This is a genomic window from Corynebacterium sp. KPL2838 (assembly GCF_040225455.1).
Classification (GTDB): Bacteria; Actinomycetota; Actinomycetes; order Mycobacteriales; family Mycobacteriaceae; genus Corynebacterium; species Corynebacterium rhinophilum.
Genome location: NZ_JBEHFT010000011.1, coordinates 1 through 57,428 on the forward strand (window position 1 = coordinate 1; position 57,428 = coordinate 57,428).

A 57,428-nucleotide genomic window follows, 5' to 3' on the forward strand; every position below is an offset into this window, starting at 1 on the left:
CCGCGTCCACAAAGTCCCTAGACTCCGAGTCCACAAAGTAGCTGGACTCCAAGTCCAAAAACCTCATGGACATAACAAGCGCGGGCTAACACCGCCCTAGCGTAGGCGGCATGAACGCACTCGAGACCTACCTGACCGCCCTCGCGCCCGGCATGGACATCATCGCCGCGTGCCGCGGGCTATCTGGGTCTGAGCTCATGGAGCGCGGTGCGCCCGATGCCATTGCCGCCGACCTGCTCCTTCTGTGCGAAAGCTACTACGGCCGCACCGCCTTTAGCCGGATGCAGCGCCGCGCCATTGCCGATGCCCGCACCAACGCCCACCCCATTGCCCTCCTGGCCGGCATCGAGCGCGTAGTTAATCGCGCGCCCAGCAAGAAACAGGCGTGGGAGCTGCGTGCGGAATGCTGTGCGATGTCTGCGGAGATGAGCGCCATCATCAAACACGCCCGGCGCCGGGTGCGCGAGATGAAAAAGTCCACGGTTAGCCCCGGCGTGCGCACGTACCGGCGGCCCAATGACTACTGGACGCTTGCCATTACGGGAACCTCTCGCTTCATCGCGGATCTGCAGGGCGCGATTACGGCCACTGATAAAAAGCCGCTGCAGGCGGTGGAAGATATCTTCTTCGGCGCCGGCAGCGCCGCGCGCTCCACGGTGGTCACCAACGCCGTCGTGCCGCTGGAGAAATTCATTCGCATCCGCGATGGCCACGGCGATGGCGTGCAGCTCGATCTCACCAACGGTGCGACCATGTCCGGTACCGAGTACTTGCACCGCGTGCTTAACGATGCCGGCTATTCCGCCCCCGGCCCCAGCCCCAACGGCAACGGCGACGCCAGCGGTAGCGGCAATGGTGACGGCGAAACGGGCTATGTCACCCTCGTGCATCCGGTAGAAGGGCCGGTCAACCTCTACCGCACGGCGCGCGTGGCCACCGATAAACAAAGAATGATGGCGGCCGCGGAAAATCCGCGCTGCGCCTGGCCCGGGTGCAACCAACCGGCAGATCTATCCCAGGTCCACCACCTGACGGCCTGGAGTCGCGGCGGGGAGACCAATATGAAAAACCTCGTCGTGTGCTGTGCTTACCACAACGGCATCAACGACGACGATCCCAATGCCCCGCCTCGGCGCGGACGGCTAGAAAGGGTGGGCGGTCGCATCGTCTGGCGGCCACCCGTAACACCCCGCAACTAGCCGCAGTTATGCGAAAAGGCGCTCAAGTACTGAGCGCCTTCTACGCATGCCGTTTTGTGGGTTTTACTCCCACTCGATGGTTCCCGGTGGCTTGGAGGTGCAATCCAAGACAACGCGGTTGACGTCCTTGACCTCGTTGGTGATGCGGGTGGAGATCTTCTCTAGCACGTCATACGGCAAGCGGGTCCAGTCCGCGGTCATGGCGTCCTCGGAAGATACCGGGCGCAGCACGATGGGGTGGCCGTAGGTGCGGCCATCGCCTTGGACGCCGACGGAGCGGACATCGGCAAGCAGCACGACCGGGCACTGCCAAATCTGCTCGTCCAAGCCGGCATTGGTCAGCTCGATGCGGGCAATAAGATCCGCCTGGCGCAGAGTCTCGAGGCGCTCCTCGGTAACCTCGCCGATGATGCGGATGCCTAGGCCCGGGCCCGGGAAGGGCTGACGGCCGACGATCTCTTCCGGCAGGCCCAACTCGCGACCCACCGCGCGCACCTCGTCCTTAAAGAGCAGGCGCAGCGGCTCGACGAGCTCGAACTCGACGTCATCCGGGAGGCCGCCGACGTTGTGGTGCGACTTAATATTGGCGGTGCCATCGCCGCCGCCGGATTCAACGACATCCGGGTACAAGGTGCCCTGGACGAGGTAATCGACGGTGGAGCCAGCGGGGGCATCGTCAAGCACACCGGCCACGGCGCGCTCGAAGGAGCGGATGAACTCCGCGCCGATGGCCTTGCGCTTTTCCTCTGGGTCGCTCACGCCAGCGAGCTTCTGCAGGAAGGCCGAACGCTCGTCGGCGGTAACCAGCTTGGCGCCGGTCGAGGCCACGAAATCCGTTTCAACCTGCTCGCGCTCGCCCGCGCGCAGCAGGCCATGATCGACGAATACACAGGTCAGGCGATCGCCAATGGCGCGCTGCACCAAAGCTGCAGCGACCGCAGAGTCCACGCCACCAGACAGGCCGCAAATAGCGCGGCCTTCCTCGCCTACTTGGGTGCGGATATCCGCGATGAGCTGCTCGGCGATATTATCGGCGGTCCAGTTTTGCTCCAGACCGGCGATCTCCGTGAGGAAGCGGGTGAGCACTTCTTGGCCGTGCGGCGAATGCAACACCTCTGGGTGGTACTGCACGCCGGCCATCTGCTTGGCCGGGCACTCCATCGCGGCGACGGGGGCGCCGGCGGAGGTAGCGGTTACGTCGAAGCCCTCGGGGGCGGCGGAGACGGCATCGCCGTGGGACATCCACACCTTGTGCGTGGGCTCGAGGCCCTCGTGCAGGATGCCGCCCTTGACGTCGATATCGGTGCGGCCGTATTCACGCTCACCGGTAGACGATACGGTACCGCCGAGGATGTGGTTCATGGCCTGGAAGCCGTAGCAAATGCCGAAGACTGGGACGCCGAGCTCCAGCAGCTCAGGCTTGAGCGCTGGGGCGCCGTCGGCATAGACGGACGACGGGCCGCCGGACAAGATGAGAGCGGCGGGATCTTTAGCTTTGATTTCCTCGATGGAAGCGGAGTTGGAAACAACCTCGGAGTAGATTTTGGCCTCGCGCACGCGGCGGGCAATGAGCTGCGCGTACTGAGCGCCAAAGTCCACGACGAGGACTGGGCGCGGGGTAGTATTTGGCTTAGTCACGCCCCATAGTCTAGCCCATAGGCCCCGCGGCCTAGGAAGCGCTTGCCCATGTAGCGCATTGCGGCGACTTTCGCACCGTGGTGGCGCGGGGCGCGCGAGCGAATCAGGGTGCGCAAGGGACCCTGAACACAAGTAACACAGGGTGCGCCAGGAAGCCGTGAGCGCGGCGGCGCCGGGCGCAGCGATTCGGCGCGCGGCGGGATTCGGGGCGAGCGGCGCGGGCTTGCACGGTGCAAGGCGCGCCGCGCGCTACTTAGTAGCGAACCGCGAGCTCGACCTTCTGGAAGGACTTCAGGTCGGTGTACCCGCACTTTGCGAGGGCACGCCGCAGCGCACCCACAAGGTTGGTGCGGCCGAATGGTTCGCTGGATGGGCCGTGCAGCACGGTTTCCAGGCTCGGCGCAGCCGCGGGCTCAGCGTCGCCTGCGGTGAGGAAATCCACATCGAGGTCGGTATCGACGCCCGCGAACTGCGCGTATCCGCGCGGGAACCGCGGGTGGCCTGCGGTAGCCGGCCAGTACCATCCCCTACCGCCTGCCTCTCGGGCCTGGGCAAGAAGGGGGCCGAGCGCGACACTATCGGCGCCGCAGGCGAAGGCCTTGGCGATGGTCCCGGAGTTATCGAATTCCGCATCCGCAATGATGTGCACGTAGCGGCCTTCGGTCTCGTCGAGGTAGTCGCGGCGGGCGGCGGCGGCATCGGCAATGGCGGTGGCCATGGCGGTATCGATGCCGACGGTTTCAGCGTTTGTCGTCACGCCCGCACCCACGATGACGCCGGCCGCCCCGGTGCGCATCAGGTGCAGCGCCGTGGTGTAGTCCGCCACGCCACCGGCGATGACGGGCACTTCGAGCGAGCCGATAAATTCCTTCAGGTTCAGCGGCTCGCCGCCCGTGGCGACGTGCTCCGCGGACAGCAGCGTGCCCTGGATGAACAGTAACTCGGCCCCAGCCGCGATGGCCTTGGGCGCCATCTCGCGGGCGTTTTGGGGCGAAACGCGCACGGCGACGGTCACACCGGACTCGCGCACTTGGGCAATGCGGGAGGCAAGGAGGGCATCGTCAAGCGGGGCGGCGTGCAGCTCCTGAATGGTGGAATTATCGCCCGGCTGGGAATAGATGCGCGCCAAGGCACCCTCGAGGTCCTCGTGGCGGCCCCACAGGCCTTCGGCGTTGATGACACCGAGCCCGCCCTGCTTGCCCATCTCGATGACAAACTCGGGCGTGGCGAGCGCATCGGTGGGGTGCGAAACGAAGGGGGTATCGAAGGTATAGGCATCGATATTCCAGGTGGTATCCACGTCCTTGGACGAGCGCGTGCGGCGCTGGGGGACGATGGAGACCTGGTCTAAATCAAAGGTGCGGCGGGCCTCGCGGCCGATGCCGATTTCGGCGTATTCACGCATGTTTGTCCTAGCGGTAGTTCGGGGCTTCGGCGATTTGCTGCAGGTGGTGCGGGTGGGATTCCTTCAGGCCCGCGGCCGTGATCTGGACAAATCGCTTGGTCTTGAGCTCATCTAGGGTGGCCGAGCCGGTATAGCCCATGGCCGCGCGCAGGCCGCCGATGATTTGGTGCACGATGGCATCGATCTCGCCGCGGAAGGGAACGCGACCCTCCACGCCTTCTGGCACGAGTTTGTCTTCGCTGCGCACGTCGGCCTGGAAGTAGCGGTCCTTGGAGTAGGAGCGCTTTTCGCCGGAGAGCCCGCGGCCTTGCATGGCGCCCATGGAACCCATGCCGCGGTAACGTTTGTACTGCTTGCCCTGGTAGACCACGATGTCACCGGGTGCCTCAGTGGTGCCGGCGAACATGGAGCCCAGCATGACGGTATCGGCACCGGCGGCCAGCGCCTTGGCGATGTCACCGGAGTACTGCATGCCGCCATCGCCGATGACCGGCACGCCCGCGGGGGCGGCGACGGCTGCGGCTTCCATCAGCGCGGTGATCTGCGGTGCACCGACGCCGGCAACGACGCGGGTGGTGCAGATGGAGCCTGGACCGATGCCGACCTTGATGGCGTCCGCGCCAGCGTCGATCATCGCTTGGGCGGCCTCGCGGGTGGCGAGGTTACCGCCGATGACGTCGACCTTGTCGCCGAAGTCCTTCTTCACGCGGGAGACCATTTCGAGCACGCGGTTATTGTGTGCGTGGGCGGAGTCGACGACGAGGGCGTCAACGCCGGCATCGACAAGCGCGGCGGCGCGCTGATAGGACTCCTCGCCGGTACCAATGCCCGCGGCAACCAGCAGGCGGCCGGAAGCATCCTTGGAGGCGTTGGGGTACTGCTCGGATTTTACGAAGTCCTTGACGGTAATAAGGCCAATGAGCTTGTTATTGGCATCAACGATCGGCAGCTTTTCTACCTTATTGGCCGATAAAAGCTCTAGGGCCTCGTCCTTGGATACGCCCTCGCGCGCGACGACGAGCGGCATCGCGGTCATGACATCGCTGACTTTGCGGTCAAAGTCCGGCTCAAAACGCATATCGCGGTTGGTGCAAATGCCCAGCAAGGTGCTGTCCTCATCCACGACCGGCAGGCCGGAAATGCGGAAGCGGGCGCACAGGGAGTCGACCTCACCAATGGTCATCTCGGGGCGGGCGGTGACCGGGTCCGTGACCATGCCGGACTCGGAGCGTTTGACGATTTCTACCTGCTCGGCCTGTGCTTCCGCAGAAAGGTTGCGGTGCAGCACGCCGATGCCGCCCTGGCGCGCCATGGCGATGGCCATGCGGGCCTCGGTCACGGTATCCATCGCTGCGGATGCCAGCGGCACGCCCAGGCGAATGTTACGGGTAAATTGCGCGCCGGTATCGACCTCGGAGGGCACGATATTGGACTCGGCGGGCAAAAGAAGCACGTCATCGAAGGTCAAGCCGCGCAGGGCTACCTTGTTCGGGTCATCTCCACCAGTGTGAATATGGTAATCGCTCATCGAGGTATCTCCTTAAACAGGTTCAGCGGCTACCTCAACTGTAGTGCGTGCCCAGCCAATGACACCATTCAGGCTAGGGGTTAATTGCCTTAAGCGGGCAAGTTCAATAGGCTCGCAGGCGTGAACTTCTTCGCCAATATGCCCCGCGATCCTTTTGCAGACGATCCGAATGACCCTGCGTCCTTCCTGGAGGAGGACGAGCAGGTCATGCCGCTTTCCGATGAAGACCGCGTCGCCCTCATCCACGATCTCGCCTTGGTAGAGAAATTCGCAACTGTGCTCGGACCACGCGGGATCGATGGCATCTTCTTCCTGTGTGAAGACTGCCAGGAAAACCACTTCTACGAGTGGGATATTATGGCCGCCAATATGCGCGCCACACTGGCGGGCGAACTCGCCCCAGTGCACGAGCCGGGGGCAGAGCCCGACCCGCGCCGCTACGTGCCGTGGGACTACGCGCTGGGCTACGTCGACGGCCTAGAAAACCGCTAGGGCGTGTAAGTCACCGCCCTCGTTATTACTCGGCTCCCGCCCCCAACTGAATGGTTGTGGTGGGTGCTTCTTCGGGCTCGCGAGACTCCGGCTGCGGATTCGCCGGAGCCTGCTCCGTTACCACCACGGTTGAGGTCTCGTACTGCGTTTCCGTTACGGTTTTGGGTGCTGGCTCGGGGTTATCCTGCGGCTTTTGGCCCGGCGCGGTCTCAGTAGCAGTTTCCGTCACGGTTTTCGTCTTCGGACGGGCAGGGCGCTTCTTTTCGGCTTCCTCCTTGGCAGCGATGGCATTTTCTTCTTTGCCCTCAGCCTCTTCGAGCTTGGAGCGGGCTTCCTTCATAAGCTCGCGCGCGCCTTCGAAATCTCCCTCTGCCGCGCGGGATTCCATCTCATCTAAGGTGCCGGCCAGCTCCACGTTGCGGGTCTCATCCGGCCTATCAAACACACCAGAATTAACCATGACCCCGCCCGCACCGGCGAGGATGACGGTGGCGGCGGCCGCGCCGATAAGTCCGTGCATCACGGGGCGATTGCGCCGGCGAGACCGCGCCTTATCGAGGCTGATGACTTCTGGTTCTTCCTCTGCCCCGTCCACGCGCGGGGCTGGCGGCATCTGCTTATCGATGTCCCCCTTCAGCCCTAGCAGCAACCCAGTGAGCTCATCGCTGCCGTTGGAGGGGTCTTTGCCCTGCGACAGCTCGGTGAGGAATGCATCATCATCTACCAAGGGCTGGAGCTGCTCCGTCAGGTCATCGTTATTCTTTTGGGAGTGTTTGGAGGCCATGATGGTTTCTGTCCCTCCTTCCTTTCTTAAGGTGTACGCGTGTCTCTAGAGCGGGGGTTGTGGCTTTAGCCCTCAGCGGCTAGTTGTTGCCCAAGGGCCTTTCGCAATTGTGCGAGAGCTCGGTGTTGTGCGACGCGAACCGCCCCCGGGGTAGAACCCACGATATCGGCGGTTTCTTCTGCCGAAAGACCAACGAACACGCGCAAAATAACGATGTTTTTTGCCTTGTCACTTAGGGTATCGAGCAAGGCGCGCATTCTGTTACTACCATCATTTTCTAGCGCCCATTCCTCGGGAGTCGCCTCGTTTGCAGTGTTTTCTGGAAGCTCCTCGGCGGGCGTGGAGCGATCGCGGCCCATGGCACGGTGGGCATCGGTAACCTTATTAAAAGCGATGCCGTAGACATAGGCCATGAAGGGCCGACCCTTATCTTCATAGGAGTCGATCGATGTGGCGACGGCGAGGCAGATTTCTTGGGTCACGTCCTCCGCGGTGGGCTGGCGCCCGCCGCCGATCCGCGCACGACAATAGCGCAGCACCTGCGGATGAATAATTTGCAGGATAGATTGCAGTGCGCGGCGGCTTCCACCAGCGGCCAGCGGAACGAGATCCGCTAGCTCTTTATCCTTATCGCTCACAAGTGCACCCTCTGCAGACTTTTAAATCGATATTCAACCATATTTCCTCTGGGGTATTGAGCGCAAAGGGACAACTACGGTACACACCAGCAAGCCTGCGACCCGGCAACCACGGCAACGCTCTTGCTTGACGATGCCCCAGTAGGAAAAGCCCCGCACTGAAGCCTGTGCCGGCGGTTGCCGTGGCTCTACAACAGGGTTTATGCCATCTGCATCATAGAAAGAACAAAATTCATAATTCGTTAACCTTAGTCATTACTGCAGGTAAAAGGGCATTAACAAGTCACATAAATGGAAGCAATACCTGGAAGTCAAATGCTAGTAACCCTTTGTTTACCAAGACGCGACACACTACGAATCGTTGCGGTTCGCGGATGACTCTCCACCAGCCGCCTGAGTAAGAATTCTCGTCCTGTTAAAGGAGCTTAAGTAACGTGTCTCAGTCCAAGTCTCTTCTCGGACCTACTGCAGATGTTTGGGATTGGCAGTTGCAAGGTGCGTGCCGCGGTGAAAACTCGGACGTGTTTTACCATCCAGACGGAGAGCGTGGCCGCGCCCGCGCCCAGCGTGAAAACCGCGCCAAGGCCATTTGCAATTCCTGCCCAGTTATTGAGCTCTGCCGCGAGCACGCCCTGCGTTCGGCAGAACCATATGGCGTCTGGGGCGGCATGAGCGAATATGAGCGCGTCGTAGCACTGCGCAAGCGCCGCCGCGCGACGGTCAACGCCTAATCCAACGCGCAAAGCGCTCACCCCGTTTTCGCAGCAGGCGCGTGCGGGCGGGATCACACGCGGAAGTGCGGCGCTTCGAGTTAGCCTTCCGCGGCTAGCGCTTCCTGCAAATAGCGCCCCGTGAGGGACTCCGTCGAGCCCGCCAAATCTTGGGGCGTGCCGCTAAAGACGAGGTGCCCACCGGCAGAGCCGGCACCAGGGCCGAGCTCGATAACGTGATCGGCGTGCGCGAGCACGGCGAGGTTGTGGTCGATGCAGATGACGGTATTGCCGGCATCGGCAAGCTGATCCAGCAATTGCAGGGTGCGTTCGGTATCGGCGGGGTGCAGGCCCGTGGTTGGCTCGTCTAGCACGATGACGTCTGCGGTGGACTTCTTATCGGCCAGGTGCGCGGCCAATTTAAGGCGCTGGCGCTCGCCGCCAGATAGCGTCGATAGCGGCTGGCCAAGGCTTAAATAGCCCACGCCGGCAGAAACGAGCGTGTCACAAATCTTTGCGGCGGCGGGCACTTTGACGCTGCGCAAATAGTCGGCGGCGCGGGAGGCGGAAAGTTCGAGAACATCGGCGATATTGAGCTCGCCCAGGCGGTATTCCAGCACGTCGGCGGAAAAGCGCCGACCCTGACAAATCTCGCAGGGAACGTCCACGCCGTCCATGACCCCGAGTTCCACGTACACCACGCCAGCGCCATTGCATTTTGGGCACGCGCCCTCGGAATTAGCGGAGAAGAGGCCGGGTTTTACGCCATTGGCCTTGGCAAAGGCCTTGCGGATGGGGTCGAGGGCGCCGGTATAAGTTGCGGCATTGGACCGGCGCGATCCTTTAATGACACTTTGCCCGATGTGTAGGAGCCTGTCTCCTGCTACCTCTGACAGGCACGCGGCCAGCGAAGACTTGCCGGAACCGGCCACCCCGGCGATGACCGTCAGGACTCCCTCCGGAATATCGACATCGATTCCTTGGAGGTTGTTGCGCCGCGCGCTGCGGATGGCAAGAGCCTTGGTGGACTCGCGCACCGACTCTTTCAGCGTGGCGGGATCGGCAAGGTACTGCGCGGTTACGGTGCCGCTGCGCCGCAGCTGCGCAGGGGTTCCTTCGAAGACGATGGTGCCGCCTTCGGCGCCGGCGCCGGGCCCGAGATCCACGACGCGATCCGCGATGGCAATGGTGGACGGATTGTGCTCAACCACGAGGATGGTATTTCCTTTATCGCGCAGGCGAAGCAGCAGGTTATTGATGCGCTCGCAATCGTGCGGGTGCAGGCCGGCGGTGGGCTCGTCGAAGACATAGGTGACATCGCTAAGCGGCGAGCCCATGTGGCGCACCATGCGGGTACGCTGGGCTTCACCGCCGGACAGGGTCCCGGTGGCGCGCGATAAGGTGAGATAGCCAAGGCCCAGCTCGATGGCGGTATCAACGGCGGCAGAAATCGCATCTACCAGCGGCTGGGCGCCGGGCAAATCGAGCTGGGTGAGCCAGCCGTGCAGATCCGTAAGCTCCATCTCACAGACATCCGCGATGGACGCGCCGGCGATATAGGACTCGCGGGCGTGGCGCTCCAGCCGCGTGCCGGCGCACTCAGGGCAATCAACGAAGACTACGGCCTGCTCGACGAAGGCGCGCATGTGCTTTTGCAGGCTTTCGACCGGCTTGCTTAATACGTTGGTGCGCAAGCGCGTGGCCAGGCCCATATAGCTCATATTGACGCCGCCGACCTTGGTCTTGGTCTCAGCGAAATACAGGTTGTGCTTTTGCTCTTTACTGAACTCGCGCACCGGGACGTCATCGGGGTACAGGCCGGATTCGGCGTAGCCGCGCCACATCCAGGAGCCAGGCTTCATTCCGGGGTAGATAATGGCGCCATCGGCAAGCGAAAGCTCTTCATCCACCAAGCAGGATAAATCGATATCGGATACCTGCCCCGTGCCCTCGCACTTCGGGCACATGCCGCCGGTGCGCTCGAAGCGGCGAACCTCCTTGGTGCCATTGACCTCGATGGCGCCCTGGCCAGAGGCGGAGGGAACGTTGAAAGAATAGGCCGCGGGCCCGCCGGCGCGCGGGGATGCGGCGCGCGAGAACAGCACACGCAAAAGGCCAGTGATATCGGTGGCGGTGCCAAAGGTAGAACGCGACGAGGCTGCCATGGGCTCCTGCCCCACCACGATGGCCGCGGTAAGGTGCGCCAAACTATCCACGTCCGGACGGGCCAGCGAGGGCATAAACCCCTGGACAAAGCCGGGATAAGTCTCATTGACCAAGCGCTGCGATTCCGCGGCGACTGTATCAAAGACGAGCGAGGATTTACCAGAGCCGGAAACGCCGGTAAAAATGGTTAGCTTGCGCTTGGGAATCTCCACCGAAACATCGCGCAGGTTATTTTCCCGCGCGCCGGTAATAATAATGCTCTCCACGAGCTTCAAGTCTAAACCAAAAGCCCGCCGCGCCCTCCCCTGACTTGGCGGGAAAGATGCGGCGGGCTCTGGGCTAAATACAGCGCAGGAATTAGTGGTGGTGATGGCCGTGGCCGGCCTCAGCGTTGTCTTCTTCCTGCGGCTTTTCCACAACGGATGCCTCGGTGGTAAGAACCATGCGGGCAACGGAGGTGGCGTTGACCACTGCGGAGTGGGTGACCTTCACGGGATCGATGATGCCGTTATCGATGAGGTTGCCGTACTCCAGGGAGTTGGCGTTAAAGCCTTCACCGTTGGCCATCTCAGATACGCGGGAGACAATGACGGAGCCATCGAGGCCTGCGTTTTCCGCGATCCAGAATGCCGGACGGGTCAGGGCGCGGGCAACGGCGAGAACGCCGACCTTAGCCTCGCCCTCGAAGTCCTGGGCAAAGGACTCGAGCTCCTTGGAGATCTGCACCAGCACGGAGCCGCCGCCGGCGATGACGCCTTCTTCCACGGCCGCGCGGGCGGCGTTGATGGCGTCCTCGACGCGCAGCTTGCGCTCGTTGACCTCGGTCTCGGTTGCGGCACCGACGCGGATAACGGCGACGCCGCCGGAGAGCTTGGCCAAGCGCTCCTCGAGCTTTTCCTTATCCCAGGTGGAATCGGTGCGGGCGATTTCGCCGCGGATCTGTTCACGGCGATCGTCGAGGGCTGCGGCGCTGCCGCCGCCATCGACAAGCACGGTGTCTTCCTTGGTGATGGTCACGCGGCGTGCGGAACCCAGCACCTCAAGGCCGACCTCGTTCAGGTTGACGCCCACCTCAGGGTCCACCACGGTGGCGCCGGTAACCACGGCCAGGTCATCCATGAAACCCTTGCGGCGCTCGCCAAAGTACGGTGCCTTTACGGCGGCAACCTTCAGGACCTTGCGGATGGAGTTGACCACGAGCGCCTGCAGCGGCTCGCCTTCAACGTCTTCCGCGATGATAAGGGTCGGGCGGTTGGTCTCCGCGATCTTTTCCAGCAGCGGCAAGAAATCCGGCAGGGAAGAAATCTTGTTGCGGACGAGCAAAATGGCGGCATCGTCAAGCACAGCGTGGTTGGTCTCTTCCTCCGTAGCGAAGTACGGGGAAAGGTAGCCCTTGTCAAAGGAAATACCTTCGGTGACATCCACGGTGGAGTCCATGGTCTGGGACTCCTCGACGGTGACGACGCCGTCCTTGCCCACCTTTTCCATGGCGCCGGCGACCATCTCGCCGACCTCCGGATCGCGGGAGGACACGGTGGCTACCTGCGCGATTTCGGAGGCGGAGTTGACCGGGGTGGCGCGTGCCTTGAGCTCCTCGACGGCCTTTTCCGCCGCTGCGGAGATGCCGCGGTTGAGCTCAATCGGGTTAGCGCCAGCTGCAACGTTGCGCAGGCCCTCAAAGATGAGCGCCTGGGCCAGCAAGGTCGCGGTGGTGGTGCCGTCGCCGGCGATGTCGTTGGTCTTGACCGCAACGGACTTGACCAGCTGCGCGCCGAGGTTCTCGAAGGGCTCCTCGACGTCGATATCGCGGGCGATGGTCACGCCGTCATTGGTAACGGTCGGGCCACCGAAGGCCTTGGACAGCACGACGTTGCGGCCGCGGGGGCCGAGGGTGACCTTGACGGCATCAGCCAGCGTATCGACGCCGCGCTGAATTCCCTCGCGGGCTTCTTGGTCGAATGCAATAAGCTTTGCCATAAGTATTTCCTACTTCTCGATGATGGCGAGGATGTCGCGCTGGCTCAGCAGCAAGTACTCTTCGCCGTCGTACTTCAGCTCGGTGCCGCCGTAGCGGGAGAAGACAACGGTGTCGCCTTCCTTAACGTCCATGGGGATGCGGTCATCGTCGTCTTCCCAGCGGCCCGGGCCGACGGCGATAACGGTTGCTTCCTGCGGCTTTTCCTTTGCGGAGTCCGGGATAACCAGGCCGGATGCGGTGGTGGATTCTGCTTCTACGATCTGTACGAGGACGCGGTCCTCAAGCGGCTTAATAGTTGCCATGATGTTTCCTCCGTATTGTTCGTTTGCGCGCCTTAATGGCGCGCGCGTGCCGGTTGTGGATGTCCAGCACAGCCGTCGTCGCGGGTGAACAACTGTGGGTCAAACAACCTGATTAGCACTCTACCCTCGTGACTGCTAACCCTCAACAACGACGCGACCCCCGTTGCTGGGCCGCGCTACGGCGCCAAGTGTGTCAGGGACACCACGTATACCCCGCTCGGATGCCGAAAGCTCAGGTTTCCTCCCGTCACGATCATTAAGACCGGCGGCACCTCCCACTCAAAGCGTTCTGCGAAGGCCTGCAAATTGCTTACCGCCTTCTCAATGATCTCTCGGCTTTGCCCCAATTTAATTTCTACGAAAACGGTCCTGCCCGCCAGCTCAAATACCGCATCCACTTTCAGCCCAGAGGCATCACGGGCATGGAAAACACGCTTCCCGCTTAACACTGCCAGGTCATGGACAACTTGGGATTCAAAAAGCTGCCCGGCAAAGGCAAGGTTGCGCAGCAACTTGTCTGGGGACGCGTCCACGGCAGCAGCGGCCAACGCCGGATCCGCCAGATGCCTCTTCGGTGCCGTTCGCAGGCTAGCCCGCGAGCGCAGATGAGACGACCACGCCAGCTGTTCTTCCACGATGAAGATGCGCTGCAACGCAGCAAGGTACTCGCTGACCGTAGCCCTTTGCGCGCCAATATCGGTAGCAATAGAAGAAATGGGCTGTTCTGTGGCTACCCCACGGGCAAGCGAACGAATAAGGGTCGTTACTTTTACCGGATCCCTTCGCACACCCTCGGCGGCGGTGATATCCACGTGGGCCACAGTATCGATATAACTGCGCAGGTTCTCTTGCGCCGCCTCAACGGAATAATTCCGGTTTGCGGGCCAGCCTCCATGCGCCATACGCTCGATAATCCCTGCAACATCCACGACCGTTTCCTCATTCGACTGCGGGGGTTCCTGAGCTACCAATTCGGTTAATGATACTGCGCCATTAGAATGCCCCGACTCATAAAAACTGAAGGTCTTCATCCGCAGCCTGGCTATGCGCCCCGCGCCCGAGTGCCTGGATTGTTCCTCCATTGGCGCAGTCGACCCAGTAAGAATGAACTGCCCAGGCGCTTGCCGACGGTCAATCTCATGCCGCACCAAGTTCCACAACTGCGGTTTTTCTTGCCACTCATCAAAAACTCGCGGCGTATCCCCCTCCAACGCCAAATCTGGGATGGTGCTGAGCTGCATGTCGAGGTTTAAATCCGTATCCACCTGAACAAGACTGCCCGCAACTTGCCGAGCGGTCGCAGATTTCCCGCAGCCCTTTGGACCTTCTATCAACACTCCACCAGATCGCTGCAGGGCTCCATGAAGCCGCGAATCCTCTACTCGCGGAAGATAAACATAGCCTTCTTGACCAGTCATTTTAAACCCATCCATCAATTTGAGCGCGTTCTACCCATCAGAATATCAGAGTTTTACCCATCAGAATATCGGCGATTCATCCATCAGTTTGTGCGGATCTGGACGGTTGAGCGCAGGAATCCCGCGAGAATGAGCTTGACCGCACACAGCGCAAGAAACATGGCGCCAAAAATTAGGCCGAACGGCGCCCACCACACTCCGGCAAGCCCCTCCCACAGCGCGCCTATCCCGGAATGAGAACCGGGATACAACAGCTCGTTGAGCACCGCGACCACCGCGACGCTCAAGGCGATGACTAGGACCGCAGCAGTAACAGTCAGGCAAAATGCCTCGCCCACCTGCACCCGCACCCACGCTGCTGGCGAGGCACCGGCCAACCGCAGTCCGCGAACATCGCTGGCGATGCACGAGCGCATAATAAGTGAGGTCAGCACCGCGCCAACGATGCTCGGGGCAACGACTGGGCCGAGAAACGCCGCGAAGACCTGCCCCGACGACAAGGTGTCTAAGTCGCCCATACTACTTTTGAACATCCTTATCCCCGAGCCGACCGCGACAATCAAGCCACCAAACAGCACCCACGGGACGATATGGGGCACGGAAAAGCGGCGGCGCACCCGCACATTGGCCCCGGCGATGCCGCATAGTCGCGTCCATTGGTCCACGGCGGGCATGAGCCATGGCGTCATAAATGCCACCAGGATGACCAGCCCCATGGAAGCCGCAATGCTATCGGCCGGCTCCTCTATCTGCAGGCAGCCGTACACAGCACCGCCTACCAAGCCTGCGGCCACAAGGCAGCGCACCACCACCCACACCGGGCGAGGTTCCACTCGCGGGCGAAAGACCCGGCGCAGCGGTATGAGGGCACCGCAAACCGCTGACGCCACGCACACGGACACGGCGATGCGGATGACCAGCGGGGTAATGGCCAACTCCGGCATGGGAATCCCGTCGCTGCGAAAGGCCGCAGCCATGGGTTCGACCAATAGACGCGCCGGGAAGGTCCCGATGAACGCCGCGATTGCGCTTACGGCACTCACCTGCCCCACGATGAAGCTATTGATCATCCACCCAGGCATGCCGATCATGCGCCACGAGCGGTACACGGGTTCGCGTTCCTCAATGATCAGCCGCATCTGCGACAGCGTGATCAATACGACGGCGCAGACCGCCATGCCCAGTACGGTGCCGCCGAGCGGCCCCGTGGGATCTTCGTCCGCATCCGAGGTGGCCACCAGCATCGATACCGCCAGCGCGCACGCGGCCGATGAGACCACCATGGTCAAGGCCACGGCAAGCCACGAAAGCCAATTGCTTTGTAAATCCTTAAGCCACACCAGCATGATTGGCCTCCTGGAGCTCAATGATGCGATCGGCGGCCTCTGCGGCAAGGTGCGAGTGGGTCACCATGACCACCGCGGCCCCGCCCCGTGCGGCGGTGCGGAGGTGGGTGAGGACGAGTTGGGCGGTGGCATCGTCAAGCGCGCCCGTAGGCTCATCGGCGAAGATATACGGCGCACCGGCCAGCAAGGCGCGGGCGACGGCGACGCGCTGCTGCTGACCGCCGGACAGCTGCGCGGGCAAGCGGCGCTCCAGTCCGTCAAGCCCCAAAGACGCGAAGGTTTTCTGCACCTCGTCGCGGCTGCAACGCCGACCAGAAAAGTGCGCGGTCAACGTAGCATTTTTGCGGGCGTTCAGCGATTCCAGCAGGTTATAATCCTGGAATACGAAGGCGCGCTCCGTGCGGCCCGGTGCGTTGACCGTGCCGGAACTGGGCTTATCCAGCCCGGATAGCAAGTTCAACAGCGTGGTCTTGCCGCTGCCGGATGGCCCCATAATCGCGACAAATTCCCCCGGCTCGATGCTTAGGTCCACCTCGGCGAGTGCGGTATAGCTGCCGTAGCGCTTGCTCAGATTCTGTGCTTTTAACATGCCTTCCATTCCACCGGCCGGCCCCCGCACGCGCGATGGGGAAGGCTGCCCGAAAAATGGTGGGGCTAGCTCTACTGCCACCACCCCGGCGCGGCGGCTAGGCTGAACGAATATGCGAACTGTCAAGGCCAATGGGTGGAGCCTCGTCCTCGGAATACTTGCTCTTCCGGGACTGGTGATTTCGGTGCTCATGCTGCCGTGGATTCCACTGGTCGCACGCGCCGCGGAGTCTATCGGCCGCTACGGCGCAACGTGGATGGGCGTTGATATTCCCCCGCGGCGGGCCAACAGATGGTTTGATTGGCAGCAGTTTTATCACCTTTTACTGCAGCTTCTTATTTGCGTGGCCTGCTTTGCCAACTGGGTCTCTGTCGGTTTTGTCGCGGGCGTACTGGTCATCGCGCCGTTTATTCCGCAGGCCGAGTTCAACGCCGGCGAGTGGACCACCGATAATCGCCCACTGATTTTTGTCGTGTGCTGGCTCGCGGCCGCCGTGCTCTTCGTCCTGCTGGTAGTGCTCAACCGCCTGCTGGTCAAAGCCTCCATTTCCCTCACCCGGCTCGCCCTGAGCCCCTCCGCACAGGAGTTGGCGGCCTCGCGCGCCACGCTTATTGATGCCTTTTCGGGCGAGCGCCGCCGCATCGAGCGCGAGCTCCACGATGGTCCGCAGCAGTACCTGACCGCGCTCAAGCTCAACCTGGCTGCGGCCAAACTCCAGTCCCCGCCCGAGGCCCAGCAGGCGCTTGCCGATGCCGAACATAACGCCACCCAAGCCCTATCCGCCCTGCGCGCTACCGTGCGCGGCATTGCACCGCAGGTGCTTTTCGATGACGGCCTCATCCCCGCCCTCGATGAACTCTTGGCCCACAGCGGGCTCGACGCGGAACTGCACGTTGAAGGCGCGGAGCGATCGATTGGGGAAACCACGGCGCTGCTGGCCTACCACGCGGTAGCAGAGGCGCTGACCAACGCCTCCACCCACGGCGCGGCCACCGCCGCCACCGTGTCCATATCTTTTGGCGACGATCTGCACCTCAGCGTCCGCGATAATGGCGTCGGCGGCCTCTCCGCAGGAGGAGGCCCTAGCGCGTCCGGCCCCGCGCATTCCCGTGCCGGCGTTGGTACCAGCGCCGACACAGGTGACGAAGCGACTAGCGCAAAGACCACCGGGGCAACTGCGGGCACTGGGTTGGCAGGGCTGCACGAGCGGGCAGCGGCACTAGGCGGCAGCGTCGACTTCTTTCCCGCTCACACAGAAGGACAAGGAGCAACCTTAACCATGTCACTACCGCTAAAGGAGGCCCGATGAAACTCTTATTGGCAGAAGATTCTGCCCTTTTGCGCGCCGGGCTAGAACAGCTTTTGACGGCACTGGGCCATAGCGTGACCGCTGTCAACGATGCGGAGGAATTGCGCGCCTGCGCGGGCAGTGATGACTTCGATCTGATCATTAGCGATGTCCGTATGCCGCCTACCATGAGCGATGATGGACTGCGTGCCGTGCACTATGTGCGGGCGGCAGATCCGTCGCAACCGGTGGTAGTGCTCAGCCAATACGTGGCGGCAAGCTACTTGGACCGGCTTTTAGAGCATGGCGGATTCGGCTACCTGCTCAAAGAGCGCGTATCCGATGTGGACGAATTCGTGCACACCCTCGAGGAAGTGGCGGGCGGCGGTACCGTCGTCGACCCAGAGGTGGTCACCGCCCTGCTATCCGCGCGGCGCACGGGGCTGAGCCAATTAACCGCCCGCGAACGCGAGGTTTTGGGGCTCATGGCACAAGGTTTGAGCAATCAAGAAATTGAAGACGCGCTGGTATTAACCGCAGGGGCGGTAAGCAAGCACGTGTCCAATGTTTTTCTAAAACTCGGGTTTCGTCCCGAAGACGCCAATCGCCGAGTCAAAGCGGTGCTGATGTGGCTGCGCCACACCGAGCGTTAAAAAGGGTGCTTATGCGCTCTTCGTGGAGTTGATGACCGCAGCGCGCCAGAGCGTGTACTCGTCCGGGAAATCCTCGCGGTAGTTTTTCACCGCGCGGATGCCATGCTCGACGGAAGCGATTACCTCGTCGATGGAGTCCTCCTCACCCTCAGCATCCACGAAGATGACCGGGCCGTTAATAGCGCGGATGGGATCTTGCAAAAAGGCGGAGTTTCCCGTGTCCGCGGCATTGCGGGCCAGGGAAGCAACCGGGTTGGGCTCGGCGCCTTCTTGCTTGGCTTCTGGGTTATACAGCGCGGCGTAGGTCGTACCGTCATCTTGAAAGACCACGGAGACGCGATCCTCGGTGGTGCCGCCCAAGAACTGGTTGGCGTGTTCTAACTCAAACTCGATTTTTCTGCGAGTGAGATCGGGGTTGACGAGGAAACCAACGGTCATGAGAGAAAGATCCTTTAAAGCGGAGAGGGCGTGAACGCGTTAAAGGTTACCGCCGCTTCCCCCACCCCGCAGTGCGAGGAAGAAGAACTTTAGGTTAACTGTGGCTCTTCCACATCCAGTTGCGTATCGGTGCCAATACCCAGGCTCGACGGCGCAGCCCCCTCATGAATGAGCTGGGCGCCAAGGGCTGCAATCATCACGCCGTTATCGGTGCACAGGTTAAACCGCGGCACGCGCAGCTCCACACCGGCGGCATTGCAACGCTCGGCGGCTAGCTCCCGCAGCCGGGAATTGGCCACGACGCCGCCACCGAGCAACAGCACCTTCGCCCCGGTATCCTCGCAGGCACGAATGGCCTTGGCGGTGAGTACGTCGGCCACCGCCTCTTGGAACGAGGCGCATACCTCCTCCACGGAGATGGTCTCGCCGGCCTTTTCGGCGCGCTCCACGTAGCGCGCAACGGAGGTTTTGAGCCCCGAGAAAGAGAAATCATGCCGGTGCTCGCCGCGCAGATCTTCGGCACGCGACATGCCACGGGGAAAATCGATGGTGGGTTTTCCGCGGGCGGCCAACTTATCAATGACCGGCCCGCCCGGATACCCCAGCCCTAGGAGGCGGGAGACTTTGTCGTAGGCTTCACCGGCGGCATCGTCAAGCGTGGAGCCCAATTCGCGCATGGGCTTTCCCACGGCCTCGACCTCGAGCAACTGCGTGTGCCCGCCGGAGACCAGCAGCGCGACCGAGTGCGGCAGGCTCTCGCCTTCGAGGTTGGCCACGGCGACGTGCCCGCCGAGGTGGTTGACGCCATAAAAAGGCACGTCCCACGCGGCGGCATAAGCCTTGGCTGCGGAAGCACCCACGAGCAGGGCGCCGGCCAGGCCCGGCCCGACGGTGGCAGCAATGGCATCGGGCTTATCGATGCCCGCCTCCTCCAACGCCGCCCGCATCACCTGCGGCATGGCCTCCAGGTGCGCGCGGGAGGCGATTTCTGGCACGACGCCGCCAAAGCGCGCGTGCTGCTGCATTGACGAAGCAACGGCATTGGCGATGATCTCCATGTGGCCGTCTTGGTCCAGCTCGACAATGCCCACCCCGGTCTCATCGCAGGAGGACTCGATGCCCATGACCTTCATTACTGCTCCTTTGCTTCGCGCTGGCTTGCTTGTGGCGACTGGCTGGGGCGCACCATGACGTGCGCATCCGCGCCGGAGGGCTGATAATAATTGCGGCGAATCCCCTCGATGTTAAAGCCATAGCGCCGGTATAGCTCGATGGCGGGATCGTTTCCCACACGCACCTCTAAGAAGATGGGCGCGCTTTTTAAGTCCGCGATATAGCAAATATTGTCCATCATCATGCGCGCGATGCCGCGGCGCTGGGCCTTTGGATCGACGCCGATGGTGTGGATTTCAAACTCGGGGTCCGCGGCTGGGCCCATCATGCCGATGCCGGCATAGCCCAATAAGACCGGCTCCTGGCCGTCCTCCGGCGCTGCGGGATCGAGGGCACCTTCCACCCCAAGGTAGAAGTTGAAGGGCTGGGCCATTTCTTGCTTAAATACCGCTTCCGTCCACGGGGTTTCACCAGGAAAAAGCACCTTTTCCAGCTCGGCGCAGCGCGGGGCATCGGCAGGGGTGAGCTCGCGCAGGTTCACAAGCGCACCTCTGGAATGGCCGCGGAAAGCTGCTGCTTTTTGGGAGGAACCGCATCGGGCCGGCGCAGGTACAACGGTACGAATGGCTCCGGATCCGCGTCGAGCCGCGCGACGGCCACCAGGCCCTCTGCAGTGGGCGCGGCTTCGCTGCGTGGCAGCGCAGCAAGTTCCTCCGGCAACCCCTCAGCAAGCTTCTCCGGGATGACCACCTGCGCGACGTCTCGCACGTCAAGCTCCCCCGGCTTCGAAACGTCCGGGCCGGTAACGCGTTGTCCCGCGCGGTAGGTAGCCCAATAGATTTCCTTGCGGCGGGCATCGGTAGCAACCAGCGCCGCGTCCCTTTCATCGGCTGCATCGGCCCCAGCTAGCGTGGCGTGCGCGATGGCATCGTGGGTGCAGACGCCGTGGAGGGGGATGGAGAGGGCATCGGCAAGCGCCTGCGCCGTGGCCATGCCAACGCGCAAGCCGGTAAAGGGGCCAGGGCCCATGCCCGCAACGATGGCGTCGAGGTCGTCGAGCTCCAGCCCGGCCTCGCTCATCATCTCAAGGATGGTGGGCATGAGCCGTTCATTGTGCGCGCGCGTATCGGCCAGCACGCGCTGTGTTATCTGCCCAGACTCGGTGTCGACTACCCCAGTGACCAGGGCGGTCGTCGCCGTATCAATGGCCAGGACGTGCATTAGCCGACCAGCTTCCACACGCCGTCTTCGCTCTGGAAGGCCAGCGGCTGGGAGCCCTGAACCAGCGGAACCCCGCCGTCGAGCCCGTGGCCCTGCTGCTCCATGGCCTTAACCTGAGCGTTGATCATCTCGCAGACCTCAACCTCGGAGGAATCCAATTCCTCTACATAGGGATCAACGTTGTGGCCCAGGGCCATGACGTAGCTCTTGCCCTCAGGGACGACGCCGTCCTCGAAGGTGATGTCATCAGGGTTCGGGGCGGCTTCCTTGACCTTGTCTTCCGCCATGCCGGAGCAAATGAAGCCGATGGCGCTGTAGTCGGCGCCGTAGACATCAGACGGGATGAGCGACATTACCTCGAGGTTCCGCGGGGCATGCTGCAAGGTATTGGTGAGGTTGCCTTCCAAGGAATCCTCATCACGCAGGGTAGCCCCGGCAACGAGCACCATCATCACAATGATAAATAGCGCGATAATGGTCGTGGTCAGGTTGCGAGCAAACTTAGTCATGGGGTGAGTAACGCTCCTCGGGTCAAGGGGGTCCTATATGTACATATGGTGAAGTGATTGTCAGTTCTATTACCGAGGCTACTCGGCGGCCAACAAGCACTCACCCACTGGGTAGTGCCTGCCAGTGTAGGCGGCTTACCCAGTGGGTGAATAATTAGCGCGGGGCATATGGGGCTAAAGCAATAACAATAGCAGCACCTGAGCGGCGATAATCTTGCCAATGATAGTGGTGGGATACACCGTTGCCCAGCCGCGCCCAGCGAGCTCCGTGCCGGTTTGGCCCCGGATATAGGCAAATACTGCCGGGTTCGTGGTCATGCCGGCCGCACAGCCCATGGCCTCGTCCCACTTCAAGCGCAACACTAGCATGCCGATGACGCCGATAAGGATGGCCGATACCAAGGTAATGATAAAGCCAACGCCGATGATGGTCAGCGAGGACGGATCTGTCAGGGCATCGCGGAACGATGCGCCTGCCGATGTCCCCACGCCCGCCAGGAAGAGCGTCAGCCCCAGGTTCGAAAGTGTTTCCCTGGTATGGAAGGGCATCTGCCAATTGATGGGGCCGGTGCGGTTCAGGTAGCCGAGGATGAGGCCGACCACGACGGGACCGCCACCAAAGCCCAGCTGCAGGGTCGATCCGCCCGGCATAGGGATGGGGATAAGGCCCAGCAACATACCCAGGGTCAGACCGATGGACATGGATAGGAGGTCAGCGTTGCCAAGCGCCGATTCGGAATCGCCCAAGTACTTGCGCACCGCGCGCACGTGGTGCGAGCTACACACCACGCGCACGCGGTCGGAGTAATTCAGCACCATATCCGGGTGCGGGACCTCATCGCTATCGCCCTTGCGCACGCGGGCGATAATAAAGCCGTGCTCGAGCGCATCGATATCGCGGATGCGCTTTCCCGCCACCTTCGGGTTCGACACGGTCACACGCTTATATTGCAAGCCCGCCTCTGGGGTGAGCTCGACGGGGTATTCCTCACCGAGCACCTCGATGGCACCGGCGACGTCTTTTTCGGAGCCATTAATAAGGAATGCCTCGCCCTTGCGCAGGGGCATATCCGGCTGTGCCAGACGGTGATTTTCCATATCGGAGATCTCGCGGGTGGCCACCACACTATGTCCGGTTACTTGGTACAGGTGCCCGGCCGTATCCGGGAAGTCTTTGGTCAGCCGCACGCCTTTGGCTACCAGTGGAGCGGGAATCATCCCCTCTTCCTTGGCGTCCGCCTCGTGGTCTACCTTGAGAACCTTCGCGCCGATGGCGGCGACCAGGATCGCGCCGATAACCGCGCCTGGATAAGCCAGCGAATAGCCGACGACTGGGGTGGAATTGCCCAGCATATCCACCACAGCCGCCATACCTGGCGTGGACGACAGCGAACCGGCAAACATACCGGCGGCCACATCGGTTTCGAGGCCGAATACGCGGATGAGCCCGAAACCCACGCCGACCAACAGGACCAACATGCCGATCATAAAGACGGTCAGCTTCCAGCCACGGGTAGCAAATTCGCGGACGAACGACGGCCCGAAATTAAGGCCAATGGCATAAACAAAAATGGCCAAGCCGAATTGATACACCAGCGGTGGAATCTGGATATCCGGATTGGCGGTAGAAAGCCCGAGCGCCACGAACATCGCTGCCGCGGCGCCAAGAGAGATGCCAAAGAATTTGATTTTGCCGATGGCCAAACCAATGGCCATGATGGCAAAAAGGGCGAGCAGAGGACTAGAGGCTAGGAGATCTAACACCCTTTAAGGATCCCGCACCTTAAATACCTAAAGCAACTTGACGCCCTAAGATGTCCATCACTTATACCTTGAAATTAATGAGACCTAGCTAATCATTGTGTCGCCACGACCAGCTAACGCGCCGCACGTCCTCATCTGCGTCGGCAAACTCCGCCGGTTCGCGGTCGATGCTGACAAAGAGGTACCTATCTGCGATCTGCTCGATGAGGCCGCCGCCCCATTCGGCGACGACGACGGCATCGGCAAGCTCGGTATCCAAATCCAAGGCATCCAGCTCCCCCAGGGGATCGCCGGAATTGGCCCCGCCCTCATCCAAGAGGCGGTAGGCGTCCACGTGCACTAGGTCCGGTCCCCCAACCCGGGAGCGGTGCACGCGGGCGATGACGAATGTGGGCGAGGTAATCCGGCCCTTGACCTGCATGCCCTGCGCAATCCCCTGGGTGAAGGTGGTCTTCCCCGCACCCAATGGGCCGTCCAGGATAACGACATCGTCGGCTTCTAGCGCGGCGCCCAGTTCCTTGCCGCAGGCGTGGGTCTGTTCCACCGTTGCGAGATCGCGGGTTCCAGACTCCGGAAAATTACTGCGCATCGGCCTCTCCTATATATTCGCGTTCGGTGCGGCCGGTGGGCCGGCACACCACTTCATAGTTGATGGTGCCCACGGCATCAGCAAGCTCGGTGGCAGACATGCCACCCTGTCCAAAGATGGTGACCTCATCACCGGGGGCAATACCGTGCGGGTTATCTCCTAGATCCACCACTATTTGGTCCATGCACACCCGGCCTACCTGGGGATAAAGCCGCCCGCTGATGCCCACCTGAAGGTGGCCCTGGTACGCCCGCGGCAGGCCATCGGCATAGCCACAATCCACCGTGGCTAGGAAACCCGGCTTATCCGCGCTCCAGGTACGCCCGTAACTGGTGGCCTCACCCTTATCGATCGGCTTAAGCCCAAAGACGGTTCCGGACCACGTCATTGCAGGGCACAATCCATGGTCCCGCCCCGCGATGGGCTCGAGCCCATAGCACGCGATACCCACCCGCACCTGCTCAAAGTGCGCCGATGGGCGCGAGAGCGTGGCCGGCGAATTAGCCAAATGATTGACCGTACACTCCAGACCCGCCGCGTGCGCCGCATCCAGGGCGCGCCGAAACTCTTCTTCCTGGGTGTCATTATGCGCGTTATCCGGATCGTCGGCGCAGGCAAAGTGGGACATGAGGCCTAGGACGGTGATATGCGGGGCATCCCGCAGCAGCGCAAAGACCTCGTCCCAGTCCGCCTTATCCACCCCGGAGCGGTGCATTCCGGTTTCAACCTTGATATAGATTTCGGCGGGAATCTCTGCTTCTACCAGCTTCTGCGCCTGCGCCGGGGAATTGACCGCAATCTGGATGCCAGAGGCTAGGGCCTCTTCAAGCACCTGATCCGACTGCCAGATCCACGCCGCAATGGGCGAATACACACCCATACGCCGCAGCTGCACGGCTTCTGTCAGCGTGGCGACGCCAATAGAATCCGCCCCTGCTTCCAGCATCACGGGCACGACCCTTTCTGCCCCGTGCCCGTAAGCATCCGCCTTCACCACGCACATCAGCTTGACGTCTGGGCCGATCTTCTCCTTAATCAGCCGCACATTATGCGCGATGGCAGCAAGGTCAATTGTGGTTTTCAGCATGCCACTATTGTGCCACTTTCCACCCGCGCGCTGAATTTACTGCAGATACGCATAAACCCCTCCCCCGCCCGTGCAAGCAAGGGTGAGAAAGGGGCTTGAGGCGCCGGAAAGGTTATTCCACGGTCACGGACTTAGCCAGGTTGCGCGGCTGGTCAACGTCATAGCCCTTGGACTTTGCCACGTGTGCGGCAAAGATCTGCAGGGGCACCGTAGCAAGCAGCGGCTGCATCAACGTCGGCGCCTTTGGCACGCGGATGACGTGGTTAGCGTAATCCTCTACCGCGGTATCGTCTTCTTCTGCGATCACGATGGTAATGGCACCGCGGGCGCGGATTTCCTGGATATTGGATACCACCTTGGAGTGCAGCGAATCGCGCCCGCGCGGGGAGGGCACGATGACAAAGACCGGCTGCCCCTCCTCAATCAGCGCGATCGGGCCGTGCTTGAGCTCGCCGGCGGCAAAGCCTTCTGCGTGCAGGTAAGCGATCTCCTTGAGTTTCAGCGCGCCTTCAAGAGCAACCGGGAAGCCTACGTGGCGGCCCAAGAAGAGCACGGATTCCGCATCCTTCATGGAGTTAGCCAGGCCGGCTACTTGCTCTTCTTCATCGATAACGCTTTGTACCTTGTCCGGCATATTGCGCAGCTCAGCAAGAACTCCCTGAATCTCATCGGAGAACATATTCCCGCGCAGCTGTGCCAAGTACAGGCCCAGCAGGTAGGTCGCGGTAATCTGCGCCAAGAAAGCCTTGGTGGAGGCCACCGCGATTTCGGGCCCCGCGTGGGTGTAGAGCGCCGCATCGGATTCGCGCGGAATGGACGAGCCCTGCGTATTGCAGATGGCGATGACCTTCGCGCCCTGCTGGCGGGCGTGGCGCACGGCCATCAGGGTATCCATGGTCTCGCCGGACTGGGACAAGGCCACGACCAAGGTCTTCTCGTTGACGATCGGATCGCGGTAGCGGAACTCGTGGGCGAGCTCGACCTCGGTGGGGATGCGGCACCAGTGCTCGATGGCGTACCGCGCCACATGCCCGGCATAGGCCGCCGTGCCGCAGGCGATCACGATGATCTTATCGATGGACTTCAAGACCGACTCATCGATGCGCAAGTCATCCAAGGTCAGCTGGCCCTGCTCATCAAAGCGGCCCAACAGGGTATCGCGCACGGCGGCAGGCTGGTCGTGGATTTCCTTTTCCATGAAGGAATCAAAGCCACCCTTTTCAGCGGCGGCCGCGTCCCACTTGATCTCAAAGGACTTGCCCTCGGTGGGGTTGCCGTCGTAGTCAGTAATGACGACATCATCAGCGGTGATGGTGACCACCTGGTCATTGTCCATTTCCACTGCGGACTTGGTGTAGTCAATAAAGCCCGATACGTCAGAGCCCAAGAAGTTCTCGCCCTCACCCAAGCCGATGACCAAGGGCGAATCGCGGCGGGCAGCAACGATGCGATCCGGCTGGTCAGCGTGAATAGCCAGCAGGGTAAACGCACCGTCGAGGCGCTTAGCGGTCAGCTGCATTGCCTTGGTGAGGTCACCGGCGGCGTCGTTGTGGAAAACATCGCCAAGCAAGGCCGCGGCAACTTCAGTATCGGTTTCAGAAACGAAGTTGTAGCCCTTGTTCAAGAGCTCAGTCCGCAGCTCCGCGAAGTTTTCGATGATGCCGTTGTGCACCACGGCCAGCTTGCCACCGTCAACGACGTGCGGGTGTGCATTGAGATCGGTCGGACCACCGTGGGTGGCCCAACGGGTGTGCCCGATTCCCAAAACGGAATCCTTCAACGGACGAGCTGCGATCTCATCATCCAAGGCAGCAACCTTGCCCGCCTTCTTCCGCCAACCGATTTCCCCATCGGCGTACATCGCCACACCAGCGGAGTCATAGCCGCGGTATTCCAGTCTGTGCAGACCTTCCACGACTACATCCAGAGCGAAGTATTCGCGGTCACCGCTAGCGTGACCAACATATCCAACAATTCCACACATAAAAAGGAATCCTACCTCATTGGTCAACACGAACCGAGGGTTGGACTAGGGCCTGTTATTTATGACCGCATACTAATTCGGGCCGTTTATAGTTACCGAAAACTGGCCTGCACACCGCTAGTTTTTGCCCGTTCGGTGAGCAGCCCTCCCGCGCTGCAGCTGACCGGGTTGTGGGAGAGAAGGGGCATCGGCAAGCAGCCGCGCCCCTTCCCTGCCGGACCGTTAGCGGGTAGCGCGCTCCAGCATCTCCAGGACATGGTGGTAATCCTCGCCGGTGGCGCGGGACATGCCCAGCTCACACGTGCGGTTGGTCGAAGCGTGATACTGCGCCCCCAGCTCCGTGACCTGGGCGGCCTCGGCGCGGGTGGCGGACTCCGTGAGCTCTGGGTGGAGCATGCCGCGGTCGCCGGCATAACCACAGCAATTCCAGGCGGTGGGGATATGCACCTCCGTAGCTGCGGCCCGGGCGACCTTTTCCACATCGCCCATCATGCCGAGCTGGAACGCCGAACAGGTCGGGTGAATCGTCATAGACTCCACCGGCTGGGTGGTCTCGAGGCGCGGTAGCAGCGTATCGGCGGTAAAGCTCAGCGCATCGATGACGGTAATGCCAATGGATTCCAGCATCTCCTGGAAGCCCGCGGTACAGCTGGACGCGTCCACAATCACGGGAAGGCGGGCGTTATCGGTAGCCTCCATGATGCTCTCGCGCACGCGCTGCTCCATAATGTCGTGGCCCTTGCGCATGCCCTTTGAGGACCATGGCGTTCCACAGCAGAGCTTTTCGATGCCCTTGGGAACCTCCAGCGCTATCCCCGCCCGCTCCAAGACGGTAACGAAGGCTTCCGTCGCTCCCATGCCTTCGCCTTGCGGGGCGAACATGGAGTTTACGCAGGCTGGAAGGTAGATTCCCGAGGTCTCAGCGTAGCGATCGCCCACGCGCCCGGCCAGGCGCTCGCGGGACTTGCCGCCCTTACCTAACTCCGGTTGGTATCCCGGCACAGAATCGGGGCCGACGAGCGAGCGGGCCACATCGGTGACCTTCGTGACCAGCTGCGCCGGCAGCATATGCGCGCCGGTCAGCGCCGTTGCCGCACCGCGGCTAGTAACCTGCCAATTCTTGGCGGCAGTGGACCAGACCTTTTCTTCTGCGGCCCCGGCCTTCTCGTGGCGCAGCTTCTTGATAAATTTACCGGTATCAATGCCCACCGGGCAGGCGGTTAAGCACATGGAATCCACGGCGCACGTATCGATGCCCATGTACTCATAAGCCTCATCAAGTTCTGCAACCAAGTGCGCATCGCCACTTTCCTGCGCCCGCTGGCGGGCACGACGCACCACGATGCGCTGGCGCGGGGTCAAGGTGAGATCCCTGGACGGGCAGACCGGCTCGCAATAGCCGCACTCAACGCACGGGTCGATTTCCTCCTCCACCGTGGGGTTGAGCTTGATATTTGTAATGTGTGCATCGGGGTCATCGTCTAAGATGACGCCTGGGTTCATGGTCCCAGCGGGATCGCAGGCGCGCTTGAGCAACTGCATGACCTCGTAAAGCTCATCGCCGTACTGGCGGCGCACATACGGGGCCATGGCGCGGCCGGTACCGTGCTCGGCCTTGAGGTTTCCCTCCGCCGAAAGCACCAAGTCCACCATTTCCTCATTGAAGTTGTTATAACGGCCAATGGCGCTATCGCCTTCGAAGCGGTCCGTTAGAAGGAAGTGGATATTGCCATCTTTCGCGTGGCCGAAAATGACCGCATCATCGTAGGAATAGCGGGTAAAAAGCTCCTGCAAGGAAGAACAAGTATCGGCCAAATCCCCCACCGGCACCACAACGTCTTCCAAGAGCGCCGTGGTTCCTGAGGGCCTCGCTTCTGCCACCTGGGCATACAAGCCCTTGCGGAAGTTCCACGCGGCGGTGCGGGTGGGAATATCGGCAGAAAACTCCGCCGGCGATTGCAGGTCCAATTCGCGCAATAGGGACGAGCCCTTGTTTTCTTTTTCCCGCAGCTCCTCCTTGTCATCGGATTGGTACTCGATGAGCAGCGCGGCCTGTGAATCCACGTCGAATCCGGTAATGGCCTGCGGGACCTTATCAAAGCCTTGCCCCACGCGAATGGAGGCAGAATCCATCAGCTCCAGGGTGGCGGCACCGGTCTCCACCAAGGACGGCAATGCCTTCGTAGCGGCGGAGAGATTATTAAAGACCGCCACGGTAGTCGTCGTGAGGGAAGAGATGTGCACGGTACGAAAGACCGCTTCCGCGATAAACGCGAGCGTTCCTTCAGAGCCCACCAAAAGGTGCTCAAAAAGCTTGACGGGGCTATCAAAATCCAGGAAGGAATTAAGCCCGTAGCCCATCGTATTTTTCAGCTGGAAGTGGCGGCGGATGATATCTACTGATTCCTGGTTATCGCGCACGCGGCGCTGCAGGCGGATGAGCGTATCCACCAGCTCGGGTTCTTGCGCCTGAAATTGCCGGTCCGCATCCGCGTCCGCAGTATTGATCACCGTGCCTGAAGGCAAGACAAAGGTCAGCGATTCCAAGGTGTTGTAGGTATTAAACTCGGTGCCGCAGGCCATGCCGGAAGAATTATTCGCCACCACGCCTCCGATGGTGCAGGCCGCCTCGCTCGCCGGGTCCGGGCCGAGCTTGCGGTTGCGCAGCCCCAAACGCGCATTGACCTGGCGCACGGTTGCCCCTGGCTGCACGCGCACCCGCTTGCCGTCATCGAGGACTTCTATGCCCCGGAAATGCTTGCGCACATCCACCAGGTAGCCCTCGCCGGAGGCCTGGCCAGCCAAGGAGGTACCACCCGAGCGCAAGGTCACCGGAATACCGTGCTGCCGCCCCGCTTTGAAAATGGCAGCCACGTGTTCTGCCGAGCGCGCTTCAATCACGGCCTTCGGGGTGTAGAGGTAGTGCGAGGCATCGGAGGCATAGGCCACCCTGTCGATGATGCCGGTCTTTACCTCCGGCCCATCCTGCGAAAATAATTGGTCGATCTTAAGGGTGCCGGTAGTCATATGCGGCGACCTGCCTTCCCAGAGAAGCATAGAGAATGTTACCTAGTGCACATTTTCGCCTGCTTTCTCGCCGGCGCGCAAGTAAGGCAACCCATATAACTTCGGCGCCGCGCACCCCTTTTGGCCTCCGCGAATCCCCCGCATGTGCCACTCGCCACCCCTTGCCACCAGCACGGGGTGATCTTCATCTATCCTAGAATGCGTGTCTGCGAATTTGAATAAACACCTCGGAACATTATCGAAGCGTGGCCGCAACCGCGTGCTGGTTGGCGACCTCGATTATGCAGGTATTACCGGCAAGGTTTATACCCCTGCGGAAGGCCAAGGCCTGCCCGCCGTCGCCTTTGGCCACGACTGGATGCACAAAATCAAGGATTACCACGCCACGCTGCGCCACCTCGCCAGCTGGGGCATCGTCGTGGTCGCCCCCAATTCTGAGACCGGCATGTTCCCTGACCACCGCAACCTGTCTGCAGACATGGAATCTGCGTTGCAGATCGCCGCTGGGGTAAAACTCGGAACCGGCAATATTACCGTATCGCCGGGCAAGCTCGGCATGATTGGCCACGGCATGGGCGGCGGTACCGCGGTTTTGAGCGCGGTTGATAACCCGAAGGTCAAGGCCGTCGCGGCTATTTATCCCGCCGTGACCGCCCCGTCCGCCGTCGAGGCCGCCCGCAGCCTCGATACGCCGGGCCTAGTCATTGGCTCTGGTCGCGATGACATTTTCAATGCCGGAAACCCCGCCAAGCTGGCCTATAACTGGCGCGGCCAGGTGGCCTACCGGGCCATCGACAAGGGCACGCAGGCTGGCTTTAGCGAAGATCGCTTCCGCAAATTGGCCATCGGTTCCGGCGCCTTCCAATCCGGCCCCACCGAAATCGCCCGCGGCCTCGTCACCGGTTTCTTGCTCTCCACCCTTGCCGGCGAGTCCGCCTATGACGGCTTTGCGGATCCGGAGGCGAGTGCAAAGAAGGTAGAAAGCTTTACCGGCGATGAACTGGCCAAGCGCGCCGGCGTTTCCCGCGATGACTAAAAGCTAACTCGCTGAACTAGACCTTTCCACGTCGCAGCACAGATTTCACCTGCCCCGATGCGTTATTGCCACGCGTTGGGGCAGCAGCATTTCGGCGCCACGTTCCAGCAGCTGCTTGCCGATGCCCCATCGCATCACCTTCCCTTCCCCCATGCTGCTCATTTTTGGCCTGTTGGACGGCCTTGGCCGTGGACTTTTCTAGCTCGTCTTGGGCCTTAGCCAGGCTTTTTTCAAATTCCAACATGCGTCGCGCGGTGCGCTCGCGAAATCCCTGCGCGAATTCTGCAAAATCGTTATTCATTACCACTGCCCTGCCTTTCGTGCAGTCACGGATGGTTCGTCTGAGTCTGGCACTGGCGCAGGCTGGGAATCAGCCTCGGGAGCAGGAGTAGGTGCCGGGGCCGGTGGCTGTTCAGGTTCCGGTGCTGGCGCTGGTGCTGGCTCAGGTTGAGGCTGCGGCTCTGGCGCAGGTGCTCCAGCTCCAGCGGCTTCTGCTGCTTGCAGGTGCTGTACCTTTTCTGGTGGCGGGGCAGGCTCTTCCACCTGGGGAAGCTCCGGGGGTGGCTCAATTGTTCCGTCTTCCGGGCACGGTTCAGGCTCGGGTTCGGGTTGAGGCTCAGGTTCTGGGCACGGCTCCGGCTCCGGTTCCGGTTCTGGCTCTGGCTCAGGACAAGGTTCTGGTTCCGGCTCCGGTACGGGCTCGGGTTCCGGCTCAGGCGCAGGCTCCGGTCCTGGGGCCGGGCAATCGGCATCCGCGATATTTTCTAGGCATTCTGCAGCGCCCTCAATGATGAGGCCTACACCCACCAAAGCAATTCCTGCCCCAACGATTCCCAAGCTGCCGCTGCAGGAGGACTCGATGTCACAAGCTGCATCTTCTTCCACTGCAGCCGGTGCTGTTGGTTCCTCTTCGCACTCAGTATCCTCTGGCACAGGCTCAGGGACTGGGTCCTGTTCAGGCTGGGGTGCGGGTTGTTCCTGTTGTTCCGGTGGGCAATCTTGTGGTTTCGGTTCTGGTTCGGGCTTTGGATCTGGGTCCGCATGCGCCGGCGTGGTCGTGGATTCGGTCGGTTGAGGATCATTGTTCACCGAACCGCGGCACTGTTGGCACTGGCACTCGGAAGGATGCTGCTCAGGTGTGGGTTCAGGTGCTGGCTGTGGAGCCGGTGCTGGCTTTGGATCTGGTAGTGGTGCCGGTTTCGGATCTGGCTTTGGTTCCGGCATCGGCTCCGGCTTGGGCGGGCATTCAGCGGTGGAAGCGGGCTGCGTTGGTTGCGCTGGCTGTGGCGGGTTGGTGGCGGTGTCGCCCCCGCCATTGGGCATCGGCCGCGTGGGGTCTGGCGTATCTGTGCACTTTTCCACCGGTGGTGGGCAGGAATCCTCCTCGGCCTCTGCTGGCTCGGGGCATTCCTCAGGCAGAGGACGATCGCAGACGCATTCGCACCGGGATTCGAACTCGTCGTAACAGGATTCAATGGCATCATCGCGGTCCCGGCACGTGCTGGCGATAGAGTCATTGGTGTCATCGATGATTTTCGAACCAATGGTAGACACGATGGGAATAATGAACTTGGCCAGCGGGTGTCTGGTAGCCACCATGGACAAGATATTGAGCAGTGGGATGACCGCAGAGATCAGCTCGGTCAGTGCGGTATCGGAGGTATCGACGACATCGGAAATAGCGCCCGAGCATTGCTTGGCAGAGTCCGTAAGCTGCCTGCCTTCATCACGGTGGATATCAAAGTCTTTTTGAATGCCCGCCAGGTGCTCGCGCAAGGTTCCATGGGCAATCTCAGAGTCATCCGTGCGCAGGAAATCCGCAAGCCCCTTCCCGCCGCCGTGCGGGAGATTTCCTCCCACCGCGGAGATGGTATGGCGCAGTATGTTTTGTGGGGCGATGCCATCTACCGCGCTGATGAGCTCACCTAGAAGCCCCAATGGCATGCTCGGACCGGAGTAATGTCCCAGGCAGGCCAATTGGAACTGCGAAATGGCGGCGGAATAATCCCCTAAAAGCGATTTAGTCAACGTACTCACTAGTCCACGGCCTTTCCGCTCTCTCCTGCAAAGGAGCGGCTAAAGCCGGCATCGTACGTGGCGAATGCGCGCATCTGATCGTGCGCTGCCTGACCTGTGGCAGAGATATTGTCTAAGCGCCACGTTCCATTGTCATGAATGCGCGCGAGGATGCTGCGTATGCGCTCCCCGTGGCCGGAAAAATTCCGCCCAGCCGAGGCAACGGGAAAGTCTGGAACATCGGCGCGGTGGGCTTGGCGCTGTTCATCGTTGGCGCTTATAGCTTGTTGTAGTGCGGACATCGCCTCTGCGGGGCGAAGAAAAACCTCAGACATCGGTATATATCCCCAAATCCATATGCGGTAAGTGTGCTCACCTTCATTGGACTGGGGTTTATACCAAATGGTTCCCGGTACTTCTTATTTTCCTGCCTATACCGAGGCGACGACGGCAGAAAGCCTACCCGCCACCTTGCGGGCATGTTCCTCTTCTGCAGCTTCCACCATGACGCGGAACAGCTCTTCGGTGCCAGAGGGTCGGAGCAGGACGCGGCCGGTTTCCCCGAGCTCTTCTTCTGCCTCCACAATGGCTTGTTTGACCTCGGCAGAATCCATGATCGCCGCCTTATTGGATACTGGAACGTTGATGAGCACCTGCGGCAATACGGTCATCACGGAGGCCAATTCCTTCAGGCTCTTTCCGGACTTGGCCATACGCGCCATGATGGAAAGGCCGGTGAGGGTGCCATCGCCGGTAGTGGAGTCATCGGGAAGCACGACGTGCCCGGATTGCTCGCCGCCCAGGGAGAAATCGCCGCGGTGGAGCTCTTCGAGCACATAGCGATCGCCCACCGCCGCGTGGCGGACCTCAATGCCTTGCTCCTCCATGGCAAGCGTCAGGCCCAAATTGGACATGACCGTGGCCACGAGCGTGTTAAAGCGCAGGTCATTGTCTTCCTTCATCCCTACTGCGAGCAAGGCCATGATCTGATCGCCATCGACGACATTGCCTTCGGCATCGACGGCGAGGCAGCGGTCCGCATCGCCATCGTGGGCAAGGCCCAAATCGGCACCATGCTCGAGCACCGCTGCCTGGGCTTTTTCAATATGGGTAGAGCCACAATTTTCGTTGATATTAAAGGCATTGGGCCGGTGGTAGATCGGGATGACCTCAGCGCCTGCTGCTTCATAGGCGCTCGGAGCAACCTTTGAGGCCGCGCCATTGGCCGTATCCACGACCACCTTAATGCCGCTCAAGTCAGCGGATACGACTTCCTTCAGGTGCGCTAGATAGCGCTCACGGCCATCGGGCGCCTCCGAGATAATGCGGCCCAGCTTGGTGCCCGTCGGGCCCTCCTCAACGAGGTTATCCATCGCGGCCTGAATCTTATCTTCCACACTATCCGGCAGCTTCTTGCCGCCAGCGGAGAAGAACTTAATGCCGTTATCTGGCATCGGGTTATGGGAGGCAGAGATCATCACGCCGAGATCTGCACCATAATCATCGGTCAAAAAGGCGATAGCTGGGGTAGGAAGCACCCCCACGCGCACAACGTCCACGCCGCGAGACGCCAAGCCTGCGGCGATAGCGGCATCGAGCATTTCGCCCGATACGCGGGGGTCACGGCCGATGATTGCCAAGGGGCGGCGCTCATAAGATTCGCGCTGCGCAGTAAAGACCTCTGCAGCCGCTTGTCCCAGCGTCAAGGCCAAAATGGGAGTCAGCTTTTTATTCGCGAGGCCGCGAACTCCATCGGTTCCAAATAGTCGAGTCATGCAGACAATTATGCCTTGTTAGTCCCACCCGTTGCATGTTTGGGGCATCGGCAAGCAGGCCAGTTGGGTAACCAACATCACGAAAAATGTCCTTGTGGTGAAAAGGAAAATTTACTTAAAGTCGTACTTTTTGGCATTTATATGAAATTATTAGCTAGGTTATACTTCACTCTTTTGCCCTAGAGAGGATCAACGATGAACGAACCTAGATCTTCAGGTGACAAGTCACCTGAAACTACCTCGCAGAAGGCTCGCTCAGCCATTGCTAAAGCCGCTTCTGGGGAACGCGCTATTCATCCAGCCCTCATTCCCGGAGTAAGTGTCGAAAACACCCGCGCAGATTTCAAGACCAATAAAACCGTCTTTGCGGTGGCCTTGGCATCAACAGTTGGCATTATCCTGTGGGCCATCATCGCCCCAGATAACCTGGCCAACACAGGAAGCACCATGCGGGCATGGGTCGTCCAAAACTTTGGATGGCTATTTACGATCATCATGATTGCCACCACGGCATTCCTGCTGACGATCGCCATCGCCCCAACCGGCAAAATTAAGCTCGGCGCCGATGATTCCAAGCCTGATTTCTCCCGGAACGCCTGGATCGCCATGCTCTTTGCCGCCGGTATGGGAATCGGCTTGGTCTTCTACGGCCCGATGGAGCCACTTGCCCTATTCTTGACTCCACCGCCGTATCTCTCCACCGCCGTATCTCTCCAGTGTCGAATCCGGCAGCCAAGAAGCCACCCTTCCTGCCTTTGCCCAGGCGGTTCTGCACCACGCTACGTTGCCGTGGATGATCTTCGCGCTGGTGGGCGGCGCGCTTGCCTATGCTGCTTATCGACGCGGCCGCATCCCGCTCATTTCCTCGCTATTTGAACCCCTCATTACGGATTCGAATAACCGGGTATTTGGAAAGATCGTCGATATCTTCGCAGTGTTGGTCACCCTCTTCGGCACGGCGACCTCGCTGGGTATCGGTGCCCTGCAGATCCGTACGGGTACCTCTATCCTTACCGGCAAGCCCCTCGAAGGCAACGGAATCATGGTGGTGATCATTACGATCCTCACCATCCTTTTCATTCTTTCCGCAATGTCCGGCATCAAGCGCGGCATCCGCATCCTGTCCAATATCAACATGGGCCTGGTCATCGGACTCGCGGTCTTCGTGCTCATCACTGGGCCGACGCTCTACATTCTGGACCTGCTTCCCGCCTCCCTGCTGCAGTTCTTCAAGCACTTCGAAGACATGATGTCCCTGTCGGCCTCCCAGGGTGAACCGGAAAAGGAATTCGTCACCGCATGGACCATGCTGTACTGGGCGTGGTGGATTTCTTGGTCGCCCTTCGTCGGCATGTTCATCGCGAAGATTTCCCGCGGGCGCACCATTCGCGAATTCGTCTTCGTCATCATGCTCGTGCCCACCACCCTTTCGCTTTTCTGGTACGTCATCTTTGGTGCCACCGCAATCAAGACCCACCTGGACGGAGACGGAATCGAGATCGAAGGTTCCGGCGAGAATGTGATGTTCGATCTCATGAGATCGCTACCGCTCTCTAGCATCACCACGGTCATCGTCCTCCTCGCTGTGGTGGTCTTCTTCAATACGGCTGCTGACTCCGCTACCAACGTCATGGGCTCCATGTCCCAATCAGGTCGACCAATCCCCTCGACGTCGATTTCCGTTATTTGGGGCGTTGCCCTGGGTGGCATTTCCTTGTCCCTGCTGCTCATCGCCGGCAAGGATGCCCTGAGCGGCCTGCAATCCATCATGGTCTCCAGTTCGCTGCCGTTTACCTTCATCCTCATCGGCATCATGGTGGCCTGGGGCAAGGACTTGGCACGCGATCCTGCAATACTGCGCAGGAAATATGCCCATGCCGCCATTGAGCGCGGCACCCACTTGGGCCTCCAAGAACACAATGGCGACTTCGTCTTCAGCTCTTCTGCCGTTCCAGAAAACCACGGTGCTGGGGCTGAAATTGAAAACGATGACCCGTACCTCCACGAGTGGTACACCATCAACGCATCGGATGAGTACCTCGCAGAGCAGGCAGCCCTCCGCGAAGAGCGCCGCGCCGAGCTCAAGGACTTTGCACAGAAGAAAATCAAGGGCAAGGACGCAGAAGACGATGAATAATCTCCCTGCCTAACCGGCCTTCTCCTCTAGGCTCTAGGTCCCTAGCCTGCCTCCATCGCGCTGCGCATTAGCGCTCACCGCGATGAGAGGCGGGCTTTTCTCTGTCCCTACAGTCCGTGGCGCGCTGCGGCGTGCGAGCGCTTCATCGCGACCCGAGCTGAGCGCCTTTGTCTCGCGCAAGGCTAAGCCTCAAGAGGCCGGCCAGGCGGGGTTTGGCCGGCCCAACCGAAAGGGACACCGCCAAGAGCGATAAAACGACAATGCCGCCGCCTCCCAGAATGGGAAGCAGCGGCAATGTATGGCGCTTGCGCGCGCAGTAGAAGCGAGATTAACGCTTGGAGTACTGCGGTGCGCGACGTGCCTTGTGCAGACCAGCCTTCTTACGCTCAACTGCACGAGCGTCACGGGTGAGCAAACCAGCCTTCTTCAGGGCGGAGCGATCAGCCGGGTTGTAGATGTTGAGTGCACGAGCGATAGCCAGGCGCAGGGCACCGGACTGACCGGTTGGGCCACCACCGTTAACGGTGACCTTCAGGTCAAACTGGTTCTCACGGTCCAGCAGGGTCAGCGGGGTGAGGATGTCCTGCTGGTGCAGCTTATTCGGGAAGTACTCAGCGAACTCGCGGCCGTTGACCACGATCTGGCCGGAGCCAGCAACGAGGCGAACGCGAGCGACGGCGCGCTTACGGCGACCGACGGTCTGAATTGGGCCCTCGTGAACCGGAGCAGCGGCCTCAACCTCTGCCTCGGTCTCAGCGTTGGCGCTAGCCAACGAATCACCGATGGTGTTGGTGAACTCTTCGGTAGCGGCGCTTGCTGCAGCGATGTCAGCAGCCTCGGCTACATTGTTGTCGATGTTCTGCTCAGCCATTACTGTGCCACCTGCTTAAACTCGAAGGTTTCCGGCTTCTGACCGGCGTACGGGTGCTCATCGCCTGCGAAGACGTGCAGCTTCTTGATGGAAGCGCGGGAGAGCTTGTTGTGCGGCATCATGCCGGCAACAGATTCTTCGATAACGCGGACCGGGTTGGCGTCCAAAGACTGACCCAGGGTCATGGACTTCAGACCGCCCGGGTAACCGGAGTGGCGGTAGCGCATTTCGCGGTCGCGCTTGGTGGAAGAAACGTGAATCTTGTCAGCGTTGATGATGATGACGTGGTCACCGGTGTCAACGTTGGGCGCGAACTGTGGCTTGTGCTTGCCGCGCAGCAGGTCTGCCACGGTGGAAGCAAGCTTGCCCAGCACCACGTCAGTAGCATCGATGACGTACCACTTGCGGGTGATGTCACCGCTCTTTGGGTGGAAAGTAGACAAAATGACTCCTTGAAAGTCTGTCTCGGAACTGCCGGCCAGCGCTAAGCATCCATTCGCTTCCCAACAGCGGCCGGTGGAGACCTGCGGGAAGCGCTTCGCCAGCTGCTTGCCGACGAGCGAACACATAGGGCTACAACTTTAGCTGCTGCCGGAGTAAAAGACCAAAACGCCGAAACCGGTACCTTCTCAGAAAGAAAAGGTACCGGTAAAAGAGATTCTAGGCGGCAGTTTCTGTGGTTGATTTCTGCGGTTAGCTTCCGTGATTAGCGCGGTGAGGGGACGGCGGCTGCGTTCGCCTCCTGCCGGATGGATACGGGCACAGGCACCGCTCGTCCCTCCTACCGCGCTTGAAGAAGCAGGCTAGTTAGATACCGCCAACAGTGCCTTAGCCCCAGCTAGCGGCGGCGCGACGGTTGACATCGCTCATAGCGTCATTGCCCTGAGAGACGGTCTTGGAGATGGTTGCCAGCACAGTATTGAGTTCTTGTGCCGCCTTATCCCACTTGGCCTGCGCCTGGTTATAAGCCACTGCGGATTCACCTTCCCAGGTGCTCACCATGGGCTGGAGGCGGGATTTGAGGTCAGCCAAGGTGCTGTTGATGCGGCCGGAGGTGGCGTTGATATCAGCTGCGGCAGAAGAGATGGCGCCGAATTGGTACTTGATCTCGGACATGTGGAAAATGGTTCCTTTCGAAATTGCTGGTGGAGGTGGCTGGGTTACAGGGCTAGGCCGCCGCCAACATTGGAGAAGGCCTGAGTGTTTTCGGCTTCGACGTTGTCAAAGTTGCGGGCATTGCTGCGGATGTTTTCAGAAATCGAGGTCAATGCCTCGCGCAGCTGCTGTGCGGAGGTGTTGTAGCGCTGCATCAAGTTATCGAATGAAACCTGCGCCTGGCCGGCCCAGCTGCCGCGGACAGAATCCACTACACCCTGTAGGCGGGTGAGCTCGCCTTGGACTTCGTCATTGGTGTTATCCACACGGCCGGCAGTGGAGACCATGACATCGGCTTGTGTCTTAAAAGTCTGAGACATAACAGTGCGCCCCTCCTTAGGGCGGGAAGAGATGTTGAGTGTGTTTTCCCCCGAAAAAGCTTCTGTGCTTTCTCACCGTTATTGGACTGAGCTCAGGGCCATATGGTTCCCAGTAAGTTAAAACTTTTCTGTTTATTTCTTACTCAGGGACTCGGTGGCCATCCGGCACGCGGCTTTTTGCACGGCATTGGCGTTATGACGGGTATGGCACCCCACCGACATGTGGTGTCCGGTATCTTCCCAGATGGTCCATTCCACAACGGAGCCATCGCCGGGGTCTTCTATATAGTGCAAACGCCCTGCGTCCTCGGATACATCGCGCAGTTCCGGATCCCTATCCACCTGCGCTTTTATTTCATCAAAGAGCGCCTTGGCCGGAACGTTAAAAAGCGAGTCCGACGCTAAGAGGATCCTTAAATCAGGGTCTTTTCCTGAGGCGGTAACCAGTCCTTCCTCCACGGTGGCTTGAAATCCGGTGGGAAGGACAACGGAGAGCCCTTCAATATCGAGGCGTTTTTCGCCTGGGTTGAGCCCGCCATCGCTGCCATCGCTACCACCGGTTTCTTCCGCCGGCACGGATTCGGCGGCACTCGCAGCGGTGGTGCTTCCGGCAGTAGTACCGGTCTCGCCATCGTCTTCATCATTAGACGCATTCGCGCCCATAGCCCACCACGAGGCCCCAACGACGGCAAGAATCACCACGACGATCGCGACGTGGAACATATCGATGGCACCTATCCAACCGCGCAGCTTATCGCCCCACCGCGTGCCTGCTTCCTGCCCCTTGCCTGCTCGCGGGCCAGTTCCAGTTCCGGCTCCGGGTCCGGCTTCAGTCCCTGCCTCCGGAGCCGCTTCCGCGCGTTCCATGGGGACATCCATCTGGGCGGTGGGCGCGGATTCTGGGGCGGCCGCAACCGATTCAGTACCTCGTGCTGGAGTTGATTCCGCTGCGTGCGACACATCCTGCTGCTGCACGCGGGCGCCGGCTACATCGAGCTGGCGGGTCAGGATGGTCACCGCTTCCCGGGAGATAGCGGTGCCCGAGGGATCCGCGATGACGGATATGTCCACGTCCGGCCAAGCTGATCCGGCGATCTTCGCAATCTGGTCCATGACGTGGCCTAAGGCCTTGCCTTCTACGATGCCGGTTCCAGCGAGATCGTAGCGGTACACGGTTTCCGGGCCTTCAAAGACGGTGGCCGCATCCATGACGGTCACCGTAATTGTTGCCGGTGGCGCGGATGTAGGCGTATCTGTAGACATTTATTCTTTTCCTTCCCCATAGACCACCTGGGCAATTCCCAGGTTTTCGCCGCGGATGCTCCACTGCCCGCGCCCGGGCGGCTGGTGGCTGGGCTTGAGCCCAAAGATGGTGCCTTCGTCGCGGTCGGCATCGAAAAGCAGGAATGCTGGCTGCAGGTCGCGCACCGCGGAAAAGAATTGGCCAAACAGCGCCCGTCCGATGCCGCCGGATTTTCGGGCGATTACCATGTGCAAGCCGATGTCCCGCGCGTGCGGCAGGAGATCGATTAAGGGTGCCAGCGCGATATCGCTCACCAAGTCCGCATCATCAATCACCACATAAATATCCGGACCCTCCCACCAATCGCGGGCGGCGAGTTGCTCTGGGGTGATATCCGGCCCTGGCAAGCGTTGTTCCAGCGTGCGCACGGTATTGACGATTGCCTCCTGCGCACTTGATTGCGTCGCGGCATAGGCCGCCACCATGTCCTGATCCAGCGTGCCCAGGTGAGCACGGCGCTGATCGATGACCACCAGTCGCGCCTCCTCCCGCGGAAGGCTACTAACCCCGCGCATTATCTGTGCCAAGAAATTGGACTTGCCGCAGCCCTGGGCGCCGATGGCAACTAGGTGCGGTTCGCGCTCCGGATTCCACGCCAAAGTGGAAAGGTCGCGCCCGCCGATGCCCCACGGGATGCCACCAGTAGGTGCTTCGCCATGGGCGGCGAGCGCCTCTGGGGTTAGAACCGCGGGCAGCATCTTCAACCGCGGTGTGGGAACGGCGTTAGCATGCACGCGGCAGATATGGGCAATGTCTTGATTCGAGGTGTGGGCGAGCAGCATATTTTCGCCGGCCTGTGTCAGTCCCCTGCCCGGCGCGCTGGGCAGTTTTTGCTGCAGCTTGCGGTCAATGAGGGAATCGAGCGCCTCACCCAAGCGCAGCTCGAGGCGGTGGGCTATGAGATCCCTAATCGCCGGGCGCATCGTGGTCCACCGGGAGGTCGCGATGACGACGTGGACATTGGCGGAGGCGCCGTCCGCAACGATATCCGTGATGGACTCAGCTATATCCTCAAACTCCGCGTTGGACGGGCCGATGTGGTGCCAGCCGTCGATAATCAAGAAGGTCTCGCGCGATTCCGGACGGCGAATAAACCCGGCGACCTCGTCTACGATGCGGCGGATCTTCTCGCCTTCCTCGCGCCCGGCTACCCCGGCAACGTGCGGTAGCCGGTCTAGGGCGGTTAGCTGCCCGCCGCCCAAGTCGATGACGTAAAAGCGGATATCTTCCGGCCACAGGTGCAGCGCCAGGGAGGAGACTATCGTCCGCAGCGCGCCAGACTTGCCGGATTGCGGTCCCCCGCACAAGGCAAGGTGGCCGCCGTGTTGGTGAAAATCGATGACTAATTGGTCTTGCCGCTGGTAGTAGGGTCTATCGATGATCCCAATTGGCGCAGACAGTTCCGCTGCGGTGGACTCCGCGCCCTCCATATCGAGGGACGATAGTTCAATAACCGGTGGCAGCGGAGGTAGCCAGATGCGGTGGGCCTCTTGGCCGCGTGCGGCAGCCTCTTCGCCGGCGGCGCGAACCACCTCAGTAAGAACCGATGTGGATTCATCCATTACCACCGCAGGAGAATTCTGTACAGCGGCATCGTCCTTCGCCCATCCCGTAAAAAGCTCCACCCGGCGCGGCGGGCCGGATTGATTACCTTCCAGGTCCGTGGCCGCGTGCATCCCCGCGCCAGGTGCAGCCCGGCGCGCGAGCGGCCCTGATACGTAGGAGGCCTGAAACCGGGTGAGTTCCTCGGCATCGGATTTCAGGTAGCCGGCGCCGGGTTGGCCGGGGAGATGATACGCGTCGGTCACGCCAAGGACCTGGCGGGATTCGGCGGAGGAAAAGGTTTTGAGGCCGATTCTGTAGGACAAGTGGGAATCTAGCCCCCGCAATCGCCCTTCCTCGAGCCTTTGGGAGGCCAAAAGCAGGTGCACGTGGAGGCTGCGCCCCAGGCGCCCAACGGCAACGAAAAGCTCGGCGAAGTCGGGGTGTTGGCCCAAGAGCTCGGAAAATTCGTCCACGACGATGACCAGCGCCGGTAAGGGTCCGTAGTCCCGCACGGCATCTGCAGAGGCATTGTACTCGCCCACATTGGCAAAGTTGCCGGCGGTGCGCAGGAGCTCTTGACGGCGGTTCATCTCCCCGGAAATGGCGTCATACATGCGCTCTACCAGGGTGGATTCCTCTTCAAGGTTGGTAATGACCGCGGAGGTATGCGGCAGGCGGTCACAGCCTAGGAAGGTCGCACCACCCTTAAAATCCACCAGCACCAAATTGAGTTCATCTGGGCTATGCGTGGCCGCCAGTGCGGTCACCAGGGTGCGCAGGAGCTCAGACTTGCCACTGCCCGTTGCCCCGATGCACAGGCCATGTGGACCCATTCCCCCATGCGCGGATTCTTTGAGATCCACGGTCACCGGCTGCCCAATGGAATCGATGCCGATGGGCACCATGAGCCGAGAGGTGCCGTCGCGCCCGTGCCACATGCCGCTTGCGGCCAACTCATCCACGCCGCTATAACCAAGCAGCCCCAGCAAATCATTGCCCCGGCGCCCGGAGGTGCTATCGGGTCGGCGAAAGACCGCCATCCGGCGGGCCATAATCGTGGCCGCGGCAGTGCCCAAATAATCGGGTGTGCCCAGTTCTTCCACGCCCGCGGCCGTCACCGCCTGCAGGGTATCCGCCGCGACGAGGCACAAGCCCTCTTGTTCTGCGCGCAGGCTCAACGCAGACGATGGCGCACCGCCTACCTCAATGACGGTGGTATAGGAATCGCCGTGGAAGAAGTCTTCGGTGCCGGTGGTCAGGAGGGCATCGACAAGCACAATGCGAAACCGCGCCTTGTCCGGCTCCCGGGTGTGCGGCAGCCATTTTAGCCACTCCCACTCGACGCCAATAGCCTCGATCCCGATGGTCTCGGGGCCGTGCGCCAGGGCTAACTGCATGACGAGGGCGCGCACCGTATCGCGAGCATTATCGCCGGTAAAGGATAAAAACCTAAAAGCCTGCAATTGGATAACCACCGGCATATCGGGCACGGTGCCCACCGCCTTGATGGCCTGGCGCATGCTCACCGCACAGACCGGGTCTAGGTCCTCGGTGGCACCGGAATCCGGGACGTTGATGGGCGTGCACAAGGTGGTGGGACCGGTGCCCACACGCACCTCCAAGGCATCTGGATCATCGGGCCCTCGCTCCCACATGCGCCGCGAGCCCACCAGCGGTTCCAGCCCTGCCGGATCCGGGTGTCGGTACAGCTCGTGCGCGCGCTGCGCACCGGCATTATCCAGGGCCTTTTCCCGCAGCGCCTTAATGTGACGCAAGTAAGTCCGCCGGGTTTCATCCGGGTCCTGCCCGCTATTTTGCGGCCCAAACATCATGGCCATGCTGGCCAGCATCATGAGCGGAAACATCAGGGATACCGGGCTGATATGCCGCGAGTCCCCCGCGCCCAGCACCATCAGCGCCACCATGCCCAACATTGCGGCAATCATCACGATGGGCAGTAGCAAGCGCACCAAGGGCACCGGCTGTGGGCGCACCGCTTCTGGAACTTCTTCTGACTCGATGGTGCCGGTGGGAAGCGGCGGTGGCGCGTCCCTGAGCGGCACGGTCAATGGCTCCACGATGTGGGTTTCCCCGATCCCAAGCATGGGTAAAATCCTCCCCCGATCCACACGCTTAGCGCTCTTGGCCCCCTGCCAAGATTCCCCGCGCTGCGGTGGACACGACGCCACCAGTAAGCCACAATATGTGGCATTGGGCAAGGGGGACGCCCACAATCATGAGACAATTCGGGGGAATTATGACCGCTCCAACGGCGCATCACCTGCGCCTTACCATCCGCATCCACGCAGATTCCTTCCACAAGGAAGCAGACGTAGCATTGCCGTTAAGCTCCAGCCTGGGCGAGCTCACGGCAGAACTTACTGACCTTGTCGATGCACCCGCGATCGCCTCGCCATGGCGCGCCAGCACGGCCTCCGGGCGCACCATCGACCTCACCGCACCGCTTGCCGCCACGCCGCTTACGGAAGGCTCCATCCTGGTGCTCGCCCCGCGCGAGGAGCGGCCCGCGCCCGTCATCCGCGATGCCGCCGAATCCCTTGCAGCCCAAAGCCACGACGACACCACTTGCGCCATCCCGATCGTCTGGGCGTGGACTGGCCTTGGTGCGGCCTTCGCCGTGGCCTGGGTGCTCTCGCTCCCGGCGGTGGCCTGCGCCGGGCTTGCCGTCGCGGCCTTCGTGCTCGCCCTGTGGACGCGCGCGCTATCCCTCGTCATGCTGACCCTGACGGCAGGGGCGGCGAGCGGATGGGCGCTTATTTCGCCCGCGCTTGCCGATGCCCCCTATGCCGCCCTCACCGCCAGCGCCACCCTCCTCGTGGCCTTATTAGCCTGCCACCTCACCCGGCTGAGCACCGTACGGATAACCTCTGGCGCGCTCACCATCGCCGGGTTAGTGCTCATAGCGGCCGTGAGCTACCTGCTTCCTGGACTGAGTGGAAATTCGGGCATCGGCACGAGCCACGGCACCGCGGCGGCCGCGGGCACCGTTATCGCTGGAGTCATTTTGCTTGCCACCGCCCCCGCGCTGACCATCGCCACCGCGGGGCTCAAGGTGCCGCAATTGCCCACCGCGGGCCAAGACCTCGCCGTCTCGGATGAGCGCCAGCCCGACGTAGCCGATCGCGCCACCCGCGCCGGGTACGCCTACGAGGGCATCTGCTGTGGAATCGCGCTTTGCCTCATTCCAGCGCTAATCGCGCTCAGTTTCACCGGCACGGGCACCCTCGTAGCCACAGACGGCACCGTAGGTGACGCGGGGTCCGCTGCTCCTACCATCGGCTCTCGCATCGCCGTGCTTTGCGGCACCGGTTTAACCGGGCTCGGCTTCGTCCAAGCGCTCTGCGTCTCTGTTGCCGGAACGGTGGTCATGCACGCCGCGCGTCACGGTCGCGTGCTTGCCCGCTGGGCGCTCATGCTCGTCGCCATGGTTGCTTGCCTCACTGCCTGTCTGTGCGCCGTGCACGCGATTGCCGCCGATGGGCTTGCCGGTGCCTGGGCGCCGACGGTGGTCGCCACTCTCCTGCTTGCCGCGATGCTCAGCGCCCCACTGTGGGCGGCCAAAATGAGCGAGGTGGAACCAACGACCATCGCCTGGTTTGAACGCCTTGAGTCCCTGACTATCGCCGCCTGCCTGCCGCTTGCCGCGCACCTCGCCGGGATCTTCGAGCTCATTCGGGGGCTGGGATAATGCACCACACTCACTCACGCCGTTCTTTTGCACTACCTAGGTTTAGCGGCAGTTCTGGAATTACTGCTTGCGCGCTTACCGCGTGTGTCCTCGCCGGAACCGGAGGCTTCATCACAGGAGCTCCCACCGCTCCCATCGCAAGCGCGCGGGAACCGGACCGGGAATGCGCCACCGCGCATCCATCTCCCCTAGCGCCAGAACCTTCCGAGGACCAGCGCGCCTACCGCTCCCAACTGCATTCCTTTGCCACGGGCCAAGGTGTAACGGTAGCCGTCATCGATACTGGGGTTGCCCATCACGAACAGCTGCCGAATCTTACTACAGGCGCGGACCTGGTCACTCCGGAAGAACCGGATCCGCACCGGGATTGCGACCTACACGGCACCGTCGTAGCCGGCGTCATCGCAGGCCACGATATCGGCATCGCCCCGCGCGCCGAGCTCCGCGCCATCCGCCAAACCAGCGCGCATTATCGCCAATACGGTGACACGGCCGGCGACGCCGATGAAGACAGCACCACCGGTTCACTCGACACGCTGGCCCGCGCCATCGAGCATGCCGTGGAAGACAACGCCCGGGTGATCAATATTTCCATCGTATCCTGCGTTCCAGAGAGTACCGCTCAACGCATCGATAGTTCCCGGTTAGATGAGGCACTTAACCGCGCAGAAGATGCCGGTGCCGTAGTCATCGCTGCCTCCGGCAATATTTCCTCCGGTACCTGCGAAGAAGGCGACCACGTCTTTCCCGCGGACTCACCGACCGTACTATCCATTAGCGCCCAAGAGGATGCCCACGCACTTGCAGAATACTCGCTCACGCCCGCCGATGGCCCACAACTATCCGCCCACGGATTTGTGCCGTTAGCGCTGAACCCCGCCGGTGGCTGGGCAGACGGAAAGAACCAAGAGGATTCCCTGGCGCAGTTCCACGGCACCTCCTTCGCAGCACCGGTAGTCAGCGGCACCGCCGCCTTAATAGCCGAGCGCTACCCAGACGCCAGCGCTGCCGATATACGCCAACGGCTCCTCTCTGCCGGCGAACCCGGCAACGGTTTCATCGATCCGCTCGCCGCCCTTACCCATATCGATGGCGAGTACGCCGCACCCGCGCGCGATCTCACCATCCAACCCACCAAAGAGGAACACTCCTCCGCAGCGAGCCGTGCCGGTTGGGTGCTCGGCGGGTTAGTCCTGCTGCTGACCGGCCTGGCGGTTGCCCGCGGGCTTCGCCGGCCCAAGTCCGCCTAGCGGCTGACCTGTAGTGCTTCGTCTCGGTCCAAGCGCGAGGCCTCTGGCAAAAGCCGGATGATTTCCCACGGAACCTCGGCTCCTATGCCAGTGCCGAGGGCCTCCAAGAGTTCTTTGTTATCGACCGCATGGCGCTGCCCCGTCGGCGAGACAACGTGATAGCCATGCCCGGTATCCACGCCAACTCCTCCGGCCGATAGCCCACCAAAACGATCCGCTACGCCTTCACCGGCGAGCGCTACCGTTCCGGGGTTCTCAGTCACCATCGCTGCCCCACCGTCGCTATCGGCACACATCCAGCCTTCATCTGGGTCAACGAAGTCGAAGGTGGTGGCGGGCAGGCGGAAGTTTAAGGGGGCATCGGCAAGCGCGCCTACCTCTTGTGGTGAGGCTTCTTTGCGCGTCGCACCGTAGCTAACCAGTATGTCAGCCTGAGTGGCGGAGAGCTCGGCGACGCCGTCGTCCGTCCGGGCCCACTGACCCTGCCCGGTATCCATAATGTCCGGCAGCGGATCGGGAAACGTAAGCGGCGGCTGCTCCGCAAAGGCATTGAGCAACTCCGCGGGGACGGGCCAGGAATGGGTGCTCCCGTCGATGCCAATCCCGCGGCGGATGACCCGGCCCTCCGTGCTCTGCGCATCGGGCAAGCGCACGCGCCCGTCCGCGGTGAGCAGCCACTGCACACCATCCGTTTCTGCGAGCGCGGCGCGCTCCTCCCCAAAACCCTCCTGCGGCGGATCCGCCACCACGATGACCTCTTCTTTGGCTACTTGTTGGCCATCGATGCTGGTGGGATTATCCGCGGGCTGCTCATCGTGCTCGGCAAGGCACGCCGCCCACGAGCGCTGCGGTGTCTCGCCCGGGGCAGCCAGATACCCGGGCGCATCCGAAATCCCCACCGGCGTGCCTAACGAGGCCTCGCGCAAATGCTCGTCCCCAATGGTCTGTGCCTCGGCCGCCTCGCCGGCGATAATCCGCGCGGAAGAGAGATTGTAGACGGGGTGATACGTATCGTTGACGTCCACGAAGAGCTGGCCCTGCTCCGAGCGCACGATGGGCGCATCCCCTGGCTGCGGGCTCGGCTGCAACCAGGCCAAAAGACCAGAGCCGACCGCCAAAAAGGCCACGCCTACTCCGCCGAACATCATCGCCTTGCGGCGGCGGGCCAGCGGATCGTGGATCATGCGGGTATCGCCCAATACGAGCCCGTGTTCCACGCGGCGGCGTAAAAATTTATGGCCCGAGACTTGGGCCTTGGTCGTTGGCAATGGACGTGCCATGAATTTCCCCCCGAAAATTCCCCGAAAAGTCTAAATAAACCCAGACCTCAGGCTAGCGCAGGCGCCACGGCCCTGCCACTTGGCAGCGTGTGCTCACAGAACGGTGCGCTTTTCTCGCGTCACGTCTGCCCGCGCGGACATTTCGCTGGGTTCCGGGTAATCCACCTGGACTAAAGACAGGCCCTTCGCTGGTGCCACCGGGATGCGGGAGGAGCGCTTTGTCTCCTGCCGCAAGGCCGCGGCGAAGTCGACGTTCCTGCGGCCTTCCCCAACACTTAAGCAACAACCCACTAAGGAGCGGACCATCGACCAGCAGAAGGCATCCGCGGTCACTCGGGCTTCAAAGAGCTGCGGTTCCTCCTGCGTCGATACATCCCGCCAGCTAAATTCCTGTAATTCGCGAATGGTGGTGGCATTTGGCTTGGCCTTGCAAAAGGCCGCAAAATCGTGCAAGCCCACCAAGACGTTGGCCGCGTCCTGCATGGCATCGATATCTATCGGTTTGAACCATTCGGCCGTATCGCGCGCCCTTGTCGGCAACGCACCCCGCTGGCTAGTGGTTATCCGGTACACATAATGCCTGCGCAGCGCGGAAAATCGGGCATCAAAACCGTCTGGCGCGAACTCGCAGCCATGCACCCGAACGTCTTCCGGCAACAACTTGGCAAGCCTGCGCACCAACTTCCCGGGATCATTTGCTACGGACCGTTGCTCCAGCATCTCCTGCGGCACATCCACGTGCGCCACCTGCCCGCGAGCATGGACGCCCGCATCCGTACGCCCAGCTACCGTCAGCGGTACCTCCGTGCGAGCGATCATTGCTAGCTGCTCCTCGAGCACGCCTTGGACGGTACGCAGTCCGCCCTTTTGCTTGGCCCAACCGTGAAAATCCGTGCCGTCATAGGCCAGATCTAACCGGAGCCGAACGAATCCTTCTGCTGGTCCCTCATCTGCGATCGGTGCTGCTTCAGTCATGGTGGACCTAATGCTACCGGAGGCATCGGCGAGTTCCCGAAATGTGCAACCTCTCCTGCTACACCTCCCCTGTCCGTTTTGAGCAGAAAATGCAATATCTGAAGGCCGTATTTGCTCAGTTATTGCAGTGGAGGATGCGCATAGGAGGTTGAGCGTAGGAGGTTGTACATAGGTGTCGTTGTGGATTGGAAGTTGCGGGGTCCGCTGCATGGCGAAGTCGCACGATCGAGCGGGACGAGGGAGTGGGACGACGGAGCGGGACGAGGGGGCGGGACGACGGAGTGGGACCAAGTACCCGAGGCTCCAAGTTCAAAACGACAAAAGCCGCCTCCCCTGTCTCTTCGTAAAGAGAATGGGAAGGCGGCGATTATGCGCTACATCTGCGAGTAGGGACTGCAATCCACGCAGGGCGTTAGGGCCTGCGCGAATTCAGTGGCCGAGGGAGATTACTTCTCCTCGGACTCCTCAGCAGAGGTGTTCTCAGCAGCGGTGTCCTCGGCCGGAGCTTCGGTCTCCGCAGCCTCGTCTGCCTGAGCTTCTTCAGCCTCAGCGGCCTTGGAAGCGGCAGCGCGGGTAGCGCGGTTAGCCTCGGAGGTCACGGTCTCCTCAAGAACGAGGGAGATCTGGGACATCGGGGCGTTGTCACCGGTGCGGTTGTCCAGCTTGATGGTGCGGGTGTAGCCACCCTCACGGTTCTCAAACTTCGGTGCAACCTCGTCGAACAGGTGAGAAACAACATCCTTGCGCGGGATGAGCTTCAGCACTGCGCGGCGGTCAGCAATCGTGCCGGACTTAGCCTTGGTGATGATCTTTTCGACGTACGGGCGAAGAACCTTCGCCTTGGCATCGGTGGTCTTGATGGCGCCGTGCTCGATCAGGCTAGCTGCCAAGTTGCTCAGCATGTGAGCTTGCTGCTTGGCGGAGCCACCGAGACGGGCACCCTTCTTCGGGGTAGGCATTGTTTACTCCTCGTGTGCGGTAAAAGTTGAGCGCGCGGCAACGAGTGCCGCAGTTCAGGGTGATTCTTTACTCGGAATCGTCCGCAGCCGGGTCCTTGAAGTCACCGGTTTCTGCGTCGTAGCCCTCGAGCTGGGTGGGGTCGAAGTCCTCAGGGGTGTCCTTCAGAGCAAGGCCCAAGTTAGCCAGCTTGATCTTTACCTCATTAATCGACTTCTGACCGAAGTTGCGGATATCCAGCAGGTCGGACTCGGTGCATTCTGCAAGCTCGCCGACGGTGTGGATTTCCTGACGCTTCAGGCAGTTGTAGGAGCGAACGGAGAAGTTCAAGTCCTCGATAGGCATGCCGTAGGCGGCGATGTACTCGGTCTCCTGCGGGGAGGGACCAATCTCGATGCCTTCGGCTGCGTTGTTCAGCTCGCGTGCCAGGCCGAAGAGTTCGACCAAGGTGCCACCGGCAGAAGCCAGGGCGTCGCGGGCAGAAATCGAGTTCTTGGTTTCGACGTCGATGGTGAGCTTGTCAAAGTCGGTGCGCTGCTCAACACGAGTAGCTTCGACCTTGTAGGAGACCTTCAGCACTGGGGAGTAGATCTGGTCGATTGGAATACGGCCGATTTCCCCAGAAGTTGCGGCAGCCGGGACGTAGCCACGGCCGCGCTCGACGACGAGCTCAATGTCCAGCTTAGCGGTGTCATTCAGCGAAGCGATGTGCAGATCCGGGTTGTGGATCTCCACGCCAGCCGGCGGCTGGATATCGCCCGCGGTGACATCACCAGGGCCTTCCTTGCTCAGGTACATAACCACCGGCTCATCGGAGTCGGAGGACAGGACCATGCTCTTGATGTTCAAGATGATCTCGGAAACGTCTTCCTTCACACCGTTGATGGTGGTGAACTCGTGGAGCACACCATCAATCTTGATGGAGGTTACCGCTGCGCCTGGGATGGACGACAGCAGGGTGCGACGCAGCGAGTTACCGAGGGTGTAGCCAAAGCCCGGCTCGAGCGGTTCGATGACGAACTTCGAACGAGACGAGTCGATGAATTCCTCGGTGAGCTGAGGACGCTGGGAAATGAGCATTGCAATTCTCCTTTTCGGCGACCGCTATTTGACGCCGGTAGAGGGGGTAAAAATCTTGAGGTTGAAGATTCCTGATGGACCGCGTGGCCTTGAAAGCCCGTGCGGTATAACAGTTTACTTCGAGTAAAGCTCGACGATGAGCTGCTCTTGCAGCGGAATGTCGATCTGAGCGCGCTCGGGCAACTGGTGCACGAGGATGCGCAGCGTATCAGGAACGACCTGCAACCATGCCGGTACGTTGGCATCGATAAGAGCGTCCTGAGCGTCTTCGAACCATTCCATCTTCTGGGAACGCGGGCGGACATCGATGATGTCGTACTGCGTAACCCGGTAGGACGGGATGTTTATGTTCTTGCCGTTCACGGTGAAGTGACCGTGAGAAACGAGCTGGCGAGCCTGGCGGCGGGTGCGTGCCAGACCTGCGCGGTAAACTACGTTGTCCAGGCGGGTTTCCAGAAGGATGACTAGGTTGTCACCGGTCTTGCCTGGGAGGCGGTTAGCCTCGGTGTAGTAGCGGCGGAACTGACGCTCCAGCACACCGTAAGTGTACTTTGCCTTCTGCTTCTCCTGGAGCTGCAGCAGGTACTCAGATTCCTTGATGCGGTTGCGGCCAGCCTGTCCCGGAGGGTACGGGCGGCGCTCGAATGCCATGTCTCCGCCGACCAAGTCGACGCGAAGACGGCGGGATACGCGGGTAGCGGGGCCAGTGTAACGAGCCATTTTCTTACCTCTTTCCTTCCCTTAAACCTTGCGACGCTTGGTCGGACGGCAGCCGTTGTGCGGCTGTGGAGTTGCATCCGTGATCGAGGAAACCTCGAGGCCTGCAGCCTGCAGGGAACGGATGGCGGTCTCGCGGCCGGAGCCCGGACCCTTAACGAATACGTCAACCTTCTTCATGCCGTGGTCCATTGCCTTGCGTGCGGCGCTTTCAGCGGCCATCTGCGCAGCGAACGGAGTGGACTTACGGGAACCCTTGAAGCCAACGTGGCCGGAGGATGCCCAAGAGATAACAGCACCGGTCTGATCGGCGATCGAGACGATGGTGTTGTTGAAGGTGGACTTGATGTATGCGTGGCCCAGAGCCACATTCTTCTTGACGACGCGACGGCCGGAACGGCGTGCGCCGGAACGAGTCTTTGGAGGCATGAACTACTTCTTCTTTCCTGCGATCGTCTTCTTCGGGCCCTTACGAGTACGCGCGTTGGTCTTCGTACGCTGACCGCGTACCGGCAGACCACGACGGTGGCGCAGACCCTTGTAGCTTCCGATTTCAATCTTGCGACGAATATCAGCCTGAACCTGGCGGCGGAGGTCACCCTCTACCTTCCAGGAGCCTTCAATTGCGTCACGCAGTGCCGAAACCTGTTCATCTTCCAGGTTGTCGGTGCGCAGGTCAGGAGAAATGCCAGTCTTTTCTAGCAATTCCTTGGCACGGGTTGGACCGATGCCGTAGATGTAGGTGAGAGCGACCTCCATACGCTTATTGCGTGGGAGGTCAACACCAGCTAGACGTGCCATAAGGCGTGTCCTTTCGGGTTGTTACGGCGGTTTTCTCCCCATCCGTCCCGCTCCATGCAACGCTTCGCCCGGACCGTGCCGGGGATCCTTGGGTTGCTTACCAGTGCGGGCTCAGGCCACCGTAGCCTGAGGTGTACAGGACAAAGCTGTGTTTCACAAAGCCCAGCTTCGGCCTTGGGTGAGGAGGCTGACTGTGTTTACTTGTAGCGGTAGACGATGCGTCCGCGGGTCAGGTCATAAGGAGACAGCTCTACGACGACGCGATCCTCCGGGAGGATGCGGATGTAGTGCTGACGCATCTTACCGGAAATGTGTGCAAGAACCTTGTGCCCATTGTCGAGCTCGACACGGAACATTGCGTTTGGCAAAGGCTCGACGATGCGACCCTCTACCTCAATTGCGCCTTCCTTAGCCATAACCTCTACTTTTCTGGCGACAGACAAGTACCTGTCACCTGCATGTTTGTTGTCTACTGCGGTGGTGCAAGCCAACCAGACCTACTGGCGCTATACACCGTCAAACCAGCATACGCTGCAGCGACACGATTTCCAAACCGTACGCGTTTTCCTAAATTCCCAACCTCTAGAAAAACTAACTTAACCCTCGCGCTCAGTTCTAGAATCCAGAACCAAGCACGAGGGCGGGCGCGTTTTCGCGGTGAACTACACCGGGTTAGTAGATGTAGACCTTGTCACCAATTTGGACATCATTCCAGTAGCGAACCGCTGCATCGTACGGCAAGTGGACACAACCGTTGGAGTCAACGTTGGTGTTGTCCAGGTGGAAAGCGTGGCCGTTATTGGTGAAGTAGATGGAGTACGGCATCGGCGCGTTGTTGAACTCGCGGGAGATTTCGTCCTTCACCTTGCGGTTGACGTGGAAGGTACCGCGCGGGGTTTCCTCGCCCACCATGCCAGCAGACATGGATGGGGAAATGTAGGAAACATCGCCGCCTTCCTGCAGCCAGGTGCGGCGGCCATCAAGGTCGACGCAGATCTTGGCGTCTGCTGGGCAGGAGCCGCGGTCGAATTCGTTGGCGCGGCGCTGCTCCTCCGCACGGCGTGCCGCTTCTTCAGCCTTCGCCTTTTCTTCCGCAATCTGCTGTGCGTGTGCACGCTCAGCATCCTCGCGAGCTTGGCGTGCTTCCTCGTTCTTCTGCGCCACGAGGCCCGGGAAAAGGAACTCCAGTGCGCTGTCCACTGCGGACTGCACATTCGGCGCCAATTCTGGGGCGTACTTCTCAGCCTGATCCAGGATGTCAGTGCGGCTCTGCCATGCCTGGTCACGGGTCTGGCCCTGGAAGTTATCAACCTGCTGCTGGGCCTGCGCGGTGAGCTGATCAAGATTAGGGAGTTGCTGAGCAGAAGCTGCCGGGGCGCCGGCAATGGTGCTCAATGCCATGACACCAGCCACTGCTGGTGCAGCAACGGTGGCACTTAACTTGCGGAGGCTGAATTTAGACATAGTGGTGAGTATAAACCTTTCAGGGGATTATCGCCTAGTTTAAGAGGCGATTTCTAGGAATGTTTATCCGGAGCGCCTAGTGAGAATGCGGGGGCCGTCCGCCGTCGCGGCTACCGTATGCTCCCAATGGGCGGCAGTCGAGCCATCCAGCGTGACCACCGTCCAATCATCTTCCAGCACCGCACTATCGACGGTGCCCAAGGTGAGCATGGGTTCGATGGCTAGCACAGAGCCTTCCTGAATGAGGGGCCCGCGGCCAGGCTTTCCCTCATTTTCCAAATAGGGTTCTTCGTGCATGGTCCGGCCAATTCCATGGCCGCCATAACCGTCCACGATATAGAGGGACACGCCAAACTTTTCTTCGGCGCGGTAGGTTGCCTGCTCCAAGGCGTGGGAAACATCCGTGAGGCGGTTGCCCGGGACCATCGCTTGCAGTCCTTCCATGAGCACCCACTCGGTCGCCGCGTTCAACGCCGCAACGTCTGGGTTCGGTTCACCGATGGGAAAGGACCACGCGCTATCTCCTACCCACCCATCGAGCGTGGCACCGCAGTCGATGGAGAGGAGGTCGCCATCGACAAGCACGGTCTTCGCATCTGGAATCCCGTGCACGATGACATCATTAACGGAGGAACAAATGGAGCCCGGAAAGCCCTCGTAGCCCTTAAAGGTAGGGATGGCACCGGCTTCGCGGATGGTCTGTTCCGCCACCGCATCGAGCTCCAGCGTGCTCACTCCCGGCGCCGCGGCGGCGCGAACTGCCTGCAGCGCCTTGCCGACGATCTCGCCAGCCGCCTGCATGGCATCCAGCTCGCCTGCGGTGCGGGCGGGGATGCGCTTGGTGCGGCGCCGAAAAGCCATTACTTGCCCAGCGCTTCCATGGCGCGGGCGTTGATCTCTTCGACGGAGCCTTCTGCTTTAATGGGGATGATGGCATCGCCGTAGTGCTCGATGAGCGGGAAGGTCTCATCGCGGTAGACGCCAAGACGGGTGCGGATGGTTTCCTCGTTATCATCGGCGCGGCCGCGGGCCATCATGCGCTCAACAACGACGTCTTCAGAAACCTCGAAGTTCAATACGCCATCGAGCTTTTCACCCTTCTTGGACAACAGCTCTTCCAAGATGTCTGCCTGCTCGGTAGTGCGCGGGAAACCGTCCAAGAGGAAGCCGTTCTTGGCGTCGTCTTGGCTGAGGCGCTCTTCCACCATGCGCGCGGTGACATCGGTAGGCACGAGCTTGCCGGCATCAATATAGGACTTCGCCTCAATACCGAGAGGAGTTCCATCGCCGATATTGGCACGGAAGAGATCGCCGGTGGAGATGTGCGGGACGCCGAGCTTTTCGCTCAGGATTGCCGCTTGGGTGCCTTTGCCAGCACCGGGAGGGCCGAGAAGTACAAGACGCATTATTTCAGTAGTCCTTCGTAGTTGGATTGGAGAAGTTGGGATTCAATTTGCTTGACCGTGGTCAAGGCCACGGAGACCATAATCAAGATGGCCGTACCGCCAAAGGCGGAGGTGCCGTTGGCAGAAGAGTGACCAACGCCAAGGTCCAGCAGGATATTCGGCAGGATGGCGATCAACGCCAAGTACAGGGCCCCGACGCTCAGCAGGCGGTTCATGACAAAGCCGAGGTACTCCGCGGTGGGGCGGCCCGGGCGGATTCCTGGGATGAAGCCACCGTACTTCTTCATGTTATCGGCTTGCTCGGCGGGGTCGTACTGCACCGAGACGTAGAAGTACGCGAAGAAGATGGTCAGCAGGAAGTACAAGACGATGTACTGCCAGGACGACGGCGCCTGCAGGTGCGCGATGACATTGCGCTGCCACCAGTTATCCGGGGTGTGTACGGAGCTGGAGTTTACGATCTGCGTAATCAGCACCGGCATATAGATAAGCGAGGAGGCGAAGATGACCGGGATAACGCCGGCCTGGTTGACCTTGAGCGGCAGGTAGGTAGAAGAACCACCGTACTGGCGCCGGCCCACCATGCGCTTGGCGTATTGCACCGGTATGCGGCGCTGGCCCTGCTCGATGAAGGTAATGCCGACGACCAGAACAATGAGACCGGCCAGCACCATGGCGAATACCATACCGCCGTTGTTTTGCAGGATGTTCATGCCATCGGTAGGCAGGCGTGTCGCAATACCGGCGAAAATGAGCAGGGACATGCCGTTGCCAATGCCCTTTTCCGTAATCAGCTCGCCCATCCACATCACGAGGACGGCGCCGGAGGTCATCGTCACCACGAGCAGGATGAGGGTGAAGAAGTTGCGGTCTTCCGCCAAGACCGGCACGCCCTGGCCCAGCAGCTGCTCACGGTCCGCCAATGCGACGATGCCGGAGGATTGCAGCAGCGCCAAGGCGAGCGTGAGGTAGCGGGTGTACTGGGTCATTTTCGCCTGCCCAGACTGGCCTTCCTTCTTCAGTTGCTCAAAGCGCGGGATGACCACGGTCAGCAGCTGCACGATGATGGACGCCGTAATGTAGGGCATGATGCCGATGGCGAAGATCGACAGCTGCAATAAGGCGCCACCAGAAAACAGGTTAATCACGGAGTACAGGTCTCCAGATTCTTCTGTCAGCTGACGCAGGCGTCCTGCAATTGACGCGTAATCTACACCCGGCGACGGGATCTGTGCACCGATGCGGTACGCAATGATCATCACGATGGTGAAGACGATCTTCTTGCGTAGGTCGGCATCCTTAAAAGCCTGCAAAATGGCGGACACTACAAAATCCTCCTGGCCTACCGCTGTCACGCGCGAATCTATGGATTCCTAACGCAGCAACACACGGAGGTGGACACTCTATGGCTCCCGTAGGGCTCCACATCTTTCTCACTTGGCGTTAAGAAGTAAAGACAAGGAGTCCCAAAGGAACGGTGGAACACTTTTGACCCCATAATCCTACCAGCCAAATATCTGCGCGCCACATCTAACCCGCATTATGTGACAATGATTGCCCATTCTTTCGCGCTTATTCCACTGGGGGTTTACCATGTTAATTATTGCCCTGCGCAATTTTCTACCCGTAACATTTCGGCCTTGCGATCCCTAAACACCAAGGTCGTTATTGGTGTGAACCCAACATTGCGAAAGAAGTCTGAATGAGCAAAAAATTCACGCCGATGACCGTTGCTGAGATCATCGACGTCTTCATCCCTAGTCCC

General features: G+C 60.9%; 53 protein-coding genes and 1 pseudogene (1 of these 54 running past the window's edge). 11 read left to right on the plus strand and 43 right to left on the minus strand.

What is annotated here, in order from left to right; all coding sequences use genetic code 11:
* Positions 1-110 precede the first annotated feature (110 nt).
* Positions 111-1,199, plus strand: a complete 1,089-nt coding sequence (locus ABRP98_RS05310) for an HNH endonuclease signature motif containing protein (RefSeq protein ID WP_349857903.1) — start codon at positions 111-113, stop codon at positions 1,197-1,199.
* A 63-nt stretch (positions 1,200-1,262) separates the two neighbouring features.
* Here the strand turns inward: ABRP98_RS05310 and guaA are convergent, their stop codons facing one another.
* The 3 genes from guaA to guaB all read right to left on the minus strand — a co-directional run bounded on the left by guaA (position 1,263) and on the right by guaB (position 5,770).
* Complete coding sequence (gene guaA / locus ABRP98_RS05315) at positions 1,263-2,837, minus strand: glutamine-hydrolyzing GMP synthase (RefSeq protein WP_349857905.1); 1,575 nt, start codon at positions 2,835-2,837, stop codon at positions 1,263-1,265.
* A gap of 253 nt (positions 2,838-3,090) precedes the next feature.
* The gene (locus ABRP98_RS05320) at positions 3,091-4,242 is read right to left on the minus strand and encodes a GuaB3 family IMP dehydrogenase-related protein (protein WP_349857907.1); all 1,152 of its coding nucleotides are present in this window, start codon (positions 4,240-4,242) and stop codon (positions 3,091-3,093) included.
* 7 nt (positions 4,243-4,249) lie between these two features.
* On the minus strand, positions 4,250-5,770 hold the full coding sequence (guaB, locus tag ABRP98_RS05325; RefSeq protein ID WP_349857909.1) for an IMP dehydrogenase: 1,521 nt from the start codon (positions 5,768-5,770) through the stop codon (positions 4,250-4,252).
* A 120-nt stretch (positions 5,771-5,890) separates the two neighbouring features.
* Here guaB and ABRP98_RS05330 point away from each other — a divergent pair, with 120 nt between their 5' ends.
* Positions 5,891-6,262, plus strand: coding sequence for a DUF5319 domain-containing protein (locus ABRP98_RS05330; RefSeq protein WP_349836557.1), 372 nt, complete (start codon positions 5,891-5,893; stop codon positions 6,260-6,262).
* 25 nt (positions 6,263-6,287) lie between these two features.
* Here the strand turns inward: ABRP98_RS05330 and ABRP98_RS05335 are convergent, their stop codons facing one another.
* Positions 6,288-7,046: a hypothetical protein gene (locus tag ABRP98_RS05335; protein ID WP_349857910.1), complete on the minus strand. Its 759-nt coding sequence runs from the start codon at positions 7,044-7,046 to the stop codon at positions 6,288-6,290.
* Positions 7,047-7,111: 65 nt separating this feature from the next.
* The gene (locus ABRP98_RS05340) at positions 7,112-7,684 is read right to left on the minus strand and encodes a sigma-70 family RNA polymerase sigma factor (protein ID WP_349857912.1); all 573 of its coding nucleotides are present in this window, start codon (positions 7,682-7,684) and stop codon (positions 7,112-7,114) included.
* A 434-nt stretch (positions 7,685-8,118) separates the two neighbouring features.
* Here ABRP98_RS05340 and ABRP98_RS05345 point away from each other — a divergent pair, with 434 nt between their 5' ends.
* Positions 8,119-8,415 carry a WhiB family transcriptional regulator gene (locus ABRP98_RS05345; protein ID WP_349857914.1) on the plus strand — a complete coding sequence of 99 codons (297 nt, stop codon included), beginning with the start codon at positions 8,119-8,121 and terminating at the stop codon, positions 8,413-8,415.
* 80 nt (positions 8,416-8,495) lie between these two features.
* Here the strand turns inward: ABRP98_RS05345 and ABRP98_RS05350 are convergent, their stop codons facing one another.
* The 6 genes from ABRP98_RS05350 to ABRP98_RS05375 form a co-directional block, all read right to left on the minus strand.
* Complete coding sequence (locus ABRP98_RS05350) at positions 8,496-10,826, minus strand: AAA family ATPase (RefSeq protein ID WP_349857916.1); 2,331 nt, start codon at positions 10,824-10,826, stop codon at positions 8,496-8,498.
* 91 nt (positions 10,827-10,917) lie between these two features.
* Positions 10,918-12,537 carry a chaperonin GroEL gene (groL, locus tag ABRP98_RS05355; protein WP_239269041.1) on the minus strand — a complete coding sequence of 540 codons (1,620 nt, stop codon included), beginning with the start codon at positions 12,535-12,537 and terminating at the stop codon, positions 10,918-10,920.
* Positions 12,538-12,546: 9 nt separating this feature from the next.
* Complete coding sequence (gene groES / locus ABRP98_RS05360) at positions 12,547-12,840, minus strand: co-chaperone GroES (protein WP_005277188.1); 294 nt, start codon at positions 12,838-12,840, stop codon at positions 12,547-12,549.
* A 176-nt stretch (positions 12,841-13,016) separates the two neighbouring features.
* Entirely contained in the window at positions 13,017-14,258 is a 1,242-nt protein-coding gene (locus ABRP98_RS05365) for an ATP-binding protein (RefSeq protein ID WP_349857918.1), read from the minus strand.
* Between the two features lie 83 nt (positions 14,259-14,341).
* Positions 14,342-15,604 carry an FtsX-like permease family protein gene (locus ABRP98_RS05370; protein ID WP_349857919.1) on the minus strand — a complete coding sequence of 421 codons (1,263 nt, stop codon included), beginning with the start codon at positions 15,602-15,604 and terminating at the stop codon, positions 14,342-14,344.
* Entirely contained in the window at positions 15,588-16,193 is a 606-nt protein-coding gene (locus ABRP98_RS05375) for an ABC transporter ATP-binding protein (RefSeq protein WP_349857921.1), read from the minus strand. The genes ABRP98_RS05370 and ABRP98_RS05375 overlap by 17 nt, the downstream gene beginning before the upstream one ends.
* 112 nt (positions 16,194-16,305) lie before the next feature.
* Here ABRP98_RS05375 and ABRP98_RS05380 point away from each other — a divergent pair, with 112 nt between their 5' ends.
* Both ABRP98_RS05380 and ABRP98_RS05385 read left to right on the plus strand, forming a co-directional pair.
* A complete protein-coding gene (locus ABRP98_RS05380) occupies positions 16,306-17,502 on the plus strand; it encodes a sensor histidine kinase (RefSeq protein WP_349857923.1) in 1,197 nt (398 codons plus the stop codon).
* Positions 17,499-18,134: a response regulator gene (locus ABRP98_RS05385; protein ID WP_349857924.1), complete on the plus strand. Its 636-nt coding sequence runs from the start codon at positions 17,499-17,501 to the stop codon at positions 18,132-18,134. The genes ABRP98_RS05380 and ABRP98_RS05385 overlap by 4 nt, the downstream gene beginning before the upstream one ends.
* 9 nt (positions 18,135-18,143) lie before the next feature.
* Here ABRP98_RS05385 and ABRP98_RS05390 read toward each other — a convergent pair whose 3' ends face one another.
* From ABRP98_RS05390 to ABRP98_RS05435, 10 genes are all read right to left on the minus strand, one after another.
* Positions 18,144-18,572 carry a hypothetical protein gene (locus ABRP98_RS05390; protein WP_349857926.1) on the minus strand — a complete coding sequence of 143 codons (429 nt, stop codon included), beginning with the start codon at positions 18,570-18,572 and terminating at the stop codon, positions 18,144-18,146.
* A gap of 89 nt (positions 18,573-18,661) precedes the next feature.
* Positions 18,662-19,705: a tRNA (adenosine(37)-N6)-threonylcarbamoyltransferase complex transferase subunit TsaD gene (gene tsaD / locus ABRP98_RS05395; protein WP_349857928.1), complete on the minus strand. Its 1,044-nt coding sequence runs from the start codon at positions 19,703-19,705 to the stop codon at positions 18,662-18,664.
* A complete protein-coding gene (gene rimI, locus ABRP98_RS05400; RefSeq protein WP_349857929.1) occupies positions 19,705-20,226 on the minus strand; it encodes a ribosomal protein S18-alanine N-acetyltransferase in 522 nt (173 codons plus the stop codon). The genes tsaD and rimI overlap by 1 nt, the downstream gene beginning before the upstream one ends.
* Positions 20,223-20,906, minus strand: a complete 684-nt coding sequence (tsaB, locus tag ABRP98_RS05405; RefSeq protein WP_349857931.1) for a tRNA (adenosine(37)-N6)-threonylcarbamoyltransferase complex dimerization subunit type 1 TsaB — start codon at positions 20,904-20,906, stop codon at positions 20,223-20,225. The genes rimI and tsaB overlap by 4 nt, the downstream gene beginning before the upstream one ends.
* Positions 20,906-21,415, minus strand: coding sequence for a hypothetical protein (locus ABRP98_RS05410; protein ID WP_284770166.1), 510 nt, complete (start codon positions 21,413-21,415; stop codon positions 20,906-20,908). Before ABRP98_RS05410 ends, tsaB begins: the two co-directional genes overlap by 1 nt.
* A gap of 174 nt (positions 21,416-21,589) precedes the next feature.
* Entirely contained in the window at positions 21,590-23,179 is a 1,590-nt protein-coding gene (locus tag ABRP98_RS05415) for an aspartate:alanine exchanger family transporter (RefSeq protein ID WP_349857933.1), read from the minus strand.
* Positions 23,180-23,267: 88 nt separating this feature from the next.
* On the minus strand, positions 23,268-23,768 hold the full coding sequence (tsaE, locus tag ABRP98_RS05420; protein WP_349857935.1) for a tRNA (adenosine(37)-N6)-threonylcarbamoyltransferase complex ATPase subunit type 1 TsaE: 501 nt from the start codon (positions 23,766-23,768) through the stop codon (positions 23,268-23,270).
* On the minus strand, positions 23,758-24,855 hold the full coding sequence (gene alr, locus ABRP98_RS05425) for an alanine racemase (protein ID WP_349857936.1): 1,098 nt from the start codon (positions 24,853-24,855) through the stop codon (positions 23,758-23,760). The genes tsaE and alr overlap by 11 nt, the downstream gene beginning before the upstream one ends.
* A gap of 112 nt (positions 24,856-24,967) precedes the next feature.
* A complete protein-coding gene (gene glmS, locus ABRP98_RS05430) occupies positions 24,968-26,839 on the minus strand; it encodes a glutamine--fructose-6-phosphate transaminase (isomerizing) (protein ID WP_237791482.1) in 1,872 nt (623 codons plus the stop codon).
* Between the two features lie 222 nt (positions 26,840-27,061).
* A complete protein-coding gene (locus tag ABRP98_RS05435; RefSeq protein ID WP_349857938.1) occupies positions 27,062-29,866 on the minus strand; it encodes an FAD-binding and (Fe-S)-binding domain-containing protein in 2,805 nt (934 codons plus the stop codon).
* A gap of 202 nt (positions 29,867-30,068) precedes the next feature.
* Here ABRP98_RS05435 and ABRP98_RS05440 point away from each other — a divergent pair, with 202 nt between their 5' ends.
* A complete protein-coding gene (locus ABRP98_RS05440; protein ID WP_349857940.1) occupies positions 30,069-30,902 on the plus strand; it encodes a dienelactone hydrolase family protein in 834 nt (277 codons plus the stop codon).
* A 16-nt stretch (positions 30,903-30,918) separates the two neighbouring features.
* Here ABRP98_RS05440 and ABRP98_RS05445 read toward each other — a convergent pair whose 3' ends face one another.
* From ABRP98_RS05445 to glmM, 4 genes are all read right to left on the minus strand, one after another.
* Positions 30,919-31,203 (minus strand): hypothetical protein, encoded by a 285-nt coding sequence (locus tag ABRP98_RS05445; RefSeq protein ID WP_349857942.1) that lies wholly within the window; start codon positions 31,201-31,203, stop codon positions 30,919-30,921.
* Positions 31,203-32,939 (minus strand): hypothetical protein, encoded by a 1,737-nt coding sequence (locus ABRP98_RS05450; protein ID WP_349857943.1) that lies wholly within the window; start codon positions 32,937-32,939, stop codon positions 31,203-31,205. The genes ABRP98_RS05445 and ABRP98_RS05450 overlap by 1 nt, the downstream gene beginning before the upstream one ends.
* The gene (locus tag ABRP98_RS05455) at positions 32,939-33,253 is read right to left on the minus strand and encodes a hypothetical protein (protein WP_284631332.1); all 315 of its coding nucleotides are present in this window, start codon (positions 33,251-33,253) and stop codon (positions 32,939-32,941) included. The genes ABRP98_RS05450 and ABRP98_RS05455 overlap by 1 nt, the downstream gene beginning before the upstream one ends.
* 96 nt (positions 33,254-33,349) lie before the next feature.
* Positions 33,350-34,693: a phosphoglucosamine mutase gene (gene glmM / locus ABRP98_RS05460; protein ID WP_349857944.1), complete on the minus strand. Its 1,344-nt coding sequence runs from the start codon at positions 34,691-34,693 to the stop codon at positions 33,350-33,352.
* A gap of 195 nt (positions 34,694-34,888) precedes the next feature.
* Between glmM and ABRP98_RS11800 the strand changes: the two are divergent.
* Positions 34,889-35,314 (plus strand): annotated as a pseudogene (locus tag ABRP98_RS11800) (BCCT family transporter); the annotation flags it as partial.
* 70 nt (positions 35,315-35,384) lie between these two features.
* Positions 35,385-36,830, plus strand: coding sequence for a BCCT family transporter (locus ABRP98_RS05470; protein WP_502878785.1), 1,446 nt, complete (start codon positions 35,385-35,387; stop codon positions 36,828-36,830).
* Between the two features lie 328 nt (positions 36,831-37,158).
* On the opposite strand, the gene rpsI is transcribed toward ABRP98_RS05470, so the two are convergent.
* The 6 genes from rpsI to eccCa all read right to left on the minus strand — a co-directional run bounded on the left by rpsI (position 37,159) and on the right by eccCa (position 44,129).
* Positions 37,159-37,701 (minus strand): 30S ribosomal protein S9, encoded by a 543-nt coding sequence (rpsI, locus tag ABRP98_RS05475; protein WP_237800669.1) that lies wholly within the window; start codon positions 37,699-37,701, stop codon positions 37,159-37,161.
* Complete coding sequence (rplM, locus tag ABRP98_RS05480; RefSeq protein WP_034653789.1) at positions 37,701-38,144, minus strand: 50S ribosomal protein L13; 444 nt, start codon at positions 38,142-38,144, stop codon at positions 37,701-37,703. The genes rpsI and rplM overlap by 1 nt, the downstream gene beginning before the upstream one ends.
* Before the next feature lie 385 nt (positions 38,145-38,529).
* The gene (locus ABRP98_RS05485; RefSeq protein WP_005277116.1) at positions 38,530-38,817 is read right to left on the minus strand and encodes a WXG100 family type VII secretion target; all 288 of its coding nucleotides are present in this window, start codon (positions 38,815-38,817) and stop codon (positions 38,530-38,532) included.
* A 44-nt stretch (positions 38,818-38,861) separates the two neighbouring features.
* On the minus strand, positions 38,862-39,176 hold the full coding sequence (locus ABRP98_RS05490) for a WXG100 family type VII secretion target (protein ID WP_284853378.1): 315 nt from the start codon (positions 39,174-39,176) through the stop codon (positions 38,862-38,864).
* Between the two features lie 132 nt (positions 39,177-39,308).
* A complete protein-coding gene (locus tag ABRP98_RS05495) occupies positions 39,309-40,439 on the minus strand; it encodes a type VII secretion-associated protein (RefSeq protein WP_349857949.1) in 1,131 nt (376 codons plus the stop codon).
* On the minus strand, positions 40,440-44,129 hold the full coding sequence (eccCa, locus tag ABRP98_RS05500) for a type VII secretion protein EccCa (protein ID WP_349857951.1): 3,690 nt from the start codon (positions 44,127-44,129) through the stop codon (positions 40,440-40,442).
* 152 nt (positions 44,130-44,281) lie between these two features.
* Between eccCa and ABRP98_RS05505 the strand changes: the two genes are divergently transcribed.
* Entirely contained in the window at positions 44,282-45,733 is a 1,452-nt protein-coding gene (locus ABRP98_RS05505; protein ID WP_349857953.1) for a ubiquitin family protein, read from the plus strand.
* A complete protein-coding gene (locus ABRP98_RS05510; protein ID WP_349857954.1) occupies positions 45,733-46,983 on the plus strand; it encodes a S8 family serine peptidase in 1,251 nt (416 codons plus the stop codon). Before ABRP98_RS05505 ends, ABRP98_RS05510 begins: the two co-directional genes overlap by 1 nt.
* Here the strand turns inward: ABRP98_RS05510 and eccB are convergent.
* The 12 genes from eccB to secY all read right to left on the minus strand — a co-directional run bounded on the left by eccB (position 46,980) and on the right by secY (position 56,988).
* Entirely contained in the window at positions 46,980-48,263 is a 1,284-nt protein-coding gene (gene eccB, locus ABRP98_RS05515; RefSeq protein WP_349857955.1) for a type VII secretion protein EccB, read from the minus strand. The genes ABRP98_RS05510 and eccB overlap by 4 nt on opposite strands.
* Before the next feature lie 93 nt (positions 48,264-48,356).
* Positions 48,357-49,238 carry a tRNA pseudouridine(38-40) synthase TruA gene (gene truA, locus ABRP98_RS05520; RefSeq protein ID WP_349857957.1) on the minus strand — a complete coding sequence of 294 codons (882 nt, stop codon included), beginning with the start codon at positions 49,236-49,238 and terminating at the stop codon, positions 48,357-48,359.
* A gap of 446 nt (positions 49,239-49,684) precedes the next feature.
* Positions 49,685-50,197 (minus strand): 50S ribosomal protein L17, encoded by a 513-nt coding sequence (rplQ, locus tag ABRP98_RS05525; protein WP_005277082.1) that lies wholly within the window; start codon positions 50,195-50,197, stop codon positions 49,685-49,687.
* A 67-nt stretch (positions 50,198-50,264) separates the two neighbouring features.
* A complete protein-coding gene (locus tag ABRP98_RS05530) occupies positions 50,265-51,275 on the minus strand; it encodes a DNA-directed RNA polymerase subunit alpha (protein WP_005277080.1) in 1,011 nt (336 codons plus the stop codon).
* A gap of 114 nt (positions 51,276-51,389) precedes the next feature.
* Positions 51,390-51,995 carry a 30S ribosomal protein S4 gene (gene rpsD, locus ABRP98_RS05535; RefSeq protein WP_023016758.1) on the minus strand — a complete coding sequence of 202 codons (606 nt, stop codon included), beginning with the start codon at positions 51,993-51,995 and terminating at the stop codon, positions 51,390-51,392.
* Between the two features lie 21 nt (positions 51,996-52,016).
* Positions 52,017-52,421 (minus strand): 30S ribosomal protein S11, encoded by a 405-nt coding sequence (gene rpsK, locus ABRP98_RS05540; protein WP_349857959.1) that lies wholly within the window; start codon positions 52,419-52,421, stop codon positions 52,017-52,019.
* 3 nt (positions 52,422-52,424) lie between these two features.
* Complete coding sequence (gene rpsM, locus ABRP98_RS05545; protein WP_005281309.1) at positions 52,425-52,793, minus strand: 30S ribosomal protein S13; 369 nt, start codon at positions 52,791-52,793, stop codon at positions 52,425-52,427.
* 197 nt (positions 52,794-52,990) lie between these two features.
* A complete protein-coding gene (infA, locus tag ABRP98_RS05550) occupies positions 52,991-53,209 on the minus strand; it encodes a translation initiation factor IF-1 (protein ID WP_003854422.1) in 219 nt (72 codons plus the stop codon).
* 256 nt (positions 53,210-53,465) lie between these two features.
* A complete protein-coding gene (locus ABRP98_RS05555; protein ID WP_349857961.1) occupies positions 53,466-54,257 on the minus strand; it encodes a L,D-transpeptidase in 792 nt (263 codons plus the stop codon).
* Positions 54,258-54,320: 63 nt separating this feature from the next.
* A complete protein-coding gene (gene map, locus ABRP98_RS05560; protein ID WP_349857963.1) occupies positions 54,321-55,118 on the minus strand; it encodes a type I methionyl aminopeptidase in 798 nt (265 codons plus the stop codon).
* Entirely contained in the window at positions 55,118-55,663 is a 546-nt protein-coding gene (locus tag ABRP98_RS05565; RefSeq protein ID WP_284770188.1) for an adenylate kinase, read from the minus strand. The genes map and ABRP98_RS05565 overlap by 1 nt, the downstream gene beginning before the upstream one ends.
* Positions 55,663-56,988: a preprotein translocase subunit SecY gene (secY, locus tag ABRP98_RS05570; RefSeq protein WP_284770189.1), complete on the minus strand. Its 1,326-nt coding sequence runs from the start codon at positions 56,986-56,988 to the stop codon at positions 55,663-55,665. Before secY ends, ABRP98_RS05565 begins: the two co-directional genes overlap by 1 nt.
* Positions 56,989-57,365: 377 nt before the next feature.
* On the opposite strand from secY, the gene ABRP98_RS05575 reads away from it, so the two are divergent.
* On the plus strand, positions 57,366-57,428 hold the 5' portion of the coding sequence (locus ABRP98_RS05575) for a class I SAM-dependent methyltransferase (RefSeq protein ID WP_349857965.1). Its footprint extends 1,245 nt past the window's final position; the window shows 63 of its 1,308 coding nt (coding positions 1-63); the start codon lies at positions 57,366-57,368; its stop codon lies beyond the right edge, outside the window.

What these genes read in the sequence shown, in the direction of transcription:
- ABRP98_RS05505 (WP_349857953.1), top strand. Translation starts at nt 44,282, where the DNA reads ATGACCGCTCCAACGGCGCATCACCTGCGCCTTACCATCCGCATCCAC.
- truA (WP_349857957.1), bottom strand. Translation starts at nt 49,238, where the DNA reads ATGACTGAAGCAGCACCGATCGCAGATGAGGGACCAGCAGAAGGATTC.
- ABRP98_RS05410 (WP_284770166.1), bottom strand. Translation starts at nt 21,415, where the DNA reads ATGACTAAGTTTGCTCGCAACCTGACCACGACCATTATCGCGCTATTT.
- groES (WP_005277188.1), bottom strand. Translation starts at nt 12,840, where the DNA reads ATGGCAACTATTAAGCCGCTTGAGGACCGCGTCCTCGTACAGATCGTA.
- eccCa (WP_349857951.1), bottom strand. Translation starts at nt 44,129, where the DNA reads ATGCTTGGGATCGGGGAAACCCACATCGTGGAGCCATTGACCGTGCCG.
- ABRP98_RS05365 (WP_349857918.1), bottom strand. Translation starts at nt 14,258, where the DNA reads ATGACTGGTCAAGAAGGCTATGTTTATCTTCCGCGAGTAGAGGATTCG.
- glmM (WP_349857944.1), bottom strand. Translation starts at nt 34,693, where the DNA reads ATGACTCGACTATTTGGAACCGATGGAGTTCGCGGCCTCGCGAATAAA.
- ABRP98_RS05435 (WP_349857938.1), bottom strand. Translation starts at nt 29,866, where the DNA reads ATGACTACCGGCACCCTTAAGATCGACCAATTATTTTCGCAGGATGGG.
- ABRP98_RS05510 (WP_349857954.1), top strand. Translation starts at nt 45,733, where the DNA reads ATGCACCACACTCACTCACGCCGTTCTTTTGCACTACCTAGGTTTAGC.
- ABRP98_RS05555 (WP_349857961.1), bottom strand. Translation starts at nt 54,257, where the DNA reads ATGTCTAAATTCAGCCTCCGCAAGTTAAGTGCCACCGTTGCTGCACCA.
- ABRP98_RS05375 (WP_349857921.1), bottom strand. Translation starts at nt 16,193, where the DNA reads ATGTTAAAAGCACAGAATCTGAGCAAGCGCTACGGCAGCTATACCGCA.
- ABRP98_RS05385 (WP_349857924.1), top strand. Translation starts at nt 17,499, where the DNA reads ATGAAACTCTTATTGGCAGAAGATTCTGCCCTTTTGCGCGCCGGGCTA.
- guaB (WP_349857909.1), bottom strand. Translation starts at nt 5,770, where the DNA reads ATGAGCGATTACCATATTCACACTGGTGGAGATGACCCGAACAAGGTA.
- rpsM (WP_005281309.1), bottom strand. Translation starts at nt 52,793, where the DNA reads ATGGCACGTCTAGCTGGTGTTGACCTCCCACGCAATAAGCGTATGGAG.
- rpsK (WP_349857959.1), bottom strand. Translation starts at nt 52,421, where the DNA reads ATGCCTCCAAAGACTCGTTCCGGCGCACGCCGTTCCGGCCGTCGCGTC.
- tsaB (WP_349857931.1), bottom strand. Translation starts at nt 20,906, where the DNA reads ATGCACGTCCTGGCCATTGATACGGCGACGACCGCCCTGGTCACTGGG.
- ABRP98_RS05455 (WP_284631332.1), bottom strand. Translation starts at nt 33,253, where the DNA reads ATGTCTGAGGTTTTTCTTCGCCCCGCAGAGGCGATGTCCGCACTACAA.
- rpsI (WP_237800669.1), bottom strand. Translation starts at nt 37,701, where the DNA reads ATGGCTGAGCAGAACATCGACAACAATGTAGCCGAGGCTGCTGACATC.
- tsaE (WP_349857935.1), bottom strand. Translation starts at nt 23,768, where the DNA reads ATGCGCAGTAATTTTCCGGAGTCTGGAACCCGCGATCTCGCAACGGTG.
- ABRP98_RS05370 (WP_349857919.1), bottom strand. Translation starts at nt 15,604, where the DNA reads ATGCTGGTGTGGCTTAAGGATTTACAAAGCAATTGGCTTTCGTGGCTT.
- alr (WP_349857936.1), bottom strand. Translation starts at nt 24,855, where the DNA reads ATGCTGAAAACCACAATTGACCTTGCTGCCATCGCGCATAATGTGCGG.
- ABRP98_RS05320 (WP_349857907.1), bottom strand. Translation starts at nt 4,242, where the DNA reads ATGCGTGAATACGCCGAAATCGGCATCGGCCGCGAGGCCCGCCGCACC.
- ABRP98_RS05530 (WP_005277080.1), bottom strand. Translation starts at nt 51,275, where the DNA reads ATGCTCATTTCCCAGCGTCCTCAGCTCACCGAGGAATTCATCGACTCG.
- rpsD (WP_023016758.1), bottom strand. Translation starts at nt 51,995, where the DNA reads ATGGCTCGTTACACTGGCCCCGCTACCCGCGTATCCCGCCGTCTTCGC.
- tsaD (WP_349857928.1), bottom strand. Translation starts at nt 19,705, where the DNA reads ATGAAGGTCATGGGCATCGAGTCCTCCTGCGATGAGACCGGGGTGGGC.
- ABRP98_RS05335 (WP_349857910.1), bottom strand. Translation starts at nt 7,046, where the DNA reads ATGGCCTCCAAACACTCCCAAAAGAATAACGATGACCTGACGGAGCAG.
- eccB (WP_349857955.1), bottom strand. Translation starts at nt 48,263, where the DNA reads ATGGCACGTCCATTGCCAACGACCAAGGCCCAAGTCTCGGGCCATAAA.
- map (WP_349857963.1), bottom strand. Translation starts at nt 55,118, where the DNA reads ATGGCTTTTCGGCGCCGCACCAAGCGCATCCCCGCCCGCACCGCAGGC.
- glmS (WP_237791482.1), bottom strand. Translation starts at nt 26,839, where the DNA reads ATGTGTGGAATTGTTGGATATGTTGGTCACGCTAGCGGTGACCGCGAA.
- ABRP98_RS05485 (WP_005277116.1), bottom strand. Translation starts at nt 38,817, where the DNA reads ATGTCCGAGATCAAGTACCAATTCGGCGCCATCTCTTCTGCCGCAGCT.
- ABRP98_RS05310 (WP_349857903.1), top strand. Translation starts at nt 111, where the DNA reads ATGAACGCACTCGAGACCTACCTGACCGCCCTCGCGCCCGGCATGGAC.
- ABRP98_RS05490 (WP_284853378.1), bottom strand. Translation starts at nt 39,176, where the DNA reads ATGTCTCAGACTTTTAAGACACAAGCCGATGTCATGGTCTCCACTGCC.
- ABRP98_RS05390 (WP_349857926.1), bottom strand. Translation starts at nt 18,572, where the DNA reads ATGACCGTTGGTTTCCTCGTCAACCCCGATCTCACTCGCAGAAAAATC.
- ABRP98_RS05565 (WP_284770188.1), bottom strand. Translation starts at nt 55,663, where the DNA reads ATGCGTCTTGTACTTCTCGGCCCTCCCGGTGCTGGCAAAGGCACCCAA.
- ABRP98_RS05445 (WP_349857942.1), bottom strand. Translation starts at nt 31,203, where the DNA reads ATGAATAACGATTTTGCAGAATTCGCGCAGGGATTTCGCGAGCGCACC.
- groL (WP_239269041.1), bottom strand. Translation starts at nt 12,537, where the DNA reads ATGGCAAAGCTTATTGCATTCGACCAAGAAGCCCGCGAGGGAATTCAG.
- rplQ (WP_005277082.1), bottom strand. Translation starts at nt 50,197, where the DNA reads ATGCCTACCCCGAAGAAGGGTGCCCGTCTCGGTGGCTCCGCCAAGCAG.
- infA (WP_003854422.1), bottom strand. Translation starts at nt 53,209, where the DNA reads ATGGCTAAGGAAGGCGCAATTGAGGTAGAGGGTCGCATCGTCGAGCCT.
- ABRP98_RS05380 (WP_349857923.1), top strand. Translation starts at nt 16,306, where the DNA reads ATGCGAACTGTCAAGGCCAATGGGTGGAGCCTCGTCCTCGGAATACTT.
- ABRP98_RS05495 (WP_349857949.1), bottom strand. Translation starts at nt 40,439, where the DNA reads ATGTCTACAGATACGCCTACATCCGCGCCACCGGCAACAATTACGGTG.